Here is a 57,671-nt window from a genome sequence, read left to right as displayed (position 1 = left end):
GTCGACGAGGCCATCGAGACGATCGTGCGCCCCACCGTGCAGGCCATGGCCGACGAGGGCACGCCGTTCACCGGCATCCTCTACGCTGGCCTCATCGCCACCGCCGACGGCCCCAAGGTCATCGAATTCAACGCCCGCTTCGGCGACCCCGAAACCGAAGTCGTCCTCCCGAAGCTCACCTCCGACCTGGCCGCCGGCATCAGCGCGATCCTCGACGGCGAGACCCCCGAGTTCACCTGGGACGACGACCGCGTCACCCTCGGCGTCGTCCTCGCCTCCGACGGCTACCCGACCAACGTCGTCAAGGGCGCGAAGATCCCCGTCATCCCCGTCGACGAGGACTCCCACGTCTACTACGCCGGCGTCGCCAAGGACGAGAACGGCGAGCTCGTCGCCTCCTCCGGCCGCGTCCTCTTCGTCGAAACCTCCGCGCCCACCATCAAGGACGCGCAGGACAAGGTGTACGCGGTCATCGACGCGCTGCCCACCGAGGGCATGTTCTATCGTCACGACATCGGCTTCAAAGCCCTGAACGCGTGATTACGGAGTGTCCTCGGCGTTGCGGGAGACTCGACGTACCTTCGTACGCCTTCGTCTCCCGCGCCTTGAGGCCACACACGTAATCCCACGTTCAGTCCGGATAGACGTAGTTCCGTAGAAAACGCCGCTGAGTGTTGCTCAGCGGCGTTTTCTACGAAGACGACCTCAAGCCAATCAATCAACTCAATCGTCGCAACACATCGATGACACCTCGCGTCATCGCGTCGAACGGCGGATAGACCAGACGCAGCGTGTCCGGATGCTGCGGCTTCACCGTCACCGTCTTGACGTGGCTGAACGTGTCGAACCCGGCCTTGCCATGGTAGGCGCCCATGCCGGACGCGCCTACGCCGCCGAACGGCAGGCGCGCGGACAGAAGATGCCCCAACGGCAGGCCGAACCCCAACGCGCCGGACGAAGTACGCCGCTCGAAGGCGAGCCGCGTCGCACGATCCCGTGAGAACACGTACGCGGCGAGCGGACGCGGACGGGCGTTCACGAACCGGATCGCCGCATCCGCGTCACGCACGACCAGGACCGGCAGAATCGGACCGAAAATCTCCTCGCGCATCACCGGCGCGTCCGGCGACGTGCCGAACAGCACGGTGGGCGCGACGTACCGCGCCTCACGGTCGACCACGCCGCCGCACACCACGCGTCCGGCGGCGTCCGGCGCGGCGCCGCCGCCGGACGCGCCGAGACGACGCCCGACCATATTCGAAACGGCGCCGAACACGGACGCCACCCTAACCAACGGCGACGTCGGACGCGCCGGACCTGCCGGAACGGCGGCGGAAACGGCGTCCGCGGGCAGCAGCCCGCGCAGCCGCTCCACGTGACGCACGTTGACGATGCGCCCATAGTCGGGCGAACGGCGCGGGTCGTCCCCGTAGAACTCGCGGATGGCGACGGCTATCCGCTCCGCCAGCGCCTCCGCCACGTCCGGCGTGGCGAGCACATAGTCGGGGGCCACACAGGTCTGTCCGGCGTTCGTGAACCGCCCCCACGCGATGCGCCGCGCCGTCACGGCGAGATCGGTCGTGCCGTCGACGAAGACCGGCGATTTGCCGCCGAGTTCCAACGTGACCGGCGTCAGGTGCCCAGCCGCGGCCCGCATGACGATTCGGCCGACGCGTTCGCCGCCCGTGTAGAACACGTGGTCGAACGGATGCGCGAGCAATGCGCCGGTCTCCCCCGCCCCGCCTTCGACCACGGCGACCGCGTCCGGGTCGAGGTAGCGTGGGATCAGGCGCGCGAGCAGCGCCGACGCGCGCGGCGCGAGTTCGGACGGTTTGACGCAGACCGCATTGCCGGCGGCGAGCGCGTCGGCCAACGGCCCGAGCGTGAGCAGCACCGGATAGTTCCATGGCGCGATGACGAGCACGACGCCTTTCGGCTCGGCGACGGTCCAGCCGGCCGCGGGCTGCAACGCCAACGGCATCACGACCGGTCTGCGGCGCGTCCACGCGCCGATCCGGTCGCGTACGAACCGGGCTTCGGCGGCGACGAGATCGAGTTCGGTGAGCATCGTCTCGGCCGCCGGCTTGCCGAGGTCGGCGCGGACCGCTTCGGCGAAATCGTCGCGATGCTCGCGCAGCATGCGGCGCAGCGCGTCGAGCTGCGCGCGCCGCCATGCGTGCGGGCGCGTACGGCCGGAATCGTAGGAGGCTGTGAGCCGTGCGAACGTCGCGTCGATGGCGTTGTCGATGTCATCGGTCATGGAGGCCTCCTTACGGCAGCGTGAGGAAATCCGTGTCCTTGAGATAGTTGTGGCCGTCGGTGATGTCGTACTGGATGAGCTTGTAGTCCTCCAGCAGCTGCTTCGTCTCCTCGTCGAAGTCGCTTGCGGCCATCGGCTTGCCCGCGTTGTCGAGGTAGATCGCCTGGCCTTCGGGGATGCGGTCCCAGCCCTGGATCTTGTTGACGACCGGCGGCTCCATGGCGGAGACGCGCTGGTGCATGAGCGTGAGGAACGCGAGGTACGGCGACACCTTGGCGTCCATGTGTTCGGCGGCCTGCGCGACGAAGAAGTTCGGCGACGAGTAGTCGGCGTTGTCGATCTTCACGCCCTGCGTGCTGGAGGCCTTGTTCGACCAGATGAAGTAGTCGGTCAGGTGGAGGGCGAGCGAGTTGTCGTCGTCCTCGCTGGCGGACGAGTAGATGCCGGGCAGATGGTCGCCGTAGAAGACCACGGTGACCGGCTTGTCGATCGCGTCGAGCTGGTCGAGGAAGTCGGCGGTCGCCTCGTCGGTGATCGCCTGACCCTTCTGGTAGGTCTCGATGGATTCCTGCTCGTCCTTGCCGAGCGGCGTGCCGGTGGTGGATTCGGCGGTGAAGTCGTTGTCCTTGTACCACTCGTGGTAGGGCATGTGGTTCTGCATGGTGATGACCTGCAGGAACTGGTTGGACTTGGTCTTCCTCACCTCCTCCAGCGTGCTCTGGTACGTGGCGGCGTCGGAGACGTAGGGGCTGTCGTCGATCCGGTCCTGATGGGAGATGACGTCCGAGCCGGTGAGCGTGTAGAAGTGAGAGAAGCCGAACTTCTTGTAGTTGGTGGCGCGCGAGTACATGGAGGATTCGTACGGATGCAGGCCGATCGAGTTCTTCGGCGCGCCCCACATCTGGTTGATCGTGGGCGTCCAGTGCTCACCGGGGACGAGCTGCTGGTAGGGGCTCGTCAGCGACGAGTCGAAGTTCGCCATCGACAGGCCGGTAAGCCCCATGTATTCGAGGTTCGCGGTGCCGCCGCCGTAGCCGGAGGAGAGCATGAGGCCGGAGGTGGTGTTCTCCTTGATCGAGCGGATGTTCGGCATCGAATCCTTGTTGACTTTGAGTCCAGGCACGCGCGACGTGTCGGAGAAGGATTCGGACAGCACGTAGATGACGGTCGAGTCGGTGAGGTTGTTGCTACGCGTGGCGTTGATCTTCGCGGCGGCCTTCCGGTATCGTTGGGCGACCTGCTGCATCGTCTCCTCGGAGTATTCGGACGGCTTGTCCATCACCTTGGGGTTGACCTGGCGCATGAACGCGACGAGCGGGCCGTTGCGCTGCGCGTCGTACACGGAATCCCACATGGACGGCTTGTCGCCCATCACGGTGGCGAGGTTCTTCGCCCAGCTGCCGACGGTGCTCACCTGCATCGCGTACAGGCCGAAGAACAGGCCGGGCACGAGCACGAGCAGCAGACGCGCGACGGCGTCCGCCGACCTGGCCTGACGTCCGGAGCCGCGGAACAGCCTGCCGTGGCGCGCGTCGATGTGGTTGAGCGCGACGAACACGGCGGCGAACACGGCGAACACGGCGATGGCGGCGAGGATCACCCAGTGCGCGCCGGCGGGCATGAAGCCCATGAGATTGCCGGCGTCCGCCTTGAGGAAGTTCAGGTCGGAAGGCAGCACGGCCTCGTAACGGATCGAAATTTTGAAATGCTCGATGACGGCGACGACAATCGCTGCGGCCACCAGCACCGGCGTGGCGATCCAGAACCGGTTGAAAATCATGAGCAGCGCGAGGTAGAGCACGCCGACGAGCAGGATGTTGAGCAGGAACACGAAGTTGGGCTCCCGGGCGTTGAACATCTTGCCGACGAAGTCCCAGCCGACCTCCGGGCTGGACAGGGTCACGCGCGAGGAGGCGCCGAGGCTGACGCCGACCTCGAGGATCGCGACGGCGGCGATGTCGAAGACGAGGAACAGCACGGCGTACAGCCAGCCGGGGAACGGCCGAGGCTCGGGCAGCCCGCGACGCGGCCGTCGGCCCGTCCCGCTGGTCGCGTCCCGCGCGGCGTCGTGTCCGGTCTTGGCATGCGATTCCTGATTCATACTGCTTGACTCACCCATACGCTCGGTTCCGTGTGACATACAACCGTTCATTGTCGCCGTCGAACCTTGGAAAGACCAGAGCCGCGACGGTTTCCTCACGTTTTCCAACCATTCACCATATCGCAAAGGGTGCCTCGGATTTGATCCGCGGCACCCTTCGTTCCCCTCCTGCGTGGATTGCGCCGTTACTTCGCGGCGGAGGCGAAATCGCCGACGAGCGCGCCCATCCAGTCGAGCAGGTCGTCGTACTGCGACGGCATCTGTTCGGTGAGCTCGACGGTCGGCACGTTACCCTCCTTGGCGGCGGAGACGATCTGCTTGGTGGTGGAGTTCTCCTCCTGCGTGTTGAGGACGAGCAGGTCGATGCCGCCGCCCGTCAGGGCCTTGCGGAACTCGGTGATGTCGCCGGGGGTCGGCTCGCTCTCGTTGGCGGAGGCCTGCTTGTAGCCCTTCGGCGTGGCGTCGGTCATGCCGAGGTCGTCGGCGAGGTACCAGGCGACGGATTCGGTGGCGGCGTACGGCAGCCCCTTGGTCTTGGCGGAGGTCTCCTCGATCTTCGATTCGAGCCGGTCCTCCTTGGCATGCCAGTCCTTGTTGAGCTTGGCGTAGTCGTCCTTATGGGCCGGGTCGGCCTGCTGGTAGGCCTTGGTGATCGCATCGGCGGCGGCAGAGCGCACCTTGGCGGAGAACCACACGTGCGGGTTGCCGCCCTGCTTGACGCCACCCGCTTCGGCGGCGTCGACGAGCGTGGCCTCGGTGGATGCGACAGCCTTGGTCGCCCACGCGTCGTAGTCGGCGCCGTTGACGACGGCGACCTTCGCCGAACCGATCTTCGCGACGTCCTGCGCGGTGGGCTCGTAGTCGTGCGCCTCCACGTTGGTCTTCGTCATGATCGCGGTGACGTCGACGTGGTCGCCGCCGAGGTCACGGGCGACGGAACCCCACTGGTTGATGGACGCGACGACCTCGATCTTGCCGTTGGACGACGAGGCCCCGGAAGCGGAGTCGCCGTTGGACGACGAGCCGCAGGCGGCGAGCGAGCCGAGCGCCACGATCGCGGTGACGGCGGCCAGTCCGCGCATGGCGGCGTTCCTGATGGTGGTCGGAATGGACATGATGGATGCTTCCTCTCTACGCGGCCGACGTCCGGCCGCTCCATGTGACGCATCACACCATAACACATATTGAGAACTATTATCATTAGCATTACAGCGGCGTGTCGCATGCGGGAACGGATCGCGAGACGACACGCGAGCATACGAAAAGGGCCGTTCCCGTCGGCATCATGATTCGATGCTAACGGGAACGACCCTTCCCTTCACAGGACGGCGACGCGCCCTTCCGTAACGCTCAGACGGCCGTCTTCTCCCGCTTCTCCCGGCATTCCGGGCACAGCCCGAAGACCTCGAGCGTGTGGCTTTCGACGGTGAACCCGTGTCTGGCGGCCACGCCGCGCAACCACGCCTCGTCCGGCGGCTCGATCTCGACCGTGCGGCCGCAGCGCTTGCACACCAGATGATGGTGGTGCGCGTCGTCGCCGCACAGGCGGAACAACTGCTGGCCGTCCAGGCGGATCGTGTCGGCCGCGCCCGAGTCGGCGAGCGCGTTCAGCTGCCGGTACACGGTGGCCAGTCCGATGCGCGAGCCCTCGTCCTGCATGCGCCGATGCAGGTCCTGCGCGGAGATGAACTCGTCACAGCCGGCGAGCGCCGCGTGGATCGCATCCTTCTGCTTGGTCTGTCGTTCGATGTGTTCGACCATGGACGCGGCTCACGCCTTCGCTTCGGCGGAACCGGACACGGCGGAACCGGACGCGCCCGAGCCGGCAGGCGGCACGGGCCGCACGAACGGCCGAGCATAGGGCTTCAAATCGTCCCAGCAGCCGGTCGCCTCGAGCTCGTCCACGGTGCGCGCGGTGTCGTCGGTGAGCACGGTGATGTGGCCCATCTTGCGGTTGTGGCGCAGCTGCGCCTTGCCGTAGTCGTGCACGTTCCATTCAGGGTGCGTGGCGATCTGCGCGCGCGTGGGCAGCACGTGCTGGCCGAGCACGTTGACCATGACGGCGGGGCTCAGCAGCTTCGGCTGGACGAGCGGCCAGCCGGCGATGCCGCGGATGTGCGCGTCGAACTGGTCGATGGAGCACGCCTCGATCGTGTAGTGGCCGGAGTTGTGCGGGCGCGGCGCGAGCTCGTTGACGATGACGCGGTCGTCCTTGGTGACGAACAGCTCGATGGCGAGCGTGCCGGCCAGTTCGAAGCCCTTGGCGAGCGCGAGCGCCATCTCGTGCGCGGCCTGCGCGATCGAGGGGTCGACCTCGGCGGGGGCGATCGTCATGTGGAGGATGTTGTTGCGGTGGTCGTTGCGCACGATCGGGAACGTCACGTAGTCCTTGCCGTTGCCGGACACGAGGATGGACGCCTCGAACGCGAAGTCGACGAAACCTTCGAGGATGGACGGGGGGAAGCCGCCGCCGCGGTCGCCGCGCGCGCGGATCTTCTCCAGATCCATGTCGTTCCTCAGCACGTGCTGGCCGTGGCCGTCGTAGCCGCCGGAACGGGTCTTCAACACGCACGGGTAGTGCAGGTCGTCGATGGCGGCCTCGAGCTCGTCGAAGTCGTTGACCTCGCGCCACGGGGCGGTCTCGATGCCGTGCTTGTTGATGAACGTCTTCTCGTTGATGCGGTCCTGGGTGACGCGCAGCAGGTCGGTGCCCTGCGGGGCGGCGACCAGGTGGCGCACCTCGTCGATCGAATCGGCGTCCACGTTCTCGAACTCGTAGGTGAGCACGTCGGACTTCTCCGCCAGATCGTGGATGGCGGTCTTGTCGTCGTACTCGCCGACGACCTGGAAGTCGGCGACCTGCGCGGTCGGGCAGTCGGGGGTCGGGTCGAGCACGCCGATGCGGAAGCCCATGTACTTGGCGCTCAGGGCCATCATGCGGCCGAGCTGGCCGCCGCCGATGATGCCGATGGTCGCGCCCGGCTGCAGCATCTGCGTGGCGCCGTGGGTTTCCTCAAACAAGCTGGGCATTGGATTCCGCCACCTTCTCCTTCAGCGACTCACGGTAGGCCTGGAGCTTGTCGGCCAGGTCGGGCTCGAACGCGGAGAGCATCTGCACGGCGAGCAGGCCGGCGTTGGTGGCGCCGGAGTTGCCGACGGCGGTGGTGGCGACGGGGATGCCGCCGGGCATCTGCACGATGGAGAGCAGCGAATCCCAGCCGGACAGGGCGTGGGAGCGCACGGGCACGCCGATGACGGGCAGCGTGGTCTGCGCGGCGATCATGCCGGGCAGGTGGGCGGCACCGCCGGCGCCGGCGATGATGACCTTGAGTCCGTTGGCGCGCGCGTTGTGCGCGAAGTCGGCCATGAGCTCCGGGGTGCGGTGGGCCGAGATCACCTGCTTGTGATAGGCCACGCCGAACTGGTCGAGGATGTCGCAGGCGCGCTTCATGGTCTCCCAGTCGCTGGACGATCCCATGACGACCGCCACTTCGGGCTTGCTGTCCGTCATTATCATTACCTCCACGTTATTGAGAATGTGGTTTCACTGTACTCCCCCGCCACCCCGGAAACATGGAGACTCACACGGTGATGGCGACCTTGCCGAACACGTCGCCGCCAATCAGACGGCGGAACGCGTCCGGCGCGGCGTCGAGTCCGGCGAACGTCGAGTCGATCACGGGATGGATGCCGGCGTGCTCGACGAAGCGCAGCAGGCGCGCGAAGTCGTCGCGCGAGCCCATCGTGTTGCCCTGCACGCGGATGTCCTGGAAGAAGACGCGCGTGAGCTCCGCGCCCGGCTGGTCGCCGGTGGTCGCGCCGCACACGGCGATCGTGCCGCCGGGGCGCACGGACTTGACGGAATGGGACCATGTGGCCGCGCCCACCGATTCGATGACGGCGTCGACCTTGCGCGGCAGGCGCGCGCCCGTCTCGAACGCGGCGTCCGCGCCGAGCGCCAGCGCGCGTTCGCGCTTGGCCTCGGAACGCGACGTGACGAACACCTCCAGCCCGGCCGCGTGGGCGAGCTGGATCGCCGCGGTGGACACGCCGCCGCCCGCGCCCTGCACGAGGATCGCGTCGCCGGGCTTGACGTTCGCGGACGTGAACACGAGCGAGTAGGCGGTGAGCCAGCTGGTGCCGAGCGCCGCCGCCTCGGCGAGGCTCAGGTTCGCCGGCTTCGCGAACACGTTCGCGGCCGGCACCTGCGTCTTCTCGGCCATCGTGCCCGGGTACTTCTCGGACAGGATCGTGCGGCGCTCCCCCGGCGCGACGCCGGCGCCGTCGGTGCCGACGAACGTGTAGAGCACGACCTCGCTTCCCGCCTTGAGCCCGCCGCGGCCCGGCACGTCGTCGTCGAGGATCCCGGCCGCGTCGGTGCCGAGGATCATCGGCGTCTGTTCGGCGCGCAGTCCCACGCCGCGAAGGCTCCACACGTCATGGTGGTTGACGGTCACGGCCTTCACGGACACGGTGGACCAGAACGGTTTCGGCTCCGGTCCGGGAAGCTCGCCCACGGCGAGCGCGGCGAGTGGATCGGCATTGTCGACGCGGGAAGCGTATACGGCCTTCATCGGCGTTCCTTTCGTTATGCGGTGTCCCGCGACGCCGCGCGCGGAGCGGCGTCGTTCCGCCATCATTGTCGCACGGACACGCGCCGATTCGCGGATGACGCCGGGCGATTTACGGAGATGTTGGGAGTATCGCCGCGTGGCGTATGACCGCTGGCGGCGGGAGCGTCTAGGCTTGCGGTCGGCAGAGGACACCATCGGGAGGAGCGAGACGCATATGACGAACGGCATTCTGGAACGGATTTCGGGTCCCGCCGACGTCAAGGCGCTCTCCCGCGCCGAACTGCACGGACTGTGCCGCGAGATCCGGTCCACGCTGCTCGCCTACGGCCACGCGCACGGCGGCCACATCGGATCGAACCTCGGCATGGTGGAGGCGACGGTCGCGCTGCACCGCGTGTTCGACTCGCCGCACGACCGCATCGTGTTCGACGTGTCGCACCAGAGCTACGTGCACAAGATGCTCACCGGCCGCGCCGCCGCATATCTCGATCCGGCGCGCTTCGACGAGGTGACCGGCTTCACGAACCCCGCGGAGAGCGAGCACGACCAGTTCACGCTCGGCCACACGGGCACGTCAATCTCGCTCGCCTGCGGTCTCGCGAAGACGCGCGACATGGCGCTCGCCGCCTCCGATGGCGCCGACGACGCGGGCATCGGCGCCGTGGTCGCGGTGATCGGCGACGGCTCCCTGAGCTCGGGCATCGCGTTCGAGGGATTGAACAACGCGGCCGAGCAGGGCGGCAACCTCATCATCGTGCTGAACGACAACGAGATGTCGATCGCCGGCGACTTCGGCGGCATGTACGGCCCTCTGGCGCGGCTGCGCGAGTCGAACGGCGCCGCGCAGCCGAACCTGTTCGAGGCGTTCGGCCTCGGCTACCGGTATGTGGCGCGCGGCAACGACGTCGACGCGCTCGTCGAGGCGTTCGAGGCGGTCAAGGGCACCGACCGTCCGGTCGTCGTGCACATCCATACGCTGAAAGGCGCCGGTTTCGCGGGCGGCGACGTCGCGGCCGTGGGCGCGGACGGCGCGGGCACGACCGCGGCCGACGCCGTCGACGCGAACGACACCGGCGTCAACGCGACCGGCAACGTCGCGCACGCCGAGCCGTGGCGTTCCGACCACTGCGACCTGCCGGACTCCGCGCCGCACGAGGGCCAATGCGAGGCGTCGCACTGGCAGACGCCGGACAAGGCGCTGGGACGCCCCGACGACCCACGCAAGCATTACGGCAAACTCGCGATGGCCGCGCTGGAACGCCGCTTCCCCGACGAGCCGGGACTCGTCGTGATCTCGCCGGCGACGCCCGGCTCGAACGGCATCACGCACGAGTTCCGCGAGCGCGCGGGCGCGCATTACGTGGACACGGGCATCACCGAGGCGCATGCGGTCACGTTCGCGGCCGGCATCGCGAAGGCGGGCGGCACGCCGGTGGTGGCGACGACCGCGTCGTTCTTCCAGCGCGCCTACGACCAGTTCTTCCAGGAGATGAGCCTCAACCGTTCGCGCGTGACGGTGCTCGACTTCCTCGGCGGCCTGTCCGGTTCGGACAACACACATTCCGGCGCGTACGACGTCGCGATGTTCGCGAACATCCCGGGCGTCACGATGCTTGTCCCCACCTCGACGCGCGACTATCTCGACGATCTGGCCTGGGCGACCTCGCCTGCGGGCGCAGTCGGCGCGCCGGACGGTCCGGTGGTGATCCGCGTGCCCGGTCAGGCGATCCTCGACCGCGAACGCGCGCTGGGACGCGAGTCGTCGCCCGAGGCGGTGCTGCGCGGGGAGTTCGATCGCGACGGACACCCCCTCAGCCGTCCTGCGGACGGCAGCTCCCCCTCCAGGGGGCGCGGGGACGCGAAGGCGGCGGACATGCTCGCGTACCGCGTGGATCATGCGGGTGCCGATGTGGCGGTGATCGCGCTCGGCAACACGCATCCGCTGGGCGAGCGGGTCGTCGAGGCGCTGTCCGCGCCGACGACGGACACCGATGACGCGACCGGCGAGACCGGCGAGACCGGCGCGGATACCAGCCGCTCCCCCATCGACGCGACCCTCATCGACCCGCGGCAGTGCACGACGCTCGACGTCGCCGCGCTCGAGGCGCTGCGCGACGGGCATCGCCTCGTCGTCACGCTGGAGGACGGACAGCTGGAAGGCGGCTGGGGCGAGAAGGTGACCGCGTACTACGCGAACCACGGAACCGCCGGCGCGGGCGCCGGTGCTGGAACCGGTGCCGGCATGCGCGTGCTCAACTTCGGCGCTGCGAAGGAGTTCACCGACCGCGTGCCGCTGACGGAACTCAACGAGCGCTACGGGCTCACCGTGAAGACGATCACGCGCCGCATCCGCGAGACGCTCGGCCGCTGACCGGCGGCCTCCCGGTCGGCCGGCGGCCTCGCCACGACGGCCAGCCGGCCCCGCGCTAGCCGTCGTTCCTGATGGCGTCGAGCGCGGGGATCCTCACCGCGCGGTTGGCGGGCTGGAAGCCCGAGACGACGCCGATCGCGCAGGAGAACGCCAACGCGAACAGGTACAGCCACCACGGGATCACGGAGACGCGGCTCACATCCTCGTCGCCGACGATCGCGTTCCATATGGTCGAGCCGTTCACGCCGCCCAACGCGATCAGGTTGATGACGAGCGAGACGAGGGCGCTCACCACGCAGCCGATCAGTCCGCCGAGCAGACCAATGAATCCCGCCTCCCCCAGGAACATGATGCGGATGTCGCGCACATAGCAGCCGAGCGCCTTCATGATGCCGATCTCGCGCGTGCGTTCGGTGACGGATATGATCATCGTGTTGGTGATGCCGATGGCGGCGACGAGCAGCGAGACCGCGCCGATGCCGCCGAGCACCAGCTGGATGGCGCGCGACTGCTCCTCGAGGCTCTTGCGCGTCTGTTCGCTGGAGTTCGTGCCGAAGCCCATGTCGCGGATCCGCTGCTCCACGTCGGAGACCTGCGAGATGTCGGAGACCTTGACGAGCGCCGAACCGTAGGTCGTGGTCTTCGCCGCGGTCCTGTCGGCCTTCGCGATCATCGCCTTGAGCTGGTCCAGGTCCATGAGCAGGCCGTTGGAGGTGGACTGTCCCTTGTTGTAGTCCTCCTTAAGTGTGCCGGTCACCTTGAGCTTGAACACGTTCGGCGCGGTGGATGCGGCGGTGCCGGAGCCGCCGTCCGAAGTCCCCGCAGCGCCGGTCGTGCCGGTCTCGGCCGTGGCGCCGCCCGATTCCTCGTCGCCGATGGTGAGCGTGATCTGCGTGGTCATCGGGTCGAAGAACGCGCCCTTCGCCTGGTCCGCGGGCACGGCGGCGCAATTGCCCATGTCGTCGCATTCCATGACGGTGCCGTCGCCCATGTCGTACGGCTGCTGCCGGTAGTTCTGCCCCTCGGGACGATACTTGTCCATGAACTGGTAGGCGAAGTACTGGCCGGCGAGCACCTCGTCGCCCTTCACCGGCTTCGCGCCGTCCGCAATCGCGAATCCGAGGACGTCGAGCTGGCTCAGATCCACGGCCTCGATGGTGCCGTAGTCGGCGATGTACCGCCCGTTGTCGGCGGTGAGCCGCACCGGCGTGTCGAGCGTCATCTGCGCGCTCGCGCCGACGACGCCGGGAATCCGCTTCATGTCGTCGATGGTCGCGTCGTCGAGTTTCGTGGATGCGCCCGAACCCGAACCGGAGGAGGACGCGCCGCCCATCGTCATCGCGCCGGAGGCCGAGCCCTGCGCGTACACGTTGATGATGGTGAGGTCGCCCATCTGCTTGAGCATCGCACGGTTCTGCTCGGTCAGTCCCGCACCGAGCGAGACCATGATGACGATCGAACAGCATCCGACGACCACGCCCAGCACGGTGAGGATCGTACGCGACTTGCGACGCAGCAGGTTCTGCCCGCACAATCGCAGGATGTCCGCGAATCTCATGCACGCCCCTTCACATCGGAGGCCGAGGCGCCGCCGATCGTACCGGCGCCGGCGATCACCTGCGTGGCGACCACGTCGGCGGGCTGCGCCGGAACCGACGACGCGGACACCGGCCTTCCCCAATCGTCCCAATCCTCGTCGTCCGCGGCATCGGCCTTCGCCTTGCGCTTCCTACGACGGCGACGCACGACGAGCGCGACGACCACGACGACCACCAGCACGATGCCGACCGCGACGAGCGCCACCGCCCACCACGGTACGGCGGGCTGCGGCTCCTCCACCGTCGCGCCCATGTCGTCAGACGTCGGCGCCGGCTCGGCCGCCTCGATCGTGACCGGGAACTCCTTCGACTGCGCATGACCGTCGGAATCCTCGTAGGCAACATGCAGCTTCGCCTCGATCGCACCGGACTGCGTCGGTGTGAACGCGAAACCGATCGAACCGTTCGCGCCGGACGCGACGTTGCCCACGTACTGCGTCTTGACGGTCGTCTCGAGTCCGTCGCCCTCGATCGACGCCTCCACGTTGGCGATGTCGCCCTTGCCTTTGTTCACATAGTCCATCGTGATCGTCGTCTCCGCGCCGACGGTCACGTCCTCGGGCACGACCGGATCGTTGAGCTGGAAGCGGTCCGGCTGCGAGACCGGCACGGAGATGCGGATGTCGGACGTGTTCGACGAGCGCGCGTCGTTGTCGACGTACTCGTACCGGAAGCTCACATTCACCGGTTGGGCGCCGCTCTTCGCGCTCTGCAGCGCCTGCATCGGCACGCTCTGCGTGAGCGACCAGCCGGCGTACAGCGTGTCGAAGTAGAACGTGTTCGTGCCGCCGGAGATGGCGAAGTTCTCGCCGCCGTCCACGGTGACGACCATGTTGCCGACCGCCACGCGGCCCATGTTCTGGAACGTGAACGTGAGGGTGAAGTCGCTGCCGACCGCCACCGACCCGTCGCCGTACGTGAAGTTCGTGATGATGATGTTCGGCACCGGGCCGGAGATCGGCGCGGGGGCCGCCGTGGACGAGCCCTGGTCGGCCGTGGTCGCGGCGTCATCGGCGAAGGCGGCCGGCGGCGTGGCCGCGACGGCGACGGTGCAGGCGAGCGCCAGCGTGGCGAGCAGCGCCGTGAGCGCGGCGAGGGCGCGGCGGATGGATGGGGTCATCGTGGGTCTCCTTGGCTCGGGATGTCGGTCGTATGGTCGATGACGCGATCGTCGATGATACGGCCGTCGAGCAGTGTGACGACGCGGTCCGCGTAGGCGGCCATGTTGTCGTCGTGCGTGACGAGCACGATCGTCTGGTCGAGGGCGCGCGCGAAGGAGACGATCATCTCCATCACGTCGATCTTGGTTCTGGAATCGAGGTTGCCGGTCGGTTCGTCGGCGAACACGACCTGGGGCCTGGCGACGAACGCGCGGGCGATGCCGACGCGCTGCTGCTGTCCGCCGGACATCTGCGTCGGATAGTGGTTCAGCCTCCTGCCGAGGCCGACGCGCCTCAGCATGGCACGCGCCGCCCGTTCGCGCTCCGGTTTCGGCACGCCGCGGAACATGAGCGGCATCGCGACGTTCTCCACGGCGGTGAGATTCGGCAGCAGGTTGTACGACTGGAACACGAATCCGAGATGCCGCTGGCGGAACGCGGCGAGCTCGCGCTCGTCGAGACGGGAGATGACGGTGCCGCCGATGCGCACGCCGCCTCGGGTCGGCTTCTCCATGCCGGCGAGCTGGTTGAGCAGCGTGGATTTCCCGGACCCGGATTCGCCGTAGATGCAGCAGATCTGGCCGCGCGGAATGACCAGATCGATGCCGGCGAGCGCGACGACGGTCTCGTCGTCGGCGGGATACTCCTTGCGCAGATCGCGCACTTCGATCATCGGAGGCGCGTGGGATTCCCGCGGTTCGCGTGATTGCTGCGGTCCGTGTAATCGTTGCGGTCCGCGTGATATCGGCGATCCGTGCGGCTCCTCTGGTTTCGGCATGGTCGCGGCCCTCTTCCACTCCTGCGGGACGTGCGCGCATCGGTCGCATGCGTCTGTATCCCGTTTTTCGTTCGTCGTCCTTGACGGACTTCCTTCCTCGGTCCGGCCGTCGGGCCGTTTCCAGGGCCAGTGTATAGCTGCCGGTCCGTCGCCGCATCCCCTAGGGGTGTTCCCCGATGGGCGTGCAGGCGCGTGTGCCGTCCCATGCGCCACTTCCATGCGCCGTTCCACCCCAGCCGCTATAGTGTGACGGGTTTGGCCCCGTAGCTCAGCTGGATAGAGCAACTGACTTCTAATCTGTAGGTCGCCGGTTCGAGCCCGGCCGGGGTCACTGGAAACCCCTTGGAATTCCAACGATTCCAAGGGGTTTGATTTTTCCGTCATCCCCGTTGCGTCCCCGATGGTTCCCGGCGTACCGTTTCGGCGCGCGCCGCCGGACACGTCATCTCGGACCGGCGGGTTGATTCACGGGATGGTTCACGAGGTCGCGTTCGATCCATGCCATGACGAGGTCGGCGAGACGGTCCACCTCCGCGTCGGTCAGCGCGCGGCCTTTGGGGATGTGATGCCATTTCTCGATGCATCCGCGGCAGCAGGTGGCGGTCGCGTGCTGCGCGGTGAACACCGGATGCCCGCGCCACGGGGTCTGCCGCCCGTCGTTCCTCGGCTCGGCGTCGCCGACACGGGCGCGCAGCATCTCGCGCGCATGCCGGTCGATGGTCGCCTTGCCTTTGGCGCGCGCATAGGCGCGGTCCTTGGCGGTCAACTCGAATTTCGCGCGGAACGCCGAATGTGAGAGCCGTTCCAATGTCTCGCCGATCCACCGCCGTTCGTCATCGTCCATATCGGCCCCTCCTCGTCGTCCATGTGCGCCACCGTATCCGTTCACTCCCGGATTAGCACGGTTCGCTCCGTGAATCCAACGGCTCCCTCCACGGCCGTCATGGCTCGCTCCATGATTCGACGCACATTCCCATGTCAAACCAAGGAGCGAACCGTGATGAACGGGGAGCGAACCGTGACGGATGCGGAGAAACGCCGGGAGGAACGCTACCCATCGGCCGCGGAAACGACTAGAACGGGAATCAGCCGGGGAATCCCGAGGGCGGGGTTCCTGAAGCCCGCGGCACAGACGGCACGCGACGCCACCGATGGCGTATGTGCGACGGCCGCGGTACGAGACGCAAGGAGTCGACTATGACTGGCATCAGCGAAAAGGAACTTGACGAGAAGCTTGCGGCGGCGCAGACCATCGACGAGGTCATGGCCATCGCCAAGGAGGCGGGCCATCCGCTGACCTACGAGGAGGCGGACGCGTTCTTCGGCCGCATCGAGCAGGCCAAGTCGGATACGGCCGAGCTGGTCGGCGATTCGGTGCAGTCCGTGGCCGAGGAGGAGTTCGGCATCTGAACCGGGTCGGTGCGTAATCGTAATACAGAGCAGAGCGGCGGACCTTCCTTTCGGAAGGTCCGCTGTTTGCGTATGCGGGCTGACGCCCGCTTTCTCTCCCTCAGTCAGCTTCGCTGACAGCTCCCTCGTCAGAGGGAGCCGAATCGGCGCGTCAGGCCTGGGGACGGGCGCGGAGCAGGGCCCTGCCGGAGGCGAGGCGGTCGAGCACGCCGGTCGAGGCGAGGGCGAGCATGAGGAACCACGGCATGACGCCGCTCAGCACCACGCCGCCCGTCACCTCGGAGATCATGTGCACGATGCCGCGCGGGCTCGTGAGCGCCACGCCCTGGTAGCGGAAGAACAGCAGGTAGAAGCCGTATTCGAGCGCGACCATCGCGCCGGAGGCGATCGAGACCGGCAGGTTGAACACGCGGTAGCGGGTCACGAAGAACGGGATCTCGGCGAACACGCCCTGCAGCAGCGCGGAGACGATCACGAATCCGATGCCGTACTGGCTGCCGATCACGGTCTCGACGAGCGTGCCGACCACGTTCACGTAGAGCGCGGCGCCCGGCTTGCGCAGGACGAGCACGGCGAGCGTGCCGGAGAAGTACCACACGGCGTGCGTCACGCTGGCGAGTCCCGGCAGCACGGCGCCGAGGAACGACGAGATCGGCATGTACGCGAAGTTGAAGCCCCAGAAGATGACGCCGCAGGCGACGCCGAGCGTCGCGCCGACGGCGATGTCGAGCGGCCGCCACTTGAGGCGCGTCCCGTCGTGCGCGGCTTCCGGCGCGACGGAGTTCGATGATTGCGATGATTGACGATCGGTGATGGCGGACATGTTGTTCCCACGATCCCTTCGATGATTCCCAAGACCGCGCACGGTACGATACGATGGCGCCGGCGTCGTGACGACGCCCCGCGTCGGCGCTCCTTGACCTGCGCGGTCCGGGCGGGAACGCCGCATGCCAGTATACGGTCGTGGGAAACGGTCATGTAAACAGGGGCAAACAGCCGCAAAACCGCACAACATCGCACAGCGAAACCGCACAGAACGGCACAAATCGCAGCCATTCCCCCGGTTCACGGCTGGAAGTACCCTAACAACTATGAAGCTTACCGATATTTCCCCCGCAATCGCACTGACGCCGCTCGACGGCCGCTACCACAACGCCACCGCTCCGCTCGTGGAATACCTGAGCGAGCCGGCCCTCAACCGCGAGCGCATGCGCGTCGAGGTCGAGTGGATGATCCTCCTGGCCAACGGCTTCGAGGGCAACGGCAATCGGCCGATCATCGACGGCGTCGAGCCGTTCACCGAGGAGGAGAAGGCGTTCCTCCGCTCCATCCCGGAGGACTTCGGCGCCGAGGGCATCAAGCAGCACGCCGCGCACGAGGCCGTCACCCACCACGACGTGAAGGCCGTCGAATACTACATCGACGACCAGTTCGCCAAGGCCCCGGCCGGCTCCACGCACATCAACGACCGTCTCAAGACGCTCGTCCACTTCGCGTGCACCTCCGAGGACATCAACAACCTGTCGATCGCCCGCTGCGTGAAGAACGCCGTCGAGAACGTCTGGACCCCGGCGTTCAAGGAGATCATCGACCATCTCGCCGCCAAGGCCGAGGAGCACAAGGACCTCGCGCTCCTCTCCCTCACGCACGGCCAGCCGGCCACGCCGACCACGCTCGGCAAGGAGCTCGCCGTCTACGTCTACCGTCTGAACCGCCAGCTCAAGCACATCGAGAACCAGGAGTACCTGGGCAAGATCAACGGCGCGACCGGCACGTTCGGCGCGCATCTGGCCGCCTGCCCGGACGTCGACTGGATCGCCGTCTCCCGCGAGTTCGTCGAGAACCGCATGGGCCTGACCTGGAACCCGCTGACGACGCAGATCGAATCCCACGACTGGCAGGCGGAGCTCTACTCGACCATCGCCCACGCGAACCGCATCATGCACAACCTGTGCGTGGACGTGTGGATGTACATCTCGCGCGGCGTGTTCGCCCAGGTGCCCGTCAAGGGCGCGACCGGCTCCTCCACGATGCCGCACAAGGTCAACCCGATCCGCTTCGAGAACGCGGAGGCCAACTTCGAGCTGTCCTGCTCGCTGCTCGACACGCTGTCCGCCACGCTGGTGGAGTCCCGCTGGCAGCGCGATCTGACCGATTCGACCACGCAGCGCAACATCGGCTCGGCGCTCGGCTACTCGCAGCTCGCCCTGTACAACCTGATGGGCGGCTTGAAGTCCATCCACCCGAACGAGCACGTCATCACGCGCGAGCTCGACGAGAACTGGGAGGTGCTCGGCGAGCCCATCCAGACGGCGATGCGCGCCTGCGAGCTGCGCGGCCTGCCGGGCATGGAGAAGCCGTACGAGAAGGTCAAGGAGCTCATGCGCGGCCACACGATCGACCAGGCGCAGGTCGAGGCGTTCATCGACCAGCAGTCCTTCGATCCGGAGACCGCCGCCCGTCTCAAGGCGCTCACCCCGGCCACGTACACGGGCGTCGCCTCGAAGCTCGTCGCCTTCGATCGCTGACCCGTCCCACCCCGCACCCTGCAAGGAGCCGCATAAGCCCATGCACATCGACGATGTGGCGCCCCGGCGCACACACGACTTCGGTGATCTGACACGCGCCGCCATGTCCCTCGGACTGGCGGCCGTCGTCATGGTGTTCGCCGTATATCTGGGCGGCATGACGCGCGGCGTCGAATCCGACGCGCACACCGCCGCCCGGGCCATCGACTGGCTGGCCGGGATTCCGTCCACCGTCCTGCAGCAGTTCGCCACGCTCGTCATCGTGGTCATGGTCCTGTGCCAGCTGCTGCTCAGCCGCGAATGGCTGCAGTCCGCGGTCTCCGCGCTTTCCATGTTCGCCGGGTACGGCGCGGTGTGGCTGGCGTCCGCCGGCATCAGCGGGCTCGCCGACAAGACGCTCGCCTTGTCGCTCGCCTCCGCCGCGACCGCGTTCGGCTCCGGACTGCTGCCGAACATGTACGCGGGCATGGCCTCGTTCCTCACCGTCGCCGGCCCGCGCCGCACGCGTTCCAGCGTCAAATGGGGGTGGAACATCCTGTATGCGACGGCCGCGGTCATGGTGGTGCTCTCCTGGCATTCGGTGACCGGCATGCTCGTCTCGTTCGCCTGCGGGCGCACGGTCGGCATGCTCATCCGGTTCGCGGTCGGCACGCAGAACAAGGGCGTGTGGGGCGAGGATCTGGCGGCCGCGCTGCGCGGCGTCGGCCTCGACCCGTCGTCGCTGGTGCGCCGCGAGGACCCGTCGCCGGGCGTACGGTCGCTCAGCGCCTCCCTCGACGACGATCTGGTCGAAGGCTCGCGCATCTACGATCTCGAGACCCGCGACGGCGGCCGGTACACGGTGTCCGTACTGGACGCGCAGACGCATACGGCCGGCTATCTCAAACAGCTGTGGGACTGGCTGCGCTTCTCCGGCGTGGCGATGCGCCGCGACCGTTCGGCGCGCGACGCCGTCCAGCATCACCTGTCGATGCTGCTCGGCCTGCACAACGTGAAGCTGCCCGCGCCCGCGCCCTACGCGATCGCCGACACCGAGGAGTCCGCGATCCTCATCCTCAACGCGCATACGACGGAGCTCGCCGCGAACCCGAACACGCTGACGCGCGCCGACGCCGTCGACTACATGCGCTATCTGGCCGTTGCGAACCGTCGCGGCTACACGCACCGGCGCATCACGCCGGGCGTGCTGTCGCGCTTCGAGGACGGCACGCCGGTGATCGCCGGATGGCAGAACGGCGACGCCGCGTCCTCCCCCGCCAACGTCGCGTTGGACAAGGTCCAGCTGCTCGCCCTGTTCGCCGCGCTGATCGGCGTGGACGAGGCGGTGGCGGCGGCCCGCGACGCGTGGGACGAGGCGACGCTCGCCGCGATCGCCCCGTTCATCCAGAAGATCGCGGTGCCCGCCCCCACGCGCGCGCTCGACTCGTGGGACAAGTCCACGCTCACATCGTTGCGTGAGGCGGTCGCGCCGCGACGCGACGACGCCGAAACCGTCGCCGCGTCGTCGGACGGCGTGCCGGCGGCCGCCGGCGCCGTCCAGTCCGACGCCGCGGACGCCCCCGTGGAGACGGTCACGTTGGCGCGGTTCTCGCTGCGTTCGATGATCACGATGCTGCTGCTCATCGTCGCCGCGGTCGTCGTGTTCACGCAGATGCGCCCCGACGAGATCATCGCCGCGGTGCGCAACGCGAATCCGGTCATGGCGCTCGTCTGCCTCGCGTTCGGATTGTGCGGCTGGATCGGGTCGTCGGTCTCGCTCGGCGCGCTGATGGACCGCGACCGGCGCAACCCGGCGGGCGTGTTCATGAGCCAGGTGGCGGGCGGCTTCGCGACCGTGTCGATGCCCGCGGGCGTCGGCCCCTCGTTCGTGAACCTCCAGTTCCTGCGCCGATCCGGCTACCGCAATACGGCGGCGACCGCGATCATGAGCGCGGCGCTCGTCGTCTACTATGCGACGTACGCGGTGATCATCGTGGTCATCGGCCTGTTCACGGGACGCAACACGTTCTCCGGCATGATTCCGACGAACACGCTGGCGATCGTGTTCGGCATCGCCGTCGCCGTGTTCTCCGTCGCGATGATGGTTCCGCCGGTGCGCCATACCGTCATGCAGCGGCTCGTGCCGGTCGCGAAACGCTATCTCAACCAACTGCTCGACGTGCTCGGCCAGCCGGTGCAGCTGTCGGCGAGCGTGGCCGGCGCGCTCCTGCAGAACATCACGACGGGACTCGCGTTCTGGGCGGCGCTGCTCGCGTTCGGCGTGAACACGAATCCGATCGAGACGACGTTCGTGTTCATGCTCGCCTACGCGCTCGGCTCGGCGGTGCCGACCCCGGGCGGCCTGGGCGGCGTGGAGGCGGCGCTCACCGTCTCGTTCGCCGCGGTGGGAGTGCCGCAGGGCGTCGCCCTGTCCGCTACGCTGCTGCACCGCGTCGTCTTCTACTGGCTGCGCATCCCCTTGGGCGCGCTGGCGATGAAGTGGCTGGACAAGCGCAACCTCGTGTGATGCGCGAGGGAGATGCGAAATCCGTGAAAATCACTTGTGGAACACGTGAAATCGTTGAAAAATGCGCTGTTTGGCCTCATCATGCGCTATCATCATCTATGAAATAAACGGACCGGCGGCCAAGTTGCCGGTCCCCGGACAAAGAAGGATGCTGTTCATGGCATACAACAAGTCTGATCTCGTTTCGAAGATCGCCCAGAAGTCCAACCTGACCAAGGCCCAGGCCGAGGCCGCCGTCAACGCCTTCCAGGATGTGTTCGTCGAGGCCATGCAGTCCGGCGAAGGCCTGAAGCTGACCGGCCTGTTCTCCGCCGAGCGCGTCAAGCGCGCCGCCCGCACGGGCCGCAACCCGCGCACCGGCGAGACCATCGAGATCCCCGCCACCTACGGCGTGCGTATCTCCGCCGGCTCCCTGCTGAAGAAGGCCGTCACCAATAAGTGAGTCTTCCGCCCAGCGGCGTAGCAGCATAGATCTTCGAGGGGCCTCCGCACCGATCGGTGCGGAGGCCCCTCGCGTATGTCGACCTTCTGTACCCCCTCATACCCCCTCAGTCCGGCATAGCCGGACAGCTCCCCCTGCAAGGGGGAGCAGAAGATGGCCGAATGCGGGTGCCTTGCGCCCCCTTCAGGGGGAGCTGTCGGCCAAAGGCCGACTGAGGGGGTCATCCCGGAAACCGTCTCAATCCATCGCGGCCATCAGCTTGCGGTAGGCGTCGGTCGGCTTGGCGCCGAACGGGTCGAGGAGGGTCGCCTCGCGGCGGGTCGGCGCGGTGACGACGAGCGTCGTCCAGTCGCAGGAGAACTGGACGCCCGTGTCGAGCGCGCGACGCACGAACGCGCCACGTAACGCGGCGCGCGTGTCGGCGGGAGGCTCGTGCTTCGCGGCCGCCACGCGCGCGCCGTCCAGCAGCTCGCGCAGCCGGCCGTGCGCGACGAGCGAACCGTAGAGCCGCCCGTTGGCCACGTCATGGTAGTCGAGTTCCAATCGTTCCAGCTGCGCGAAGTCCAGGTCCGGCCGGCGACGGCGCATCGCGGCGGCGAGCAGGTGCTTCGCCGCCCAGTCGACGCGCAGCGACAACGCGGCGAAATCCCGCCGTTCCAGCGCGTCCAACGCCCACCGCCAGTCGGCGAGCACGGTATCGACGTCCGTTCTCGGCAGGGAGGCGGCGACCGCTTCACGACGGTCGCGCACGAACGCCTCGACGATGCCGAGGTAGCGACGCTGCATGGCGAGCGGATCGGGCATGCCGGCGGCCGCGGCATCGCCCGCATCGCCCGCGCCGCCCGCGCCGGACGCATCGCCCGGCTCCCGCCCGTCCGTACCCGCGTCCAGCCAACGGCTGACCGCGCGGTTCGCGGCGGCCGGATCGGTGAACGTGAGATCCTCGAACCCGCTCGGCACCCCGCAGCGCACCGCGTCCTCGATCACGCACAGCACGAGGTGCGTGACGGCGAGTTTCATCCACGTGGCCCACTGGGAGCGGTTGGAGTCGCCGATGATGACGTGCAGACGGCGGAACGATTCGGGGTCGGCGTGCGGCTCGTCGCGCGTGTTCACCATCGGGCGCGAACGCGTGGTCGCGGACGAGACCGCCTCGTCGAGGAAGTCGGCGCGCTGCGTGATCTGGAAGCCGTCCGGCGTGAACCGGCCGGCGCCCGTGTACAGCTGACGGGTGATGAGGAACGGCAGCAGCTGCCGCTCGATCGTCTCCAACGGCACGAACCGGCGGACGAGATAGTTCTCGTGGCAGCCGAACGCGTGGCCGGCGGAGTCCACGTTGTTCTTGAACACGTGGATCGTCGCGCCCGCGCCGTGGCTCGCGCGGAGCCGCGTCTGCGCGTCCTGCGCGAGCGACGCCATCACGCGTTCGCCGGCCGCGTCCTGCGCGAGCGCGTCGAGCGGGTCGCGCGCCTCCGCGGTCGCGTACTCCGGGTGGGAGCCGACGTCGAGGTAGAGGCGCGAACCGTTGTCGAGATACGTGTTCGTCGAGCGGGCGCGGGAGACGACCGGCTGGAACATGGTCATCGCGACCTGTCCGGCGTCCACCGGACGGTCGGTGCCGGTGACGGACACGCCGTATTCGGTCTCGACGCCGAAGATGCGCATGAAGCCGTCGAGTTCGGCAGCCGGCGTCGCGCCCGCCTCGTGGGCGGCGCGCGTGCCGCTGTCGCGCAGCTGCGGCATCACTCGCCGCCCTTCTGCACGAAGCTGTTCACGTACTCCTCGGCGTTGGTCTCCAACGTGGATTCGATGTCGTCGAGCACCGCGTCGAGCGCGTCGAATTCGACGTCCGACTGCTGCGCGGCCTGCGCGGCCGCGAGCTCCTCGCCCGCGTCCTGCTGGTCCGACTGCGCGGACTGGTTCGCCTGCGTGAATTCCTGAGGCATGATGGTTCCCCTTCCGTTCTTTCCGTCCGTCCGGTCGACCGGACGTCACTCGCCTTCGCCCTGGATGAGGTACGGCTTGATCTCGCGGTCGATCAGGCCGTTCGTGCAGAGCACGTCGTTGTCCTGACGCCAGTGGATGCCGTTGCCGTTCCAGCGCCGCAGCGTGCCCTGCGCCTCCCAGACGACCACGGCGGCCGCGGAGATGGCGGGCACGTCCCACTCGTGCAGCATCGGTTCGAAATACGCGTCGTACGTGCCGTCGGCCACCTTGCACAGGTCGAGCGAGGCGGGGCCGACGCGCTTGATGTCGGCGGGATGGCCTTCGGCGAGCGCGGCGACGGTGTGCAGCGCGCGGTCGGCCTCGCCGGGCACGTAGGACATGCCGAAGCTCACGACCGCGCCGTCCAGCGAGGAGGTCATGGACGGGACGACCTTCTCGCGCTTCTCGCCGACGGGCGTGTTGCGGATGCGCAGCGCGCCCGCGCCCTTCGCGGCGAGATACGTCTCGCCGAGCGCCGGCGCGTGCACGACGCCGAGGATTGGCTGCGCGGAGCCCTCCTCGTTGAATTCGAACAGGGATACGGTGACGGCCCATTCGCTCATGTTGCGGATGTAGTTGATGGCGCCGTCGATCTTGCCGACGCACCAGTAGCGCTGTCCTGGGCGGGATTTCGATGGACGCGTCTGCCAGAAGCCGTCGAAGTGCTCCATGTCCGCGAGACGGCCGGACATGTAGCGCAGCAGACGCCCGTCGACCTCCACGTTGGACTGTTCGCCGGGGTTCTCGCGAGAGATGAGCATGTCATGCGGTGCCATCTGATCCTGCAGGGCGTGCTTGCCGGCGGCCTGGGCGATGGCGGCGACCTTCATAGCGAGGTCGCGCAGATTCTCCTGTTGTGCCATGGTTCACCATCTTATCGGTGTTTTGTGGTGGTGTCGTGCGGCCGGCGACGAGACGACCGGCGGCGCGACGTCCGCAGTCCGTATCCCGGTGTCGACGGCTATCGGCGCAGCGCGAGCCGTTCGAGCAGCGAGGCCGCGTCGCCCGCCTCGGCGAGCGCGGTCTCGACGTTCTCTTTGCGGAACGCGAGCGGATTGGACATGTCGAGGCTGACGAGGTCGCCGGGACGCACGCTCGTCGCCTCGGCCGCCGACGCGTTGCCGTACGTCTCCGGCATCGCTTCGCCTGCCTCACCGGTGCCGGAGACCAGCTTGCGCACGGTCAGGTGCGACCAGCTGGCGGCGACGACGTCGGCGGGGAACGTGCGCACGAGCGCGGCGCGCAGCCAGGCGCGCGTCGTCTCGGGCGGGTTCTGCGCGGCGCGTGCGAGCGCGTCGTCGTCGACGAGGCGCTCGGCGCTTCCCGCGGCGGCGAGTTTCGCGAACACGGATTTCGCCGGGTCGAGCGCCGCCCAGGACAGGTCGACGGCGGCGAGGCGCGGATCGGCCCAGGAGGAGGCGTCGGTGCCGGCGGCGACGCCTGTCTTGCTGGCGATCTTGCGGCGCAGCTTTTCGAGCAGCTGCCATTTGAGCAGCCATTCGACGCGCCCGGCCTCCGCCTTCATCGTGAGGCGCTTGTCGTCGTCCGCGTGGCGGATGGCGGCGGTGTCGGCGAGCGCCTGCCCCCACATGGCCATGACGTTGCGGGTCTCGCGGTCCTCCCACGCGGGTTCGCCCTTCGTGTCGGTGCCGAGCGTGGCGGCGGCGACCTCGTAGACGGCGCGGCGCAGGGCCACCTGCATGAGCCATGCGGTGGTGGTGCCGCCGGTTTCGAGCGGCAGCGGGGCGGCGAGCGTCAGGTCGTGGGAGACGGTGTGCATCGCCTCGACCGGGTCGGCGAGTTGGAGGGAGCCGAGCAGCGTGTCGAGGTCGTAGTCGGCTTCGCGCGCGTGTTCGAGCGTCCACAGGAGGATGGAGGTGACGCCGAGTTTGAGCACCTGCGGCACGTCCATGCGGTTCGCGTCGCCGACGATCACGTGGAGGCGGCGGAATGCGTCGGTGGCGTGGGATTCGTCGCGCGTGTTGATGATGGGCCGGTCGAACGTGGTCTGCAGGCCGATCTTCGCGTGGATCGTGTCGGCGCGCTGGCTCAGCTGGAATCCGGGTTCCTCGCTCGCCTCGCCGATGCCGACGCGGCCGGAGCCGGCCCAGATCTGGCGGGAGACGAAGTGCGCGGTCATCAGCGCGGCCACGTCGCTGAACGGCACGTCGCGGCGCATCATGTAGTTCTCGTGCGTGCCCCAGCTGGCGCCTTTGCCGTCCACGTTGTTGCGGTGGAGCACGACCGGATGCCCGGACGCCTTGAGCTCGGGATCGGTGGCGCTGGCGGCCCGGGCGGCGGCGAGCATGAGCCGGTCGCCGGCGTGGTCGTAGAGCAGCGCCTGGAACGGGTCGGTGGTTTCGGGTGCCGAGTATTCGGGGTGCGCGTGGTCCACGTAGATACGTCCGCCGTTGGGGGCGATCACGTTGGTGATGTTGAGCTGGGGCGCGTCGGTGAGCATGTCGGGGCGGGCGGCGGCGCGGTCGAGCCGGGTGCCGCGCGCGTCGTTGACCGGGTCCTCCTGACGGTAGTCCCAGCGGATGTGCCGGGTCGCGTCGTCGGCGGCCGCGCCAACCACGTCGAAGCTCAGTTTGACCGGCTGGTAGTAGGCGACGCCCGGCTGCGACACCGCGTACTCGGTCTCCGTCCCCATCACTCGTCTGACGGTCATGTTCCACTCCTTGCTACTATTCGACACCGCGGATGGCGGTGACGGTGCCGGCGTCGAAGCCGTTGACGCGGCTCCACTGGACGGGGTCGGCATCGAGCAGCGAATCGCGGGTTTCCGCGAACTCGTCCTCGACGGCCTTCGCGAGCAGGTCCACGCCGATCGCCACGTCGCCGCCGCGTTCGATCGACGCCTTCACGGCGAGCGTCTTCGCCCGGTCGACGATGTTCTTAAGGCTCGCGCCGCTCGTCACGTCGGCGAGGAACAGCGCGTTCCAGGTGCCGTGCTCGTCGCGCACGTCGGCGAGATGGCGGCGGGAGGAGCGCGTGTAGATATCGCGAACGAGCACGCGGGCGAGCGCGTCCGCGTCGAGACCGTGTTCGAGCGGCAGGTCGTCGGTCAGATAGTGACGCACGATGGCGACGGCCGCCTCGCCGTCCGGCCGGTCGATGCGGATCTTCACGTCGAGACGGCCCGGGCGCAACACGGCCGGGTCGATCATATCGACGCGGTTGGAGGCGCCGATCACCATCACGTTGCCGAGCGATTCGACGCCATCCAATTCGGCGAGGAACTGCGGCACGATCGTCGTCTCCACGTCGGAGGAGACGCCGGAGCCGCGCGTGCGCAGCAACGAGTCCATCTCGTCGATGAACACGATGACGGGGCGGCCGTCGGCGGCGCGTTCGCGCGCACGCTGGAAGATGAGGCGGACGAGACGCTCCGACTCGCCGACGAACTTGTTGAGCAGTTCGGGGCCCTTCACGGAGAGGAACACGCCGGGTCTGGCACCTGTCCCGCCCGTGCCCGCGTCCACGCCTTCGGCGAGCGTATGGGCGACGGCCTTCGCGATGAGTGTCTTGCCATTGCCGGGGGGACCGTACAGGAGCACGCCCTTGGGGGCGGCGAGATCGTAGCGGGCGAACAGATCGCGATGCTGGAACGGCAGCTGGACGGCGTCGCGGATGCGGTCGATCTGCCGGTCGAGGCCGCCGATGTCGTCGAACGTGACGTCGGGCGTCTCCTCGAGCACGAGGTCGGCGTCGTCCTGCTTCGGCAGCGCGGCGACGGCGATGCGCCCGGACGCCTCGACGACGACGCGGTCGCCCTTGTCGAACGTGGTGGAGGCGAGCGCGCTGGCGCGGCGGACGACGCTCGGATTGCCGCCCGCGTCGGCGACGACGAGACGGCCGTCGGCGAGCGTCTCCGTGACGGTGCGGACCGGGCCGAGCACGTCGTGGTCACGTTGCTCGACGAGCACCATCTTCTCGTTGAGCACGACGGTGGCGCCGGCTGCGAGACGGGACGCGTTGAGGTTCGCGGCGACGGGCACGACCATGCGGCGCGTGCCGACGATGACCTCGGCGCTGGCGTGCTGCACGCCCATGTCGTCGACGCGCGACAAGTCGACCTTCACCATCGTGGCGAAGGTGAGCGGCGGCTGGGCGAGCTGCGCCAACTGCGAGCGCGCCTTGGTGAGCTCCTTGCCGGCGCGATTCAGCGCCTCGGCGAGCGCATGGTTGCGCGCCATGAGCCGGTCGTTCACCTCCGCCAATTCCCGGGCGGTCTCCTCGCTCATCGCCTCTCCTTTCATCTCCAACGGAGCCGGCCACCGGCCGCCCCCATTCCCTCGGCTCCCCTTGTCAGGGGAGCTGCCGCGCGGATGCACGACTGAGGGGTAGCCCTGCGCTCGTCAACGGAGCCGGCCACCGGTCGCCCCTCCCCTCGGCTCCCCTTGTCAGGGGAGCTGTCGGCAACGCCGACTGAGGGGTAGCCTTGCGCCCCCTTCGGGGGGAGCTGTCGCGCGGATGCGCGACTGAGGGGGTGGCCGGCGGCCCAAGGTGGTCTCACCCGTCCCGTCGTCCGTTCCTGTTCTGCATCACTGTACGCACCTTCCGCACGGCCCACACGGCGATGACCACGATGAAGGCGACGATGACCACATCCTCGAACACGTTGAGCACCCCCAGAATCGAGCACCATCCGGCGCCGAGGAAATACCCGGCGGAGACGAGGACCGTGTTCCACACGGCGGAGCCGAGCAGCGTCCATCCGGTGAAATGCAGGAAGTTCATGCGGTTGAAGCCGGCGGGGATCGAGATCAGCGAGCGCACGACGGGGATGACGCGGCCGATGAGCACACTCCACGTGCCGTAGCGGGTGAACCAGTCGTTCGCCTTGTCCACGTCGTTGCGGCTCACGCCGGGGATCTTGTCGGCGGCCTTGTGGATGCGGCGCAGCCCCACCCATCGGGAGATGCCGTACAGCGCCCACGCGCCGATGAGGGAACCGACGGTCGCCCAGATGATCGCCTCGGCGAGGTGCAGGGTGCCGCGGGAGGCGGTGAATCCGGCGAGCGGCAGGATCACTTCGGAGGGGATCGGCGGGAAGATCGATTCGAGGGCGATGGCGAGGGCCACGCCGATGCCGCCGACCGTCTCCATGAGGGAGACGAGCCAGTCGGTGATGATCTGGATGAGGCCGCCGTCGCCGGTCGGGCAGACGGGCGAGGCCGCGGCGGGGGCGGCGACGTGGACGGTCGCGGCGGTGATGGTCATGGTCGTGGCGTCATGAATGGCGTCGAAAATCATATGAGGGATTGTCCCAAGGTTTTTCGACAATCGGGGGCATGACGCTTGAAACCACGCAATTCCTTGACGAGCAGGGCGCCGGCGTGCCCCACGATGACGGCGACGGTGACCGGAAGGCCGCGTCCGCGGTCGCGAAGCCGCCGACGCTCGCCGAGCCGGGACTGCTGGTGATGGACGTCGATTCGACGCTCATCGACGAGGAGGTCATCGACGAACTGGGCGAGGCGGCCGGATGCGGCGCGCGCATCGCCGAGGTGACCGCGCGCGCGATGCGCGGCGAACTGGACTTCCGCGAGGCGTTGCGCGCCCGCGTGGCCCTGTTGGAGGGGCTGCCGGTCTCCGTGTTCGACACGGTGCACGACCGGGTGCATTTCACCCGCGGCGCGCTGGCGCTCATCGACGAATTGCACGCGCACGGCTGGAAGGTGGGCGTCGTCTCCGGCGGCTTCCACGAGGTGGTGGACCGTCTCGTCGAAGAGGCGCATATCGACCACCGTCTGGCGAACCGCCTCGAGGCGCGCGACGGCCGGCTCACCGGCAACGTGGACGGCGAGATCGTGACCAAGACGGTGAAATTGAAGGCGCTGCGCGAGTGGGCGGCGAGCGACGGCGTCGCCATGGCGCAGACCGTGGCCGTGGGCGACGGCGCGAACGACATCCCGATGATCCAGGCCGCCGGTCTCGGCGTCGCGTTCTGCGCGAAGCCGAAGACCCGCGCCGCCGCGCCCGCCGCCATCGACGAGCGCGACCTCACCAAGGTCCTCGACCTCCTGCGCCGCTAGACTCGCCCTTTTATGCCTCCCTCTGGCGAGGGAGGTTCATAGGCATCGGCTCACCACGCGGTCGCTTTCCCTTGCCTCCCTCTGACGAGGGAGGTGGCATCGCGAAGCGATGACGGCGGGAGAGACCCCCTACGCGAGCCGCGCCCCTTCGCCGAGCCGCGCCCCGCGCGCCCAGTCGGCGGCGCGCATGGCCTTCTTGCCCTGCGCCTTGACTTCGGTGAGTTCGAGCGGCGCGCCGCCGGTGCCGACCCACACGTTGCGCTTGCCGGTCTTGAGTTCGCCCGGCGCGAGCGACGCGGGCGTGTTCGGGTTCGCGGGATCGGCCGGCTGGGCGCGCAGGATGTGCAGGGTGAGCGGCTTCGCATCGTCCGCGTCGCCGCCCGCGTGCAGTTCGCACCATGCGCCGGGATGCGGCGTGCAGGCGCGGATCTGGCGGTCGATCTCGTCAAGCGGCTTCGTGAAATCGATGCGTGCGTCCTCGACGGTGATCTTGTGCGCGTACGTGAAGCCCTCGGCGGGCTGCGGCGTGTAGACCGCGGTCCCCTCCCCCACGCGTGCGAGCGCGTCCACGTACATGGGCGCGCCTTCCTCGGCGAGTCGGTCGAGCAGTTCGCCGGAGGTTTCGCGGCCGGTGAGCGTCACGCTCATCGTCGCGATGACGGGGCCGTCGTCCAAGCCGACGCCCACTTTGAACACGTCGGCGCCGGTGGTCGCGTCGCCGGCCCAGATGGCGCGCTGCACCGGGGCGGCGCCGCGCCATGCGGGCAGGTTGGAGAAGTGGAGGTTGTACCAGCCGAGCGGCACGGCGTCCAACACGTCGGCAGGCAGGATGTTGCCGTAGGCGATGACGGCGGCGATGTCCACGTCCAGCGACTTCAGCGTGTCGAGGAAGCCGGGGTCGCGCGGCTTCGCGTCAATGACGGGGATGCCGAGCTCGAGCGCGGCCGCCTTGACCGGACTGGGCTTCAGCTTGCGGCCGCGGCCGGTGGGCGCGTCGGGGCGGGTGAGCACGGCCGTGACCTCGAAGCGCGGGTCGGCGGCGAACGCCTTGAGGGACGGCACGGCCACGTCGGGGGTGCCGGCGAACAGCAGTTTGAGCATGGAGTGACGGGATTCCTTTCGTTGGGTTGGTGGTGGGGGTGGGATACGCCCCCTCAGTCGGCTGCGCCGACAGCTCCCCCTCAAGGGGGAGCCAAGGAAATACGATGGTCTCCGCCATCAGAGGCGGAGACACGCTACTGGAGGTCGGGGATGTTCACGCCGGCGTCGACGAGGAGGCGGCGCAGCTTGACCGGGTCCTTGAAGCGGACGCCGCGGATGCCGGCGGCGTTCGCGCCGACGATGTTCATCGCCTTGTCGTCGATGAACACGGCGCCCTCGGCGGTGATGCCGAACTCCTGCAACGCGCGCTCGTAGATGTCCTTGTGCGGCTTGCGCAGCCTCACGTAGCCGGAGACGACCTTGCCGTCGAGCTGTCCGAGGATCGGCGTGGCCTTCTCGGCGATCGGGAACAGCTCCTTCTCCCAGTTGGACAGGCCCCACACGCCGATCCCCGCGGCCTTGAGGTCGTTGATGAGCACGCGCGCGCCGGGGACGACGCCGACGAGCGAGTCCTCGAAGTTGTCGAGATAGTACCGGAGGATGTCGGCCCACTTGTCGCCGTGGGTCTCGCGCATCCACGCAACACCCTCCTCGGGGGTGGCGCCGCCGTCCATGCGGTCGTTCGCGTCGTAGAAGCCGGATATGTCGTTGTCGAGGAACTCGTCGATGGTCTTCTGGCTGTAGCGCGGGATGAGCACGGCCGCCGGATCCCAGTAGATGAGCACGTTGCCGAAGTCGAAGATGACGTCGGTAATCGGCTTGCCCGCGTTCGCCGCGGCCTCGCCGTCGGCCACCAACACGTCGTAGTCCATTTCCGGTTCTCCCGGCCAACCCTTCATCGCGTCTCCTTACGTTCGTGTCCGTATGTTTCCGCAGGCGGGGTGCGCCCGTCGCCGCCATCATGTTCCCATGCGTGCGGGACGGTGGAGGCCATACGCTAGATCAGGTCCTTTCTGTCGAGTTGGAAGCGCAGTTCGCCGGGTTCGCGGGCCGCCACGTGGCGTGCGACCGCGGTGCGCAACCGTTCGGCGAGTTCCTCGCGCCGCGCGTGGGGCACGCGGATGACGGCGCGCACGCGGTCGGCGGTCACTTCGAGTTCGCGCGCGTCCACGGTGCGCGGCTGCGGGATCGGCACCGGTCCGAGCACGCCCGGCAGCTCCGGGACCGGCGGCGTCACGTCGACCGGCGTCGATGTGCCGTCACCCGATGTGCTATCACCCGATATGCCGCCGCCCGGCGCGACGTCGACGCCCTGCGGCAGCGGGCAGACGGCCATATCGCCGCCGATCGCCGCGCCGACGGCGCGCAGCGCGTAGTCGACGGCGTCACGCCGCCCCCACACGCAGGCGACGGAGACGACCGGCGGCATGCCGGTCTCGTAGCGTTCGGCGAGTTCGCGTGCGGCGAGCAGCGACGAGTCCCAGAGCATCAGCGACTGCGCGATGGCCGGGTCGGTCTCCCCCAGCAGCAGCGCCTGACCGCCCTGTTCGCGCGGCGCGCACAGTGATACGGCGCGCATCCACGCGGACAGGGTGTCCACGCGCGCGTCCAGTCCCGGCGCGTACAGGCTCGTCCATGCGTCGAGGATCGCGACGGCCGCATAGGGGGAGTAACGGGGTCCGTCGCCCTGCGGCGCGCGCACGCGAGGTTCGGCGCCGGGCGTCGCGATGACGATCACCGGACGGTAGTCGATCTCGCCGATCATGCCGCCCGGTTGGCTGGGCGACGACAACAGGACGGGCACGCCGCGGAACAGGCCACGCAGTTCGTCGGCGGTGCCGGCCGCGCCGACGCGCACGACGCGCAGCCGCTCGCCGTGGCAGTGCGGGCATGTCCAGTTCGAGGCGGCCGCGCCGCACCAGCGGCAGCGCGGCACCGGATTGCCGTTCACACGTTGCAATGGCCCGGTGCAGCGGCGGCATCGCGCCTGCCGCAGGCATTTCGGGTTCGCGCAGCTCAACGCCTCCGACACGCCGTCGGAGGGGATGGAGAACAGGACGGGACCGGAGCGCAGCGCTTCCCGGATGTTGCCGACGGCGACGTGCGGCACACGCGCGCCGATGGACGGGTCGGCGAGACGCGCGAGCTCCTCGCGATTGAGCCATCGCACCCATGGCATGGCGTCACGGAGCACGGTGGGCAGCGGGCGGACGGGTGTGGACGGCCCGCTCACCGCGGTCGTGACGGCGCGCCGCGGCACGCCGGGAATCCCCACGGCCTCCATCTGGCTCAACGGGCTGCGCGCATTGGCGAGCGCGACGAACACGCCGCCATGCGCCTGCGCGCGCAATCTGAGTACGCCGCGCGCATGCGCGTACGGCATCATCCCGTCGGCCTGCTGGTAGGCGACGTCGTCCATGATGGCGAACAGTCCCGGTCCGTCGACGGGCGCGTACATGGCGGCGCGTGGCCCGATCACGCACTTCACCTGCCCGGTGGCGACGGCGAGGTAGGCGCGGTAGCGGTCGACGGGCGGCATCTCGGCGCTGAGGATGGCGACGTCGCCGGTCCAGCCGCCGGTCCCGGCACTGGCGCGCCCCGGTCCGAACGGCGCGAATCCGAGCGCCTGCAACGCGTCGAGCACGTCGTGGGTCTCCTTCATGCCGGGCAGGACGACGACGGCCGCGTGTCCGGCGGACAACGATTCGGCGGCCATCCATGCGAGGGCGCTGGCGGCCTGGCCGACGCCGGGCAGCGGGTCGAAGACGAACGAGCGGAAGGCGCGGGCGTGCAGCGCGTCGCGCAGGTCGCGCACGCCCGCGTCGTAGTGGGCCGACATGCGGTCATAACACACGTCGACGGGCGCGGCAGCGGTCTCTCCCCCAGTCGGCTGCGCCGACAGCCCCCTCGCCAAAGGGGGCCTGGCATCCGAGTGACGCGCGAAGCCGGCGACGAGCCGCTGTTCCTGTTCGACTTTGGCGACGCGCGGCGGCACGGCGAGGCGGAGGATGTTGGCGCGCGTGCCGCCGTACGCGTCGGCGATGAGCGTGATGTCGCGGCGCATGGCGGCGGGGACGAGAATGTCGCCGCCGAGCACGCGCTCGAGATAACGCAGGGCGGAACGCGGCGTGTCCGATGCGGCGGCACGCTCCCAGATCACGCCGTTGACGCGGCGTCCGCCGAACCGGACGCGCACGAGCGCGCCGGGACGGGCGGTTTCGGAATCCTTCTCGTCGATGAGATAGTCGAAGGTGCGGCCCAGATGCGTGGCCTGGATGTCGAGCACGACGCGCGCGATCGGGTCGTGCGCGGCGGGCGTTCGCGCCGCGGGCGCACGACGGCGCCGCTTGCGGGGGGCGAGCCCTTCAAGCGCCAGCTGTTCCGCTTCCATTCCGGTCATGCCCACCATCGTAGCGGTACGCGAAAGGGCCGGTACATACGTACCGGCCCTTCATCGCCCAAGCGTGTCGCGCACTCCCCTCATCCCCATGGTGCGGTTTGAAGGTTTTATAAAACCGCGGAAACAAGCCGTTTTCACCTACCGCACCATGGGGGTTTTACCGCACCATGGGAGTGCGGGCGGAGTAAATGGGGTGGTCAGGCGAGGGAGGCGACGGCGGCCTTGAGCTCGTCGACCTTGTCGGTGCGCTCCCACGGGAAGTCGACGTCGACGCGGCCGAAGTGGCCGTAGGCGGCGGTCTTCGCGTAGATCGGGCGCTTCAGGTCGAGCTCGTCGATAATCGCGGCGGGGCGCAGGTCGAACACCTTGCGCACGGCGGCGGCGATCTGGGCGCGGGTCACGCCCTCCTCGGTACCGTAGGTCTCGACGTTCACGGAGACCGGGTCGGCCACGCCGATCGCGTAGGCGACCTGGACCTCGACGCGGTGCGCGAGGCCGGCGGCGACGATGTTCTTCGCCACCCAGCGGGTCGCGTAGGCGGCGGAACGGTCCACCTTGGACGGGTCCTTGCCGCTGAACGCGCCACCGCCGTGGTGGGCGGCGCCGCCGTACGTGTCGACGATGATCTTGCGGCCGGTGAGACCCGCGTCGGCGGCCGGACCGCCGAGCACGAACGAGCCGGTCGGGTTGACGAGCTGACGGTAGTCGTCATGCGCCACGTCGGAGCCGAGCACCTCGTCGAGGATCGGGTCGATGACATGCGCCTTCAGCTGGTCGCGCAGCCATTCCTGCGTGACCTCCGGATCATGCTGTGTGGAGATGAGCACGGTGTCGACGCGCAGCGGATGGTCGTTCTCGTCGTATTCGATGGTGACCTGCGTCTTGCCGTCCGGGCGCAGGTGCGGCACCTCGCCGCTCTTGCGCACCTCGGTCAGGCGGTAGGCGAGACGATGCGCGAGGTAGATGGGCAGCGGCATGAGCACGTCGGTCTCGTCGGTGGCGTAGCCGAACATCACGCCCTGGTCGCCGGCGCCCTGCGCCTCGTAGCGTTCCTCGCGGCTGGCGGCGGACTCCTTCTCGCCGCTCAGACGGGCGACGCCCTGGTTGATCTCGGCGCTCTGGCCGGTGATGGCGACGATCACGCCGCAGGAGTCGGCGTCGAGGCCGACTTCGGAGGACGTGTAGCCGATGCGGCGCAGCGTCTCGCGCACCTTGGACTGGACGTCGACGTAGCCTTCGGAGGTCACCTCGCCGAACACGAGGAACACGCCGGTGGCGGCGGAGGTTTCGACGGCGACGTGGGACTGCGGGTCCTGGCGGAGCAGTTCGTCGAGAATCTCGTCGGAGATCTGGTCGCACACCTTGTCCGGGTGGCCTTCAGTGACGGATTCGGCGGAGATGAGCTTGCGCTCCTGGTTGGTCATATCATCCCTCTTTCGGACTTATCGCCCCGGCTCCGCGGCACGCGGGGCAAGGGCACAATGATACGTTGTGGTTGTTGTTGTCGGGACCGCACGGGATTGGCGCCTGGCGCCATGACGCAGCTTCGCAGCTACGAAAAAGGCCCGCACCAAACCATCGGATGATGGTCGGCGCGAGCCTCAGGTCGTTCGCTCCTGTCGTCCAGTTCTACACGACACGCCGTTTCTGGGCAAGCGTGTGTCGGAAGATCAGTTGCCTTCGGTCAGGTCGTCCTCGCCGAGGGTCTCCTCGAACAGGCCCTCGTTGATCTCGCGGAAGGCGATGGACAGCGGCTTCTCGTTGTTCTGGTACTCGACGAGCGGGCCGACGTTCTGCAGCAGGCCCTCGTTGAGCTGGGTGAAGTAGGAGTTAATCTGACGGGCGCGCTTGGCGGCGAAGATCGCCAGCGCGTACTTGGAGTCCGCGTGCTCCATGAGATCGTCGATCGTCGGGCTGGCCAGACCGTCGGGGGTGGGGCTGGTGCCGAACTCCTCGTTGCCCTTGACCTCGGTGGTCTCGGTCTCGGTTTCTTCTGCCATATTCATGCTCCAAACCATGGAAAATCTATCTCAACCGCAACAAGTATAGACAGGTGCGGGGACTCCCCCGGCATCGCGACGATCGGCCGCGCGACACGCCGATGGGCCGGAGAATCCGGAAATCCGTTCCGACGGCCGGCGACGGGCGGACGACGCCGACGCCGTCGGAATGGACGGCATGTCAAATCCCAATGATGCCAACGATTCACGGACACCGTGATTGCCAACGTTTGCATCGAACCGGTTCGATACCTGCGGCGATTGCGCTCGCGAATCATCGTCCAACACGCCGGAATCCGAAACTCCCCCTTGCGCAGGTCACGATGGCGCGCTATTCTGAAACCGGTTTCAAACGAAGCCGAGAAAAAACAAGCAAAGCCACCAAGGGGCTTTGACCAACGAAAGGAATTATCATGTCGTTCAAGGATTCCATGATTCGCGGTCTCGCCATGTACGGTGCCAACGCGATGGCCCAGCACTCCATGGGCAACACCAAGGTCCTCTCCGACCTCGTCGAGTCCAACAAGCTCGGCCGCTGAACAAGCGCATAACGCATAAGACTTCGCGGCGCACGTCATCGCAAGCAAGAAAACAGGAAACGGGCGTCGCACACCGAAAATTGCAAACGTGGTCATCGGCCCAACGCCATGACCGAACCTGAAAGGAAAACATTATGTCGTTCAAGGATTCCATGATTCGCGGTCTCGCCATGTACGGTGCCAGCACGATGGCCCAGAACACCATGGGCAACACCAAGGTCCTCTCCGACATCGTCAACGACGCGCAGAAGATCGCCCGCTGAAACTGACTTGTCGGCTCGTGCCTGAGCCGACCGCTGCGTGAGAGAGAAGAGAAGACGGGGTTCCGGAATCATCCGGAACCCCGTCTTTCATATGCGTGGGCACCGACGCACATGGCGACGGATCAGCGCGGCACCGCGAAAACCGCTCACGGTGCGGTGACGACGCACGCGGCGTGAGCGTTACCGACGTAACATCCTCGTGAATTCCACATATTGACTCTTGACAAAACGCGTGTCCCGATTAAGGACTTGAATGGAATCATGACCGAAATGCGATCCGCAAAACTCATGTCCGGCCGCGTCTTCGCAGGCGCGCGCGCCCTCTACCGTGCCGCAGGCGTCAGCGGCGACGATATGGGCAAGAAGCCCATCATCGCCATCGCCAACTCCTTCGACGAGTTCCTCCCCGGCCACGTCCACCTCAACAAGGTCGGCCGCATCGTCTCCGAGGCCATCAAGGAGGCGGGCGGCATCCCGCGCGAGTTCAACACGATGGCCGTCGACGACGGCATCGCGATGGGCCACACCGGCATGCTCTATTCCCTGCCCTCCCGCGACATCATCGCGGACACCGTCGAATACCAGTGCAACGCGCACTGCGCCGACGCCCTGATCTGCATCCCGAACTGCGACAAGGTCGTCCCCGGCATGCTGATGGCCGCCCTGCGCCTCAACATCCCGACCGTGTTCGTCTCCGGCGGCCCGATGGAGGCCGGCACCACCGTCCTCGCCGACGGCACCGTGAAGAAGAACACCGACCTCATCTCCGTGATGTACGCCTCCGCCGACGACAACGTCTCCGAGGAGGACCTGCTCAACTACGAGAAGACCGTCTGCCCGACCTGCGGCTCCTGCGCCGGCATGTTCACCGCCAACTCGATGAACTGCCTGACCGAGGCCATCGGCCTCGCCCTGCCCGGCAACGGCACGATCCTCGCCTCCCACGGCTTCCGCAAGGAGCTGTTCCGCAAGGCAGCGCGCCAGGTCGTCAAGATCGCGAACCAGTACTACAAGGATTCCGACGACTCCGTGCTGCCGCGCTCCATCGCCACCAAGCACGCGTTCGAGAACGCGATGACGATGGACGTCGCGATGGGCGGCTCCACCAACACCGTGCTGCACATCCTCGCGATGGCCCAGTCCGCGGACGTGGACTTCACGCTCGACGACATCGAGCGCATCTCGCACACCGTGCCGTGCATCTGCAAGGCCGCCCCGTCCGGCAAGTGGGAGATCTCCGACGTGCACCGCGCCGGCGGCATCTGCGGCATCCTCGGCGAGCTCGACCGCGCCGGCAAGCTGCACAAGGACGTCCATTCCATCGACTATCCGTCGCTCGAGGCCAAGCTCGACGACTGGGACATCATGCGCGACACCTGCACCGAGGAGGCCAAGACCCTCTACCACGCGGCGCCGGGCCACATCATCTCCCCCGAACCGTGGACGCACGAGACGCTGTTCGACTCGCTCGACACCGACCGCGAGCACGGCGCGATCCACGACATCGACCACCCGGAGATCCACGAGGGCGGCCTCGCCGTGCTGCGCGGCAACCTCGCCCCCGACGGCTGCGTCGTCAAGACCGCCGGCGTGCCGCAGGAGATCTGGAAGTTCCGCGGACCGGCGCTCGTCGTCGAATCCCAGGAGGAGGCCATCAAGGTCATCCTCGACGACACGTTGAAGCCCGGCATGGCGCTGGTCATCCGCTACGAGGGCCCGAAGGGCGGCCCGGGCATGCAGGAGATGCTGTACCCGACCTCCTTCGTCAAGGGCAAGGGCATCGGCAAGCAGGTCGCCATGCTCACCGACGGCCGCTACTCCGGCGGCTCCTCGGGCCTGGCCATCGGCCACATGGCCCCGGAGGCCGCGAACAAGGGCCCGGTGGCGCTCATCAAGAACGGCGACATCATCGACATCGACATCGAAGCCCGTTCCGTGAACGTCGAACTGACCGACGAGCAGCTGGCGGAGCGCCGCCGCGAGCTCGAGGCCGGCGACGGCTACGTGGCGCACCGCGACCGCAAGGTCTCGCAGGCGCTCAAGGCCTACGCCGCCTTCGCCCGCTCCGCCGACAAGGGCGCCACGCGCGACCCGGAGCTCATCAACAAGCTCTCCGGCCTCGCCTGATCGGGACCCGTCGCGGCAAAGGCCGACGTCCACTACATGGGACGTCGGCCTTTGCCGTCTACGCCCCGTCCCTATACTGTCGAACCGACAATTCAATACGCATCTTCAGGGCAGGGTGAAATTCCCGATCGGCGGTTCAGTCCGCGAGCATCGATTGATTGCGATCAGCAGTCGTGATGCCGAACCGGTGAGATTCCGGTACCGACAGTCATAGTCTGGATGAAAGAAGCTGCGGCGGCGTGGACCATCGGCCCGCGCGCGCGACCGCATACCGTCGCGTGCGCGCATCGGGCGATGCGCATCATGCGGCCCATCTCGAGCACCCTGGATTTCGAACGGAATCCGGGGTGTTCGCGTTTCGGGGCCGCGAAGCATGACGCTCTCGCCCGATGCCCGGGCAGCCGGAATCAAAACTGGCACACGGCCCCACCGCCATCATGAAGCACCCTGGACATGCCCTATCGCAAGGAAAGGGGATTTCATGGACGATAGGGACCTCATGTCCGTGGCATTGCGCCACGCACGACTCGGAGCAGGCAAGGTCAACCCGAATCCGATGGTGGGAGCGGTCATTGCGCGCGACGGCGCGATCATCGCCACCGGACATCACGACCATTTCGGCGGATGGCACGCCGAACGCGCCGCGCTCGAAGCGGCGAAACGCGACGGCGTCGACGTGCGCGGCGCCACGATCTACGTCACGCTGGAACCCTGCTGTCACACGGGCAAGCAGCCGCCGTGCACGCAGGCGCTCATCGACGCTGGAATCGCCCGCGTGGTGGTCGGCTCCCCCGACCCGAACCCGCTGGTCGCCGGCAAAGGCGTGCGCCGGCTCACGGACGCGGGTATCGAGGTCACGCAGGGCGTGCTGCGCGAGGAATGCGACGCGCTCAACGAAATCTTCCTGCACTACATCACCACGCGCACGCCGTTCGTCATGCTCAAATACGCGATGACGCTCGACGGCCGCATCGCCACCGCATCGGGCCTGTCGCGCTGGATCACCGGCGAGGCCGCGCGCCGCCGCGTGCACGAGGACCGCGGCCGGTTCGCCGCGATCATGGTGGGCGTGGGCACGGTCATCGCCGACGACCCGCAACTCACCTGCCGCATCGACGGCGGTCACGACCCGATCCGCGTGATATGTGACACCGATTTGCGCACGCCTCGCGACGCGGCGGTCGTCGCCACCGCGCGCGAGACGCCCACGATCATCGCCACCTGCTCGACCGACGAGACCCGCGCGCAGGCCTACCGCGACGCGGGATGCGAGATCCTCCATGTGCCGGCCGATGCCGACGGGCACGCCTCCGTCGCCGCCATCGTCGGGACGCTCGGCGGGCGCGGTGTCGACAGCGTGATGATCGAGGGCGGCGGCGAACTCGCCTGGTCCGCGCTGCGCGACCAAGTCGTGACCAAAGTGAGCGCCTACGTCGCGCCGAAACTGTTCGGCGGCCGCACCGCGCCCGGCCCGGTGGGCGGCGCGGGCGTCGGCGCGCCGGACGACGCCTTCCTCCTCACGCACCGCACCGTCGCCGCGGTGGGCGACGACATCGTCATCGAAGGAGGCGTCGACTATGTTCACCGGAATCGTTGAGGACCTCGGCACGGTCGTCGGATTGGAGAACGGCGCCGACTTCGCACGACTGTCCGTCGACTCGCCGACGGTGGTGACCGACCGCACGGCGATCGGCGAAAGCATCGCCGTCAACGGCGTGTGCCTGACCGTCACGTCCGTGCGCGGCACGACGTTCACCGCCGACGTGATGCACGAGACGCTGCGACGCTCCTCCCTCGGCTCGCTCAGGCGCGGCGACCATGTGGACGTGGAACGCGCGATGCCCGCCGACGGGCGCTTCTCGGGACACATCGTCTCCGGGCACATCGACGGCACCGGCGTGATCACGTCGATCACGCGCGACGGCATCGCAGTCGTGTACACGATTCGCGCGCCGTACGCGCTCATGCGGTTCATCGCCGAGAAGGGATCGATCGCCGTCGAGGGGATCAGCCTGACGGTGACGCACGCCGGACGCGACTCGTTCGGCGTGTCGATCATCCCGCACACCGCCGCGCACACGGTGCTGGACGAACGGCGCATCGGCGACGTGGTCAACCTCGAAACCGACCCGATTGCGAAATACACGGCGCGACTGCTGGAGATGCCGGCGGACGGCGGCACGGACGGCGTGACGGCCGGGACGGCCGGAGACGCCGGAACGGGCGCGATCACGGCGGACTTCCTCGCCGCGCACGGATTCTGACAACGACAAGACATCATCGAGAACGGACATGACAGATATGACGGAAATGACGGAACAGACGCAACACACGGAACACACGCAACATACGAACCCGGACGACCCGGTGGCGCGCGCCATCCGGGACATCGCGGCCGGACGCATCGTCGTCGTGGCGGACGACGAAAGCCGCGAGAATGAAGGCGACCTCATCTGCGCGGCCCGCCACGCGACGCCGAGCAACATCGCGTTCATGGCCACGCACGGCAGGGGCCTGATCTGCACGCCGATGAGCCCGGAGCTGGCGACGCGGCTCGACCTGCCGCCGATGTGCACGGCGAACACGGACAACCACCACACGGCGTTCACCGTGTCAATCGACCACGTGACCACCTCCACCGGCATCAGCGCGCGCGACCGCTCGCTCACCGCGCTGGCGTGCGTCGACCCGGACACGCGGCCGCAGGACTTCCGCCGACCCGGCCACATGTTCCCGCTCGTCGCGCGCCCCGGCGGCGTGCTGGAACGCAACGGGCACACGGAGGCGACCGTCGACCTGGCGCGACTGGCCGGACTCGAGCCGTGCGGACTGTGCTGCGAGATGATGAAGGCCGACGGCACGATGATGCGACGCGACGACCTCGAACGCTTCGCCGACGAGCACGGACTGGCCTACATCACCATCGCGCAGCTGCAGGAATACCGCCGCACGCACGCGTTCCCGCACACGGTGCGCCGCGTGGCGCGGGTGAACCTGCCCACCGAATACGGGCGGTTCACGATGGTCGGCTACGAGTCGGACGACGGCGGCGAGCACGTGGCGCTGGTGATGGGCGACGACATCGTCTCCGGAGAGCCCGTCCTGTGCCGCATCCACTCGCAGTGCCTGACCGGCGACGTGTTCGGCTCGCAACGCTGCGACTGCGGACCGCAGCTGCACGAGGCGATGCGGCGCGTCGCCGAGGCGGGACGCGGCGTCATCCTGTACCTGAGCCAGGAGGGACGGGGCATCGGACTGCTCAACAAGCTGCGCGCCTACGAGCTGCAGGAACGCGGGTTCGACACGCTCGACGCGAACCTGGAACTCGGATTCCCCGCCGACGCGCGCGAATACGAGACCGCGGCGGCCATGCTGCGCGACCTCGGCGTCGCGTCGGTCGACCTGATGACCAACAACCCGGACAAAATCGGCCAGCTGGAGCAGGCGGGGATCGCCATCGCCTCGCGCGTGCCGATCGTCATCCCCGCGAACGCGTACGACGCGAACTACCTGTCCACCAAGGAACGCCGGATGGGGCACCTGCTGGGTGCCCTGTCGGACATGACGAACCTGTCCACCATGACAAACATGTCGTCCATGACGAACATGGCGACCACGACAAACCTGTCCACCACGACAAAGGAGAACTGAAATGACCGTATTCGAAGGACAACTGGTAGCCGGCGCCGCTTCCGCCGCCGGTGACGATTCCGCCGCCGCCAAGCCGATCCGCATCGGCATCGTGGCGGCGAGGTTCAACGAGTTCATCACCTCGAAGCTGCTGTCCGGCGCGCAGGACGGCCTGCGCCGCCACGGCGTGGCCGACGAGGACGTGGACGTGGCGTGGGTGCCCGGATCGTTCGAGATTCCGATCGCGGCCAAGCGCATGGTGTCCACCGGGCGTTACGACGCGGTGATCTGCCTCGGCGCGATCATCCGCGGCAGCACCTCCCACTACGACCTCGTGTGCAACGAGACCGCGAAGGGCATCGCGCAGGTGTCGCTGAACTCGGACGTGCCGGTGCTGTTCGGCGTGATCACCACCGAGAACATCGAGCAGGCCATCGAACGCGCCGGCACGAAGGCCGGCAACAAGGGCTTCGACTGCGCGCTCGGTGCCATCGAGATGGTCAACGTGCTGCGCGCCATCAGCGCCGGGGAGTAGGCGCGGGGCGGCCGGATGCGGCCGGTCGGCCATTGGCTGGTCGACCGACCGCATCCGCTTCTCGTCAGTCGCCGATGATGGAGTTGACGACGGCGGAGACGACGGCCATGATGAGCGAGCCGATCGTCGCCCACAGGAAGCCGTGCACGTAGACGCCGACGCCGAACAGGCTCAGGGCGAGCCACGAGGCGAGGCGCATGAACAGCCAGTTGATGACCAGATAGAGCACGCCGAACGAGAGGATCGTGAACGGCAGGGCGATCGCCTGCACCACCGGCTTGACGGACGCGTTGATCAACGCCAGGAACAGGGAGAACGCGGCCACGCCGAGGATCGGCGGCTCCCCCACCGTCGTCATGCCGGGCAGCAGCACCACCATCACCGCCGCCGCGATCGTCAGCACCAGCCATTCGATCAGAAAGCTTCTCATAGGGTCATCGTAACGGCGTACCTGTTGCCCCTGCCGCGGAGGCGACGGCACATCAACGGCATCTTCACCCACGGCGAGGCGAACCTGCACGGTCTGATGACATACCTGCATGGTTTGGAGGCGAACGTGCATGGTTCCCGGCCGAACGTGCATGATTCGGGAACGAACCTGTAGGCTTTCGGCGTGAACCTGCGTGGTGGGGTGCCGAAGACAGGGAGTATGACGGAATATCTCAAGGACGAAAAGCCCGGAATTCCGGGGTACTTCGATTTGGCGGGCAACAGGATTCACCGGGGTTTCAGACCCCCACCGCGCACGTTCGGCTCCGCCAACTACACGTTTCCCTCAAAACCAAGCACGCTCGCCCCGGAACCCTACACGTTCGCTTCCGAACCGCACACGTATCCCTCGAAACCATGCACATTCCTGATTCCGCCGCGATGCCTGGACAACACGCATGGGCATATCATGGAATCGGCGGCAGGAGAAGCCCGGCTGCCGCAACGCACGGCACGACGAGGTCGTCACGGTTGAAGGGAATAGGCTATGGCAGCAGCACCGGAGAAGACGGGGGCAACGACCCAGGATGCCGATGCGGTGAATCCCCCGAAAGACAAAAGCAAGCGACGTTTCGACTGGCGTGGTAAATGGAACGCCATCCGGCGCAACAAGTGGCACATCATCGGTCGCATATGCCTGTTTGTTGCGACCGGCATCTTCGTCGTCGTCATCGGCATTCCTTATCTCCGATACCTCGTTGGACTGATTCCGTCCGGCACAGGCTCGTTCCTGAAGCAGCACTGGTGGATTCCGGCCGTAGCCATACTGACGATCGCCGGTGTAGCGTTGCTCCATTCCGTTTGGTGGTCTTGGTTGAAAACTTCGATGCGGAAGTTCATGGACTGGCTCCGAGGATGGCCACTGTTCGCGAGCATTACGGTCTGGGTGGTTCTGGCGGTAACGTTGCTGGTCGGACTGGTGTGGTTGTGGACCGGACAGGTTCCTTTCGCTCGCATCACGACACCAGCTCCAACACCTGGTTCCGGCAACGCTACTGGCTCTTCCGGCATCGGTATGTATGACGTGCTGAAAATCGCGTTGACCACGGTCGGAGGCATCGGCGGTGTCGCATTCCTCGTGATGAAATATCAAGATGGGCAGCGAAGCAAGCGCGATGAGATCAATACGCGCATGAAGACCGCCATCGACCAGTTGGGCAATGAGAAATCGTCGGTGCGCATCGCCGGCGTCTACGCGTTGACTGAAATCGCGGACCGCGAGCGCGGCGACTACCGTCAGCGCGTCGTCGATATTCTTTGCGGTTATCTGCGTTCCACCGACCGCGGTACACCAATCGCCGCCGATAACAGCACAGATTCGGCAGTGGAACCCAAAGAAGCCAATACCACCTCTGACAACGACGAGATGCAGGCAACTACGCCGGATATTCCGAAGCCCACCTTCGACGACCGCCCCGTCGAATCCACAATTTTCTCCGTCATGCGCACTCATCTACTCAAGGAGCGCCGCGACGAGGACGGCACAATCACCGTCGAGCAACAACTCCCCGACGACCAACTCTGGTGCGACTGCGACTTCGACTTCCACGGCGGAACCTTCACGGAAGCCATCAATTTGTCCTCAGCATACTTCCTATCGAGTGCAGATTTCCGAGAAACGCGTTTCACAAAAAACGCATGGTTCGGCGGAGCGACCTTCAACGACGCACGGTTCGACGGAGCGACCTTCACCAGTGCATGGTTCGGCGGAGCGACCTTCACCAGAGCATGGTTCAACGGAGCGACCTTCAACGACGCATGGTTCGACGGAGCGACCTTCACCAGAGCATGGTTCAACGGAGCGACCTTCAACGACGCACGGTTCGGCAGAGCGACCTTCAACAGCGCACAGTTCGGCAGAGCGACCTTCAACAGCGCACAGTTCGGCAAAGCGACCTTCAACAGCGCACGGTTCGGCAGAGCGACCTTCAACAGCGCACGGTTCGGCAGAGCGACCTTCAACAGCGCACAGTTCGGCAAAGCGACCTTCAACGACGCACAGTTCGGCAGAGCGACCTTCACCAGAGCATGGTTCAACGGAGCGACCTTCACCAGAGCACGGTTCAACGGAGCGACCTTCAACAGAGCACGGTTCAACGGAGCGACCTTCACCAGCGCACAGTTCGGCGGAGCGACCTTCACCAGCGCACAGTTCGGCGGAGCGACCTTCAACAGCGCACAGTTCGGCAAAGCGACCTTCAACGACGCATCGTTCAACGGAACTACATTCAATGCTCATCCTTCGTTCGAAGTGTCTAAGTTCAGCCGCAAATACCATCATCAATTCCCGGATTCAATACCGCTCGGCGAGAACGGTTTGCCCGAGGGCGCGCGGTGGATTGACGAGGAGGATGACGGCAAGACCGACGAAGCCAACAAAGCCGACGAATAGCCCCTGCCCCGCGCCAATGGGTGTATCGTTTGACGTATGGTGACGATGAAGGAGATCGCGAAGCGTACGGGGGTATCCATTTCGACGGTGTCGCTGGTGATGAACCACCGCGACGCGGGACGCGTCAAACCGGCAATCGCGGCGCATGTGCGCGAGGTCGCCGACGAGCTCGGCTACCAGGTCAATCCGATGGCGAGCTCCCTCAGGACGAACCGCACGCGCACGATCGGCTTCATCAGCGAGGAGGTCGCCACCACCCCGTACGCCGGCGGCATGATCCTCGGCGCGCAGTCGGCGGCCAGCCAGCTCGGCTATCTGCTCATCACCGTCAGCACGGACGGCGGCATGGACGAGGGCGAGGAGATCGACGCGCTCCAACGCTACGGCGCGGACGGCTTCCTCTACGCGAAGATGTCGAACCGCGTGACCGGTCTGCCGGACCGCCTCAAGCACAGTCCGGTCGTGCTCGTCGACGCGACCGACGCGGACGGCACGATTCCCAGCATCGAACCTGACGAATACCGGATCGGCTACGACGCGACCAAACGGCTCATCGACGCGGGATGCGAACGCATCGCCTACGTCGGATGCTCCGAGCCGATGATCGCGCAGGAGGGGCGTCTCGCCGGCTACCGCGCCGCGTTGGAGGAGGCGGGGCGCAAGATCGACGACCGTCTCATCATCAGCGTGCTCAACAACGGCCCCGCGTTGGAGGCCGTCTCCGACCTGTTCGACTGGGAGCGGCCGGACGGGTTCTTCTGCTTCAACGACGCGCGCGCCTGGTACGTGTACGAGTGCGCGGCCCGACGCGGTCTCACCGTCGGCCGCGACGTGTCGGTCGTCGGCGTCGACAACCACCGCGTGTTCGCGGAGACGTTCTCGCCGCAGCTCACGACGGTCGCGCTGCCGCATTTCGAAATGGGATACTGGGCGGCCGCGAAGGTGATCTCGATGATCGAGCAGCGCGCTCTCGACGATCTCGAATGGCCGGAGACGACGGCACCGATGCCGCCGCTCGACGCGGAGATTCCGGCGAAGATCCACTGCACGCTGATCGAGAAGGAGTCGGTAAGGAAGGGGTGAGGCCCCTCTCTTAGCCCCCTCTGATGAGGGGGCTGTCAGCCGCAGGCTGACTGGGGGAGAGACAGGAGCGGCCGTAGGCCGCGGAAGAACACGGCATCGGCCGTAGGCCGATTCAATCTCCCCGCGGCCTGCGGCCGCTCTTCTTCTCTCCCTCCGTCCGCCTCCGGCGGCCACCTCCCTCGTCAGAGGGAGGCAATGAAATAACCATGCGACACAAGCCTGCCTTGTCAAACCGGTTTGGCGAGGCGTTGTATCAAACGTTTGACGTGTTGGAAATAGTGAGACACGCCGGGGTTTCGTTTAACGTTTGACGTAAATCGTTTGACGGTTTATAGTGAATACCACAACGAACACGATTCCCCACCACGGCGCGGCAGCCGCGGGAGGAACCCCGCCGAGACCACGAAGGCCCCGGCCCACAACCACAAAGCCATATGGAAGGAAGCGCCCGCGTCGCAGCGGACGCGAGAGACAAGGGAATACAACAAATGGCAAACACGGCAAAGAAGTCTCCGTGGAGGAACCCCTCCTACCTGCAGAGCTCCTTCGGCATCTTCATGTTCTTCTGCTCCTGGGGCATCTGGTGGTCCTTCTTCTCCAGGTACCTCATCGACGGCGTCGGCATGACCGCCGCCGAGCAGGGCCAGATCTACTCGATCAACTCGCTGGCCACGCTGATCATCATGTTCGTCTACGGCGTCATCCAGGACCAGCTCGGCATCAAGCGCAAGCTCGTCATCTTCGTGTCCTTCATCGCCATGCTCGTCGGACCGTTCGTCCAGTTCGTCTACGCCCCGATGCTCAACGCCGGCGGCACCACCCGCTTCATCGGCGCCCTCATCGGCTCCGTCGTGCTCTCCGCGGGCTTCATGTCCGGCTGCTCCCTGTTCGAGGCCATCACCGAGCGCTACTCCCGCCACTTCGGCTTCGAGTACGGCCAGTCCCGCGCCTGGGGCTCCTTCGGCTACGCCATCGTCGCCCTGTGCGCCGGCTTCCTGTTCAACATCAACCCGCTGATCAACTTCTGGGTCGGCTCCGCCTTCGGCCTCGGCATGCTGCTCGTCTACGCCTTCTGGATCCCGGCCGAGCAGAAGGACGAGCTCAAGAAGGAGGCCGATCCGAACGCGGCCCCGACCAACCCCTCCTTCAAGGAGATGGTCTCCGTCCTCAAGATGCCGACCCTGTGGGTGCTCATCGTCTTCATGTTGCTCACCAACACCTTCTACACCGTGTTCGACCAGCAGATGTTCCCGACCTACTACGCCTCCCTGTTCCCGACCATGGAGATCGGCAACGCCACCTACGGCACGCTCAACGGCTTCCAGGTCTTCCTCGAGTCCGCGATGATGGGCGTCGTCCCGATCATCATGAAGAAGATCGGCGTGCGCAACGCCCTGCTGCTCGGCGCCACCGTCATGTTCCTGCGCATCGGCCTGTGCGGCGTGTTCCACGATCCGATCTCCGTCTCCATCGTCAAGCTGTTCCACTCCATCGAGGTCCCGCTGTTCTGCCTGCCGGCGTTCCGCTACTTCACCCTGCACTTCGACACGAAGCTGTCCGCCACGCTGTACATGGTCGGCTTCCAAATCGCCTCGCAGGTCGGCCAGGTCATCTTCTCCACGCCGCTCGGCATGCTGCATGACCAGATGGGCGACCGTCCGACCTTCTTCACCATCTCGGCGATCGTGCTCGCGGCCCTGATCTACGGCATCTTCGTCATCAAGAAGGACGACCAGGACGTCGGCGGCGACCCGTTCTACACCGACAAGCAGCTGCGTCAGATGGAAGCCGCCAAGGCCTGATCCGACGCCTCTCCCCCGACCAACCCTCCAACCAACACCTGTGGCGGTCGCAACGGCTTTCCCCTTTTTCCCCGTTGCGACCGCCGCACCTTACACTTGAAACCGCCCCACCCCAACCGGCCCCCATCAAACCCACCCAATCCACCCAAACCACCCCACATCACACAAGGAAGTGCCATGACCGATTTCACCCCCGCCAACCCGGTTCTCACCCCCATCCGCGACCACGCCGAGGAGCTCGCCAAGGCCAAGGCCGGCGTCGCCGCCCTCGCCGCCAAGCGCAACGACCGCTGGTACCCGAAGTTCCACATCGCCTCCAACGGCGGCTGGATCAACGACCCGAACGGACTGTGCTACTACAAGGGCCGCTGGCACGTCTTCTACCAGCTGCACCCGTACGGAACCCAGTGGGGCCCGATGCACTGGGGCCACGTCTCCTCCGCCGACATGCTCACCTGGAAACGCGAGCCGATCATGTTCGCCCCCTCGCTCGAGCAGGAGAAGGACGGCGTGTTCTCCGGCTCCGCCGTCATCGGCGACGACGGCGCGCTGCGCTTCTACTACACCGGCCACCGCTGGGCCAACGGCCACGACAACACCGGCGGCGACTGGCAGGTCCAGATGCTCGCCACCCCGGACGACGACGAACTGACTTCCGCCACCAAGCAGGGCATGATCATCGACTGCCCGACCGACCAGGTCGACCACCACTACCGCGATCCGAAGGTGTGGAAGACCGGCGACACGTGGTACATGACCTTCGGCGTCTCCTCCAAGGAGAAGCGCGGCCAGATGTGGCTGTTCTCCTCCGACGACATGGTGCGCTGGACCTACGAGCGCGTACTCTTCCAGCACCCGGACCCGGACGTGTTCATGCTCGAATGCCCCGACTTCTTCCCCATCAAGGACAAGGACGGCAACGAGAAGTGGGTCATCGGCTTCTCCGCCATGGGCTCGAAGCCGAAGGGCTTCATGAACCGCAACGTCAACAACGCCGGCTACATGATCGGCACCTGGGAGCCGGGCGGCGAGTTCAAGCCGGAGACCGAGTTCCGCCTGTGGGATTGCGGCCACAACTACTACGCGCCGCAGTCGTTCCACGTGGACGGCCCGGAGCACGACGGCGACGGCCGCCAGATCGTCTACGGCTGGCTGAGCCCGTTCGTCGACCCGGTCCCGATGCAGGAGGACGGCTGGTGCGGCCACCTCACCCTGCCGCGCGAGATCACGCTCGGCGATGACGGCGACGTCGTCACCGCCCCGGTCAAGGAGATGGAGGGCCTGCGCGCCGACACCTTCGACCACGGCGAGATCACGCTCGACATCGACGGCGAGAAGACGATCTGCGACGACGCCGAAGCGGTCGAGATCGAGATGACCATCGACCTCGCGCACTCCACCGCCGAGCGCGCCGGCCTCAAGGTCCACGCCACCGAGGACGGCGGCTACACGTACGTCGCCTACGACGACCAGATCGGCCGCGTGGTCGTGGACCGTCAAGCCATGAAGAACGGCGACCGCGGCTACCGCGCCGCCCCGCTCACCGAGGCCGAGCTCGCCGCCGGCACGCTGGACCTGCGCGTGTTCGTGGACCGCGGCTCCGTCGAGGTGTACGTCAACGGCGGCCACCAGGTGCTCAGCTCCTACTCCTACGCGTCCGAGGGCCCGCGCGCGATCCGCCTCTCCGCGGAATCCGGCTCGCTCAAGGTCACGTCGCTGAAGGTTCATCACATGAAGTCCATCGGACTGGAGTGAGGTCACCTTTGGTCTTGGGGGTCTCTCCCCCAGTCAGCTTCGCTGACAGCCCCCTCATCAGAGGGGGCCAGAAATAAACGGAAGGCCGTCGCCCGAATCGTATCGGGCGACGGCCTTCCGTTTATTTGCGATGATGCGCTATCAGTCGCGGCGCTTGAGGGCGGTCATCGCGGCGGCGGCGAGCGCCAGCAGCGCGGCGATGCCCGCCACGGCGGCCACGGAGGCGCCGGTCGCGGTCAGCCTGCCGGCGTTGCCGCCGTTCGGCTTGGCGGAGGGCTTGCCGGCGCCGGGCTTGTTCCCGTCGGCGGAGCCGTTGCCGGAACCATTGCCGGAACCGTTCCCGTTGTCGCCGGCGTTGCCGCCGTTGTTGTCGGAACCACCGTTGTTGTCACCACCGTTGTTGTTCCCGCCGTTGTCGCCGGAACCGCCGTCGTTCTTGACGACCTTGGCGGCGGAGACCCAGCTGAGCACCGGGCCGGTGCCGGTCGCGGACGACAGCGTGAACGTGACGACCTTGGCCTCGCCTTCCGGGATCGTCACCTCGCCGGAGGCGATGACGTTCCCGCTGTTGACGGACGCGGAGGCGAGCTCCTGCGCGTCGTCGAGACCGTCATAGGTGTAGGTGACGGTCGTCGGGCGCGTCTGGTTCCACCAGTCGTGCATGCCGAAGGACACGGTGTGCGTGCCGGGGGCGAGCGTGAGCTTGTAGCTCAGCGTGTCCGCCGTGCCGTTCGCGCCCGCGTAGATGCCGGAGGCGTACGGGTCGGCGTCGCCGGCGCTCTGCGCGCCGTAGTTGGCGGACGCGTTGCCCCAGCCCGTGGCCTCGTCGAACGCCTGGTCGGCCTTCGCATTGGCCAGTCCGCCTTCGGTGAGCTTCTTCGCCGACTCGTACGTGGCGGAGGAGTCGCCGCCGTTCACGTCGACGAAGTATTCGAGGTTCTTCTCGACGCGCTGCACGGTGGCGGTGGCGGGCAGCGTCGTGCCGTCGACCGCGCCGCGCACCGTGGTCGGCGCGTAGTACTTCGCCTTGGCGGCGGAGTCGGTCAGCCACGTGACGTCACGGGTCTCCTCCTTGCCGCCCACGGTGACGACCGTCACCTTCGTGGGCAGCTTCGGCGTCGCGCCGTCGAGGAAGGCGACGGTGCCGTCGACCGGCTTGACGGACTGGATGTCGTCGGCGTCGGCCTTGGACACGCTGATCCAGCTGAGCACCGGGTCGAGGTCCGTGCCCGCGTTGGACGCGGTGAAGCGGATCGACGCGGCCTTGTCGAGCGTGAACGTGATCGCGTCCGTGGCCTTCTGGCCGTTCTTCAGGTTCACCGACGCGGAGCCGAGCTCGGTGTCACCATTGGTGACGGAGAACTTGACGGTGCGGTCGTTCCACTGCGCCCACCAGTCCTTCATGCCGGCCTGCACGGTGTACACGCCGGGCTTGAGATCGGCCTGGTAGACGATCGACTTGCCCTTGTTCGCGTAGAGGCCGGTCTCGTAGGCGTCGTTGGAGTCGGTGCCGTAGACCTGCGCGTCGCCGTCGGTGCCGAGCGTGCTCACGCGGCCCCAGCCGGAGGCGGCCGTGTAGGCCTGGTCGCTGTGCTTCTGACGGGAGGCGATGTCCTCGGACGCGGCCTTCAACGCCTTGAAGTAGTCGGACTCGTTGTCCGGGTTCGATCCGGCGTCGATGTACAGGTACGTGTTCTTCGGGTAGATCGTCGCGGTGAACGACACTTCGACGTCGTTGAGCTCGGGCAGCCTGCCGGTGATGGTGACGTCGCCGGAGGGCTGGTCCTCGCCGAAGTACGTGTCCCAAGTGACGGGCGTGGTGATGGTGCCGGTCTCGCCGCCGCGCTGGATCTCCAGCTTGGCGGGCAGCGACTTGAGCAGTCCGCTGACCGAGGTGGCGGTGGCGGGCAGCTTGGTGACCACGTCGACGGCCTCGTACTTGTTCAACTGGTCGAGCGTCCAGTCGGCGTACGGCAGGACGCGCATCGTGCCGTTGACCATCTGCATCGGCGTCATCACGTAGCGCGACTGGCTGATGTCGTTGCCGGTGTCCGGGTTGAACCAGCGGTCGCCCCAGTAGATGAACAGGCCCTTCTTCTCGTCCACGGGGATGATGGAGCTGGACTGCGTGTAGAACGAGTTGGTGTGGCTCTGCTCGTAGCCGTCGCCGTCCACGAATGGGGTGCCGATCTCATGGTACGGGCCCATGATGTTGTCGCCCTCGCTCTTCGTGTACTCGTTCTCGTTCGGCGCCCAGCCGGTGGTGTGCGAGTAGATGAAGTAGTAGTGGCCCTTCCACTTGACGGGCGCCGGCGACTCCTTCGAGTTGGTGGCGATGATCGCATACGTGTCGCCGTCCTTGACGGAGGTGCCCTGCTTCTGCTCGGCGACGGGCTTGGCGAGCTTGGTGTACGTGGAGTCGAGCAGGGAGATCGTCAGGTCGCGGTTCTCGTTGCTCGCGTAGATCAGGTACGCGTCGTCGACGCCGTCGTTGTTCTCGTCCTTGCCCTGGTCGATGTACAGGTTCATGTCGCGCGCCATGCCCGGGTTCGACGTGTTGTTGCCGGGGCTCATGCGGAACGAGCCGAGGTACTTGTACGGGCCGGCCGGGTTCGACGTGGTGCTCACTGCGACGCCCGCCTTGGCCTTCGAGTAGGTGGCGGTGTCCTCGTTGCCGTACTTGGGGCCGTCGGCGTGGAACCAGATCACCCAGCGCTTGGTGGAGGCGTTGTACGCCATCTTCGGGCGTTCGAACACGCAGCTGGTCTTCGTCGGGTTGGAGCCGTCGCCGTAGAGCGCCTTCAGGTCCCACAGCAGCTTGTCGAGGGCCTCCTGCGGGCTGGAGATGTTGTAGTTGGAGGCGTCGTTCGCGAAGGTGCTGAAGTCCTTGCCGTAGATGTTCGTGTAGTCCGGGTCCTTGGCGATGTTCTCGACGTTGTAGTACTTCTGGTACACCTTGTCGCCGCCGGCGAGCTTGTTCTTGAGGTCGGCGTCGCCGAGGTAGGTCTGGAAGCCGAGCCCCTTGTCCGTCCAGTTGAGCAGGTCGTCGGAGTAGTAGATGCGCACGCCGTGGGCGACGAGACGGTCGGTCTTGTCCTCGCCGCACCAGATGTACACGTAGCCGTCGCCGTTGGCGTCGAGCTTCTGGTCCTCCTTGGCGAGCGTCGAGGTCTTCGCCTTGACGATGCCGGCGCCATGCGCCTGGATCAGGTCGCCCTTATCGTCGAATATGCGGGCGCCGTTGGTGCCGGTGATGCCCGTGTAGTGGTAGATGAAGCGGACGGCCTTGAACGCCGTCTGCAACGTGTCGGCGGCCTTGGTCACGTCGTCGGCGGTGGCGTTCGCGTCGTCGACGACCTTCTGCGCGGCGTCGCGCGCCTCGTTCAGCGCCTTGAGGTCGTCCGGGTTCGCCTTCCACGTGTCGTAGGGGGCGGTTCCGGAGTCGTCCGAACGGTAGCCGGAGGCGAGCGGCTTCAGATCCTTTTCGGTGGTCTTGCCGAGCAGCGTCTTCAGCGCGGTCTTGTCCGTCGTCGGCGCGTCGGCCTGCGCCGTGGGCGCGGCCGCGTCGCCGCCGTCCGTCGCGTCGGTCGCGTCGCTCTTGGCGCTTCCGTCCGTCGCCAGTTTGTCGGCGGTGTCGGCCGACGCGTCGAGCGCCTTCTTCGCCTGTTGCGTGCCGTCCTGCGCGCCGTCGGCGTCCGTCGTGGATTGCGCGGATTCCGCGGACTTCTTCGCGTCGTTGCCAATCAGACTCGACAGGTCGCCGGTGGACGGCGTGGATGCGTCCGTGCCCTCCTCGGCGTTGGCGGGAATCGTCATCGACGTGCACAGCAGCGTCGCCGCCGCTATCGCACCGATGAACCGTGTTCCTCGTTGCATGTATTCCTCCTTGAATTTCCTTCTGTTTCCTTCTTTGGTGAAGGCCGCCGCCCCGAACGCAATCGGAGCGGCGGCCTCGATCATCATGCCGCCGGCGGACCGGCGGCCGGGCTACCGGCTACTGCCGGCGCCTGCGCGTGATGACCAGCACGCCGGCCGCCGCGACGAGCAGCGCGACGACGCCGACCACGCCGGCCACCGAGGAGCCGGTCGCGGACAGTCCCTTGTTCGGCTTGGCCGTCGCCTGGCCATTGCCGCCGGCCGCGCCGTTGCCGGGCGCGGGCTGCTGCTCCGGGCCGGGCGTGACGGACGCGGCCTTCACGGTCACCGTGAACGTGGCGGACACGCCGCGGTAGGAGACGGTGACGGTCTTCTCGCCGGCGCTGGCGGAGTCGAAGCCGGAGACGGTGTACTCGCCGTCGGCGAGCGCCTTACGCTCCGTCTTGCCGTCGCGCTGGTAGACGGCGGCGACCTTGAGTCCGGCGAGGTCGAGCTTGTCGCCGACCGTGTACTCGGTCTTCGTCGGGGCGGTCACGTCGAGCGAGGCGAGCGTGGCCGCGTCGAACGTGACCGTGTAGGTGGTCGTCTTCGAGCCGTCGGCGGAGGTCACGGCGATCTCGGCCTTGCCGCCGAGCGCGCCCTCCTTGACCGCGTCGCCGGTCACCTTGACGGTGGCCGCGTTGTCCTTGGCGTAGGCCTGCAGGACCGGGTTCGCTTCGGCATCGATCGGCAGCGCGACCGTGTAGTCGATCGTGGCCGGGTCGAATCCGCTGATGGTCGCGCCGTCGAGACGCAGGTCGCCGAGCATCGCGTCGGCGGCGGGGGCCGCGACCTGCTTCGCCTCGTAGATGCGCACTTCGGAGATCTTCGCGTAATAGTTCGCGTTGTCCGCGTAGGTGAGCTTCAGGCGCACGCCCTTGGTGGCGGGCAGCTTGTCGAGCGAGACGGTGGTCACGTCGCCCCGGTTGATGCGCGGGCCGGTCTCGGCGGTGACGCCGGAATCCTTCCAGGTCGTGCCGTCCGCGTCGAGGACCTGCACGGCGAACGACTTCGGGGTGGCTTCGCCGAACGAGACGAAGTCGAGCGAGTGGAGCGTGCGCGCCTTGTCGAACGTGTAGCTCACCCACGGGTCCTTGTCGTCGGCGGAGGATTCGCTCTTCCAGTTCGACCACGCCTTGCCGTCGGTCGCGCCGTCGCAGGTGTTGCCGATGACGTTCGAGCCTTCGGTGGAGGAGGCCTGCGCGTTGGCGCAGAACGTCTTGGCGAGGTTCTCGCCGTTGACGGTCTCGCCCTTGGTCACGTACACGGTGAGCGTGGCGGGGATGGTCGCGCCGGTGCCGCTGCCGTCGTCGACGGTGCCCTTGATGGTCACGGTGCCGGTCGAGGCGAGCTTGTCATCGGAGAGCGCGGACCAGTCCCACGTCACGTCGCGCGCGAACGCTCCGGAGGCGCGCACATGCGCGTCGGCGGTGGCGGGGGCGGCGGCCTTGACGTCGTCGACGGTGGAGCCGGCGGCGACGGTGACGGACGCCGGGTCGGTCGCGGTGAACGCGCCGACGGTCACGGTCGCGGTGACCGGGAACTCGTTGCCGTAGACGTCCTTGGCGACGGCGGTCGCCTCATAGGTGCCTTCCTTGGTGACGTCCACCTTGGAGACGTCCCAGCCGGCGGCGGTGACGTCAGCCTTGCCCTCGCCCCACGTGTAGTAGAGGGTGACGGTCTTCGGCAGCGCGGCGGCCTCGTTCACGGCGGTCTGCACGTTCACGGCCTTGGCGCCGGTCGGGGTGACGTCGCGCAGCGTCCACGTCTGGTTGTTCGCGGGCGTGTTCGCGGTGGAGGAGGTCCACAGGCCGACCTTCGTGCCGGCGTCGGTGCCCGCGCCGTTCACGTCGAGGTTCTGCTTGGCGGCGGCGTTGAGCAGCTGGTAGCCGGAGCCGTCACCGGTGTTGAGGATCCACTTGGCGGCCGGATCGGACTTCGCCTGTTCGACGGATTCATCGGACAGGGCGTTGGTGCCGTCCTTGGAGACGAGCACCTTGCCGTCGGCGTCGGTGATCACGTACGCCTTGAGGTCGGGGCGCTCGGTGCCGGACTGGTCGATCTGGGTGAACGTCCAGGTCTGCTTCTTCGCGTCGGCGGCGGTGGAGGCCACGTCGGCGAGGGAGAGCGCGGAGTCGTCCTTGGCGACCTCGGCGACGGCCTTGCCGGACTGCTTGCCGACGAGCTGGTACGTGCGGCCGGTCGCGGCGGCGACGGCAGAGTCGGAGTGGCCGGTGACGCCCTTCAACTGGATGGAGGCGATCGAGCGGGCGGGGACCGTCACGGTGGCGGTCTTCGCGGCCTTGTCGATCACGACGGAGCCCGCGGCCTGCTTGACGTTGCTGGTCTTGGCGAACACCTCGGGGGTGGCGGAGTCGACGCCCTTGTCCTTGTCGGACTGGGCGGTCTCGGTCGTCAGGTAGAGGTCGCCGGACGCGTCGTCGGCGATCTGGCCGTACTTGGACAGGTCGATGACGAACGTCTGGGCGTTGGTGCCGGAGTTGCGGTGCACGATCGTCTGGGTCGCGCCGTCGGCGGAGGTGGCGGTCATCGTGTTGTCGGTGTCGTTGTTGGCGATGACCTTGTCGCCGGCGTGGATGAAGCGGGTGATGGCCTTGACGCCGTTGTACTTCGCGTTCGCGATGACGGTGCACGGGGCGAGGCCGTCGGTCGTGCCGCCGTTGTTGTTGACGCGGCGCTCCGAGTACAGCTTGCCGTCCTTGCCGGCCACGGTGCAGTCGAAGTCGATGAGCACGGTGCCCCAGTTGGTGTTCTCGCCGGCCGGGTTGACGTTCGAACCCATCTGCATGTTGTAGAGGTCCTCGACGACCTGCCAGAACGTGAAGTCCTTGGACTGCAGGCGGGGCACGTTGGAGCTGATGTAGCTCATCATGCCGAGCGCGTTGTCGAAGCCGTACGGGTTGTACGAGCCGGACTGCCAGGAG

General features: G+C 67.2%; 43 protein-coding genes, 1 tRNA gene, 1 pseudogene and 2 riboswitches (2 of these 47 cut by a window edge). Of the genes and pseudogenes, 19 read left to right on the top strand and 26 right to left on the bottom strand.

The window, feature by feature from the left end; genetic code table 11:
- A protein-coding gene (gene purD, locus AC1AYP_RS00620) for a phosphoribosylamine--glycine ligase (RefSeq protein ID WP_476546489.1) crosses the window boundary here: on the top strand, window positions 1-540 show its 3' portion. Its footprint begins 732 nt before the window's first position; 540 of the gene's 1,272 nt are visible here — the last part of the coding sequence; the start codon falls outside the window, past its left edge; it ends in the stop codon at window positions 538-540.
- A 178-nt stretch (window positions 541-718) separates the two neighbouring features.
- Here the strand turns inward: purD and AC1AYP_RS00615 are convergent, their stop codons facing one another.
- The 7 genes and pseudogenes from AC1AYP_RS00615 to AC1AYP_RS00585 all read right to left on the bottom strand — a co-directional run bounded on the left by AC1AYP_RS00615 (window position 719) and on the right by AC1AYP_RS00585 (window position 8,935).
- Entirely contained in the window at window positions 719-2,260 is a 1,542-nt protein-coding gene (locus tag AC1AYP_RS00615) for an aldehyde dehydrogenase family protein (RefSeq protein ID WP_476546488.1), read from the bottom strand.
- A 10-nt stretch (window positions 2,261-2,270) separates the two neighbouring features.
- Window positions 2,271-4,361: a sulfatase-like hydrolase/transferase gene (locus AC1AYP_RS00610; protein ID WP_476546487.1), complete on the bottom strand. Its 2,091-nt coding sequence runs from the start codon at window positions 4,359-4,361 to the stop codon at window positions 2,271-2,273.
- 185 nt (window positions 4,362-4,546) lie between these two features.
- Window positions 4,547-5,476 (bottom strand): metal ABC transporter solute-binding protein, Zn/Mn family, encoded by a 930-nt coding sequence (locus AC1AYP_RS00605; RefSeq protein WP_476546486.1) that lies wholly within the window; start codon window positions 5,474-5,476, stop codon window positions 4,547-4,549.
- A 235-nt stretch (window positions 5,477-5,711) separates the two neighbouring features.
- A complete protein-coding gene (locus AC1AYP_RS00600) occupies window positions 5,712-6,122 on the bottom strand; it encodes a Fur family transcriptional regulator (protein ID WP_476503215.1) in 411 nt (136 codons plus the stop codon).
- A gap of 102 nt (window positions 6,123-6,224) precedes the next feature.
- Window positions 6,225-7,391: pseudogene (gene purK / locus AC1AYP_RS00595) on the bottom strand (5-(carboxyamino)imidazole ribonucleotide synthase); the annotation flags it as partial.
- Window positions 7,375-7,872, bottom strand: coding sequence for a 5-(carboxyamino)imidazole ribonucleotide mutase (gene purE, locus AC1AYP_RS00590; protein WP_034526948.1), 498 nt, complete (start codon window positions 7,870-7,872; stop codon window positions 7,375-7,377). The pseudogene purK and the gene purE, both read right to left, overlap by 17 nt.
- A gap of 70 nt (window positions 7,873-7,942) precedes the next feature.
- A complete protein-coding gene (locus AC1AYP_RS00585; RefSeq protein ID WP_476546485.1) occupies window positions 7,943-8,935 on the bottom strand; it encodes a zinc-binding dehydrogenase in 993 nt (330 codons plus the stop codon).
- 214 nt (window positions 8,936-9,149) lie between these two features.
- Between AC1AYP_RS00585 and AC1AYP_RS00580 the strand changes: the two genes are divergently transcribed.
- A complete protein-coding gene (locus AC1AYP_RS00580; RefSeq protein WP_476546484.1) occupies window positions 9,150-11,306 on the top strand; it encodes a 1-deoxy-D-xylulose-5-phosphate synthase in 2,157 nt (718 codons plus the stop codon).
- A gap of 55 nt (window positions 11,307-11,361) precedes the next feature.
- Here the strand turns inward: AC1AYP_RS00580 and AC1AYP_RS00575 are convergent, their stop codons facing one another.
- The 3 genes from AC1AYP_RS00575 to AC1AYP_RS00565 are packed head-to-tail and all read right to left on the bottom strand — an operon-like array spanning window position 11,362 to window position 14,737.
- Entirely contained in the window at window positions 11,362-12,864 is a 1,503-nt protein-coding gene (locus AC1AYP_RS00575) for an ABC transporter permease (protein ID WP_476546483.1), read from the bottom strand.
- The gene (locus tag AC1AYP_RS00570; protein ID WP_476546482.1) at window positions 12,861-14,024 is read right to left on the bottom strand and encodes a COG1361 family protein; all 1,164 of its coding nucleotides are present in this window, start codon (window positions 14,022-14,024) and stop codon (window positions 12,861-12,863) included. The genes AC1AYP_RS00575 and AC1AYP_RS00570 overlap by 4 nt, the downstream gene beginning before the upstream one ends.
- Entirely contained in the window at window positions 14,021-14,737 is a 717-nt protein-coding gene (locus AC1AYP_RS00565; protein ID WP_476546481.1) for an ABC transporter ATP-binding protein, read from the bottom strand. The genes AC1AYP_RS00570 and AC1AYP_RS00565 overlap by 4 nt, the downstream gene beginning before the upstream one ends.
- 362 nt (window positions 14,738-15,099) lie before the next feature.
- Between AC1AYP_RS00565 and AC1AYP_RS00560 the strand changes: the two genes are divergently transcribed.
- Window positions 15,100-15,173: transfer RNA gene (locus AC1AYP_RS00560), tRNA-Arg, on the top strand.
- A 111-nt stretch (window positions 15,174-15,284) separates the two neighbouring features.
- On the opposite strand, the gene AC1AYP_RS00555 is transcribed toward AC1AYP_RS00560, so the two are convergent.
- Window positions 15,285-15,686, bottom strand: coding sequence for a DUF4186 domain-containing protein (locus AC1AYP_RS00555; protein WP_476546480.1), 402 nt, complete (start codon window positions 15,684-15,686; stop codon window positions 15,285-15,287).
- Between the two features lie 353 nt (window positions 15,687-16,039).
- On the opposite strand from AC1AYP_RS00555, the gene AC1AYP_RS00550 reads away from it, so the two are divergent.
- On the top strand, window positions 16,040-16,252 hold the full coding sequence (locus AC1AYP_RS00550; protein ID WP_476546479.1) for a Nif11-like leader peptide family natural product precursor: 213 nt from the start codon (window positions 16,040-16,042) through the stop codon (window positions 16,250-16,252).
- 151 nt (window positions 16,253-16,403) lie between these two features.
- Here the strand turns inward: AC1AYP_RS00550 and AC1AYP_RS00545 are convergent, their stop codons facing one another.
- Window positions 16,404-17,075 (bottom strand): ECF transporter S component, encoded by a 672-nt coding sequence (locus AC1AYP_RS00545; protein ID WP_476546478.1) that lies wholly within the window; start codon window positions 17,073-17,075, stop codon window positions 16,404-16,406.
- A 268-nt stretch (window positions 17,076-17,343) separates the two neighbouring features.
- Here AC1AYP_RS00545 and purB point away from each other — a divergent pair, with 268 nt between their 5' ends.
- The 3 genes from purB to AC1AYP_RS00530 all read left to right on the top strand — a co-directional run bounded on the left by purB (window position 17,344) and on the right by AC1AYP_RS00530 (window position 21,728).
- The gene (purB, locus tag AC1AYP_RS00540; protein WP_034526926.1) at window positions 17,344-18,780 is read left to right on the top strand and encodes an adenylosuccinate lyase; all 1,437 of its coding nucleotides are present in this window, start codon (window positions 17,344-17,346) and stop codon (window positions 18,778-18,780) included.
- Window positions 18,781-18,820: 40 nt separating this feature from the next.
- Complete coding sequence (locus tag AC1AYP_RS00535; protein ID WP_476546477.1) at window positions 18,821-21,286, top strand: lysylphosphatidylglycerol synthase transmembrane domain-containing protein; 2,466 nt, start codon at window positions 18,821-18,823, stop codon at window positions 21,284-21,286.
- 157 nt (window positions 21,287-21,443) lie between these two features.
- Window positions 21,444-21,728: an HU family DNA-binding protein gene (locus tag AC1AYP_RS00530; protein ID WP_055426949.1), complete on the top strand. Its 285-nt coding sequence runs from the start codon at window positions 21,444-21,446 to the stop codon at window positions 21,726-21,728.
- Window positions 21,729-21,965: 237 nt separating this feature from the next.
- Here the strand turns inward: AC1AYP_RS00530 and pafA are convergent, their stop codons facing one another.
- From pafA to AC1AYP_RS00500, 6 genes are all read right to left on the bottom strand, one after another.
- Window positions 21,966-23,471: a Pup--protein ligase gene (pafA, locus tag AC1AYP_RS00525; RefSeq protein WP_476546476.1), complete on the bottom strand. Its 1,506-nt coding sequence runs from the start codon at window positions 23,469-23,471 to the stop codon at window positions 21,966-21,968.
- On the bottom strand, window positions 23,471-23,674 hold the full coding sequence (locus AC1AYP_RS00520; RefSeq protein WP_476531650.1) for a ubiquitin-like protein Pup: 204 nt from the start codon (window positions 23,672-23,674) through the stop codon (window positions 23,471-23,473). The genes pafA and AC1AYP_RS00520 overlap by 1 nt, the downstream gene beginning before the upstream one ends.
- Before the next feature lie 45 nt (window positions 23,675-23,719).
- Window positions 23,720-24,577, bottom strand: a complete 858-nt coding sequence (locus AC1AYP_RS00515; protein WP_476546475.1) for an inositol monophosphatase family protein — start codon at window positions 24,575-24,577, stop codon at window positions 23,720-23,722.
- A gap of 98 nt (window positions 24,578-24,675) precedes the next feature.
- Window positions 24,676-26,385 carry a depupylase/deamidase Dop gene (gene dop / locus AC1AYP_RS00510; protein ID WP_476546474.1) on the bottom strand — a complete coding sequence of 570 codons (1,710 nt, stop codon included), beginning with the start codon at window positions 26,383-26,385 and terminating at the stop codon, window positions 24,676-24,678.
- A gap of 16 nt (window positions 26,386-26,401) precedes the next feature.
- Window positions 26,402-27,961, bottom strand: a complete 1,560-nt coding sequence (arc, locus tag AC1AYP_RS00505) for a proteasome ATPase (protein WP_476546473.1) — start codon at window positions 27,959-27,961, stop codon at window positions 26,402-26,404.
- 268 nt (window positions 27,962-28,229) lie between these two features.
- Entirely contained in the window at window positions 28,230-28,940 is a 711-nt protein-coding gene (locus AC1AYP_RS00500) for a DedA family protein (protein ID WP_476546719.1), read from the bottom strand.
- A 71-nt stretch (window positions 28,941-29,011) separates the two neighbouring features.
- On the opposite strand from AC1AYP_RS00500, the gene serB reads away from it, so the two are divergent.
- Window positions 29,012-29,755 (top strand): phosphoserine phosphatase SerB, encoded by a 744-nt coding sequence (gene serB / locus AC1AYP_RS00495; RefSeq protein WP_476546472.1) that lies wholly within the window; start codon window positions 29,012-29,014, stop codon window positions 29,753-29,755.
- Between the two features lie 129 nt (window positions 29,756-29,884).
- Here the strand turns inward: serB and fmt are convergent, their stop codons facing one another.
- From fmt to rpoZ, 5 genes are all read right to left on the bottom strand, one after another.
- Complete coding sequence (gene fmt, locus AC1AYP_RS00490) at window positions 29,885-30,856, bottom strand: methionyl-tRNA formyltransferase (protein WP_476531642.1); 972 nt, start codon at window positions 30,854-30,856, stop codon at window positions 29,885-29,887.
- A gap of 134 nt (window positions 30,857-30,990) precedes the next feature.
- Window positions 30,991-31,695: an HAD family hydrolase gene (locus AC1AYP_RS00485; RefSeq protein ID WP_476531640.1), complete on the bottom strand. Its 705-nt coding sequence runs from the start codon at window positions 31,693-31,695 to the stop codon at window positions 30,991-30,993.
- Between the two features lie 98 nt (window positions 31,696-31,793).
- Window positions 31,794-34,196, bottom strand: a complete 2,403-nt coding sequence (locus tag AC1AYP_RS00480; protein WP_476503199.1) for a primosomal protein N' — start codon at window positions 34,194-34,196, stop codon at window positions 31,794-31,796.
- A gap of 197 nt (window positions 34,197-34,393) precedes the next feature.
- Window positions 34,394-35,620: a methionine adenosyltransferase gene (metK, locus tag AC1AYP_RS00475; protein ID WP_476502617.1), complete on the bottom strand. Its 1,227-nt coding sequence runs from the start codon at window positions 35,618-35,620 to the stop codon at window positions 34,394-34,396.
- Window positions 35,616-35,685, bottom strand: a riboswitch (SAM riboswitch). Its footprint overlaps the gene before it by 5 nt.
- 181 nt (window positions 35,686-35,866) lie before the next feature.
- A complete protein-coding gene (gene rpoZ, locus AC1AYP_RS00470) occupies window positions 35,867-36,196 on the bottom strand; it encodes a DNA-directed RNA polymerase subunit omega (RefSeq protein ID WP_476546471.1) in 330 nt (109 codons plus the stop codon).
- A gap of 413 nt (window positions 36,197-36,609) precedes the next feature.
- On the opposite strand from rpoZ, the gene AC1AYP_RS00465 reads away from it, so the two are divergent.
- The 7 genes from AC1AYP_RS00465 to ribH all read left to right on the top strand — a co-directional run bounded on the left by AC1AYP_RS00465 (window position 36,610) and on the right by ribH (window position 43,290).
- Window positions 36,610-36,735, top strand: a complete 126-nt coding sequence (locus tag AC1AYP_RS00465) for a hypothetical protein (RefSeq protein WP_476502616.1) — start codon at window positions 36,610-36,612, stop codon at window positions 36,733-36,735.
- 134 nt (window positions 36,736-36,869) lie between these two features.
- Entirely contained in the window at window positions 36,870-36,998 is a 129-nt protein-coding gene (locus AC1AYP_RS00460; RefSeq protein WP_476502615.1) for a hypothetical protein, read from the top strand.
- A 261-nt stretch (window positions 36,999-37,259) separates the two neighbouring features.
- Complete coding sequence (gene ilvD / locus AC1AYP_RS00455) at window positions 37,260-39,125, top strand: dihydroxy-acid dehydratase (RefSeq protein WP_476531638.1); 1,866 nt, start codon at window positions 37,260-37,262, stop codon at window positions 39,123-39,125.
- Window positions 39,126-39,222: 97 nt separating this feature from the next.
- Window positions 39,223-39,360: riboswitch (FMN riboswitch) on the top strand.
- Window positions 39,361-39,606: 246 nt separating this feature from the next.
- A complete protein-coding gene (gene ribD, locus AC1AYP_RS00450) occupies window positions 39,607-40,722 on the top strand; it encodes a bifunctional diaminohydroxyphosphoribosylaminopyrimidine deaminase/5-amino-6-(5-phosphoribosylamino)uracil reductase RibD (RefSeq protein ID WP_476546470.1) in 1,116 nt (371 codons plus the stop codon).
- Window positions 40,703-41,389 carry a riboflavin synthase gene (locus AC1AYP_RS00445; RefSeq protein ID WP_476546469.1) on the top strand — a complete coding sequence of 229 codons (687 nt, stop codon included), beginning with the start codon at window positions 40,703-40,705 and terminating at the stop codon, window positions 41,387-41,389. Before ribD ends, AC1AYP_RS00445 begins: the two co-directional genes overlap by 20 nt.
- Before the next feature lie 37 nt (window positions 41,390-41,426).
- Window positions 41,427-42,776 (top strand): bifunctional 3,4-dihydroxy-2-butanone-4-phosphate synthase/GTP cyclohydrolase II, encoded by a 1,350-nt coding sequence (locus tag AC1AYP_RS00440; protein WP_476546468.1) that lies wholly within the window; start codon window positions 41,427-41,429, stop codon window positions 42,774-42,776.
- A gap of 1 nt (window position 42,777) precedes the next feature.
- Complete coding sequence (ribH, locus tag AC1AYP_RS00435) at window positions 42,778-43,290, top strand: 6,7-dimethyl-8-ribityllumazine synthase (protein ID WP_476546467.1); 513 nt, start codon at window positions 42,778-42,780, stop codon at window positions 43,288-43,290.
- 64 nt (window positions 43,291-43,354) lie between these two features.
- On the opposite strand, the gene AC1AYP_RS00430 is transcribed toward ribH, so the two are convergent.
- Entirely contained in the window at window positions 43,355-43,720 is a 366-nt protein-coding gene (locus AC1AYP_RS00430) for a phage holin family protein (RefSeq protein WP_476546466.1), read from the bottom strand.
- Between the two features lie 546 nt (window positions 43,721-44,266).
- Here AC1AYP_RS00430 and AC1AYP_RS00425 point away from each other — a divergent pair.
- From AC1AYP_RS00425 to AC1AYP_RS00410, 4 genes are all read left to right on the top strand, one after another.
- Window positions 44,267-46,171: a pentapeptide repeat-containing protein gene (locus AC1AYP_RS00425; protein WP_476546465.1), complete on the top strand. Its 1,905-nt coding sequence runs from the start codon at window positions 44,267-44,269 to the stop codon at window positions 46,169-46,171.
- A 36-nt stretch (window positions 46,172-46,207) separates the two neighbouring features.
- Window positions 46,208-47,254, top strand: a complete 1,047-nt coding sequence (locus tag AC1AYP_RS00420; protein WP_476546464.1) for a LacI family DNA-binding transcriptional regulator — start codon at window positions 46,208-46,210, stop codon at window positions 47,252-47,254.
- A 488-nt stretch (window positions 47,255-47,742) separates the two neighbouring features.
- Window positions 47,743-49,056 carry an oligosaccharide MFS transporter gene (locus AC1AYP_RS00415; RefSeq protein WP_476502605.1) on the top strand — a complete coding sequence of 438 codons (1,314 nt, stop codon included), beginning with the start codon at window positions 47,743-47,745 and terminating at the stop codon, window positions 49,054-49,056.
- 177 nt (window positions 49,057-49,233) lie between these two features.
- Window positions 49,234-50,811, top strand: a complete 1,578-nt coding sequence (locus AC1AYP_RS00410) for a glycoside hydrolase family 32 protein (protein ID WP_476546463.1) — start codon at window positions 49,234-49,236, stop codon at window positions 50,809-50,811.
- A gap of 141 nt (window positions 50,812-50,952) precedes the next feature.
- Here the strand turns inward: AC1AYP_RS00410 and AC1AYP_RS00405 are convergent, their stop codons facing one another.
- Both AC1AYP_RS00405 and AC1AYP_RS00400 read right to left on the bottom strand, forming a co-directional pair.
- Window positions 50,953-54,687, bottom strand: coding sequence for a glycoside hydrolase family protein (locus AC1AYP_RS00405; RefSeq protein ID WP_476546462.1), 3,735 nt, complete (start codon window positions 54,685-54,687; stop codon window positions 50,953-50,955).
- Between the two features lie 118 nt (window positions 54,688-54,805).
- Window positions 54,806-57,671, bottom strand: partial view of a bacterial Ig-like domain-containing protein gene (locus AC1AYP_RS00400; RefSeq protein ID WP_476546461.1) — the 3' portion only. Its footprint extends 1,229 nt past the window's final position; the window shows 2,866 of its 4,095 coding nt (coding positions 1,230-4,095); the start codon falls outside the window, past its right edge; it ends in the stop codon at window positions 54,806-54,808.

It is taken from the genome of Bifidobacterium sp. LH_424 (assembly GCF_056356895.1).
Note: the sequence above shows the minus strand (reverse complement) of the source record. Positions and strands in the feature narration are given on the sequence as shown.

Coding starts and splice junctions, on each gene's coding strand:
- purE (WP_034526948.1), bottom strand. CDS start 7,872: ATGACGGACAGCAAGCCCGAAGTGGCGGTCGTCATGGGATCGTCCAGC.
- AC1AYP_RS00565 (WP_476546481.1), bottom strand. CDS start 14,737: ATGATCGAAGTGCGCGATCTGCGCAAGGAGTATCCCGCCGACGACGAG.
- purB (WP_034526926.1), top strand. CDS start 17,344: ATGAAGCTTACCGATATTTCCCCCGCAATCGCACTGACGCCGCTCGAC.
- AC1AYP_RS00580 (WP_476546484.1), top strand. CDS start 9,150: ATGACGAACGGCATTCTGGAACGGATTTCGGGTCCCGCCGACGTCAAG.
- AC1AYP_RS00420 (WP_476546464.1), top strand. CDS start 46,208: ATGGTGACGATGAAGGAGATCGCGAAGCGTACGGGGGTATCCATTTCG.
- AC1AYP_RS00545 (WP_476546478.1), bottom strand. CDS start 17,075: ATGTCCGCCATCACCGATCGTCAATCATCGCAATCATCGAACTCCGTC.
- AC1AYP_RS00440 (WP_476546468.1), top strand. CDS start 41,427: ATGACGGAAATGACGGAACAGACGCAACACACGGAACACACGCAACAT.
- AC1AYP_RS00530 (WP_055426949.1), top strand. CDS start 21,444: ATGGCATACAACAAGTCTGATCTCGTTTCGAAGATCGCCCAGAAGTCC.
- AC1AYP_RS00460 (WP_476502615.1), top strand. CDS start 36,870: ATGTCGTTCAAGGATTCCATGATTCGCGGTCTCGCCATGTACGGTGCC.
- rpoZ (WP_476546471.1), bottom strand. CDS start 36,196: ATGGCAGAAGAAACCGAGACCGAGACCACCGAGGTCAAGGGCAACGAG.
- AC1AYP_RS00600 (WP_476503215.1), bottom strand. CDS start 6,122: ATGGTCGAACACATCGAACGACAGACCAAGCAGAAGGATGCGATCCAC.
- pafA (WP_476546476.1), bottom strand. CDS start 23,471: ATGCCGCAGCTGCGCGACAGCGGCACGCGCGCCGCCCACGAGGCGGGC.
- AC1AYP_RS00550 (WP_476546479.1), top strand. CDS start 16,040: ATGACTGGCATCAGCGAAAAGGAACTTGACGAGAAGCTTGCGGCGGCG.
- AC1AYP_RS00410 (WP_476546463.1), top strand. CDS start 49,234: ATGACCGATTTCACCCCCGCCAACCCGGTTCTCACCCCCATCCGCGAC.
- AC1AYP_RS00430 (WP_476546466.1), bottom strand. CDS start 43,720: ATGAGAAGCTTTCTGATCGAATGGCTGGTGCTGACGATCGCGGCGGCG.
- AC1AYP_RS00425 (WP_476546465.1), top strand. CDS start 44,267: ATGGCAGCAGCACCGGAGAAGACGGGGGCAACGACCCAGGATGCCGAT.
- AC1AYP_RS00520 (WP_476531650.1), bottom strand. CDS start 23,674: ATGCCTCAGGAATTCACGCAGGCGAACCAGTCCGCGCAGTCGGACCAG.
- AC1AYP_RS00480 (WP_476503199.1), bottom strand. CDS start 34,196: ATGACCGGAATGGAAGCGGAACAGCTGGCGCTTGAAGGGCTCGCCCCC.
- AC1AYP_RS00445 (WP_476546469.1), top strand. CDS start 40,703: ATGTTCACCGGAATCGTTGAGGACCTCGGCACGGTCGTCGGATTGGAG.
- ribD (WP_476546470.1), top strand. CDS start 39,607: ATGGACGATAGGGACCTCATGTCCGTGGCATTGCGCCACGCACGACTC.
- AC1AYP_RS00515 (WP_476546475.1), bottom strand. CDS start 24,577: ATGGCACAACAGGAGAATCTGCGCGACCTCGCTATGAAGGTCGCCGCC.
- arc (WP_476546473.1), bottom strand. CDS start 27,961: ATGAGCGAGGAGACCGCCCGGGAATTGGCGGAGGTGAACGACCGGCTC.
- dop (WP_476546474.1), bottom strand. CDS start 26,385: ATGACCGTCAGACGAGTGATGGGGACGGAGACCGAGTACGCGGTGTCG.
- serB (WP_476546472.1), top strand. CDS start 29,012: ATGACGCTTGAAACCACGCAATTCCTTGACGAGCAGGGCGCCGGCGTG.
- AC1AYP_RS00615 (WP_476546488.1), bottom strand. CDS start 2,260: ATGACCGATGACATCGACAACGCCATCGACGCGACGTTCGCACGGCTC.
- AC1AYP_RS00585 (WP_476546485.1), bottom strand. CDS start 8,935: ATGAAGGCCGTATACGCTTCCCGCGTCGACAATGCCGATCCACTCGCC.
- metK (WP_476502617.1), bottom strand. CDS start 35,620: ATGACCAACCAGGAGCGCAAGCTCATCTCCGCCGAATCCGTCACTGAA.
- AC1AYP_RS00500 (WP_476546719.1), bottom strand. CDS start 28,940: ATGACCATCACCGCCGCGACCGTCCACGTCGCCGCCCCCGCCGCGGCC.
- ribH (WP_476546467.1), top strand. CDS start 42,778: ATGACCGTATTCGAAGGACAACTGGTAGCCGGCGCCGCTTCCGCCGCC.
- ilvD (WP_476531638.1), top strand. CDS start 37,260: ATGACCGAAATGCGATCCGCAAAACTCATGTCCGGCCGCGTCTTCGCA.
- AC1AYP_RS00605 (WP_476546486.1), bottom strand. CDS start 5,476: ATGTCCATTCCGACCACCATCAGGAACGCCGCCATGCGCGGACTGGCC.
- AC1AYP_RS00485 (WP_476531640.1), bottom strand. CDS start 31,695: ATGAAGGGTTGGCCGGGAGAACCGGAAATGGACTACGACGTGTTGGTG.
- AC1AYP_RS00535 (WP_476546477.1), top strand. CDS start 18,821: ATGCACATCGACGATGTGGCGCCCCGGCGCACACACGACTTCGGTGAT.
- AC1AYP_RS00570 (WP_476546482.1), bottom strand. CDS start 14,024: ATGACCCCATCCATCCGCCGCGCCCTCGCCGCGCTCACGGCGCTGCTC.
- AC1AYP_RS00610 (WP_476546487.1), bottom strand. CDS start 4,361: ATGAATCAGGAATCGCATGCCAAGACCGGACACGACGCCGCGCGGGAC.
- AC1AYP_RS00555 (WP_476546480.1), bottom strand. CDS start 15,686: ATGGACGATGACGAACGGCGGTGGATCGGCGAGACATTGGAACGGCTC.
- AC1AYP_RS00405 (WP_476546462.1), bottom strand. CDS start 54,687: ATGCAACGAGGAACACGGTTCATCGGTGCGATAGCGGCGGCGACGCTG.
- fmt (WP_476531642.1), bottom strand. CDS start 30,856: ATGCTCAAACTGCTGTTCGCCGGCACCCCCGACGTGGCCGTGCCGTCC.
- AC1AYP_RS00415 (WP_476502605.1), top strand. CDS start 47,743: ATGGCAAACACGGCAAAGAAGTCTCCGTGGAGGAACCCCTCCTACCTG.
- AC1AYP_RS00465 (WP_476502616.1), top strand. CDS start 36,610: ATGTCGTTCAAGGATTCCATGATTCGCGGTCTCGCCATGTACGGTGCC.
- AC1AYP_RS00575 (WP_476546483.1), bottom strand. CDS start 12,864: ATGAGATTCGCGGACATCCTGCGATTGTGCGGGCAGAACCTGCTGCGT.